Annotated in this window: 52 protein-coding genes and 2 pseudogenes (1 of these 54 running past the window's edge); 23 read left to right on the top strand and 31 right to left on the bottom strand. The window is 55.4% G+C overall.

Annotated features, from left to right (window positions below; all coding sequences use genetic code 11):
• Both selB and AC3Y5R_RS20310 read left to right on the top strand, forming a co-directional pair.
• On the top strand, positions 1-693 hold the 3' portion of the coding sequence (selB, locus tag AC3Y5R_RS20315) for a selenocysteine-specific translation elongation factor (RefSeq protein WP_489922835.1). The gene continues 1,146 nt to the left of window position 1, outside the view; only the last 693 of its 1,839 coding nucleotides appear in the window; its start codon lies beyond the left edge, outside the window; the stop codon is at positions 691-693.
• A gap of 43 nt (positions 694-736) precedes the next feature.
• Positions 737-1,399, top strand: a complete 663-nt coding sequence (locus tag AC3Y5R_RS20310; RefSeq protein ID WP_489922834.1) for a DUF1345 domain-containing protein — start codon at positions 737-739, stop codon at positions 1,397-1,399.
• 33 nt (positions 1,400-1,432) lie between these two features.
• Here AC3Y5R_RS20310 and torA read toward each other — a convergent pair whose 3' ends face one another.
• From torA to AC3Y5R_RS20285, 5 genes are all read right to left on the bottom strand, one after another.
• Positions 1,433-3,916 carry a trimethylamine-N-oxide reductase TorA gene (gene torA, locus AC3Y5R_RS20305; RefSeq protein WP_489922833.1) on the bottom strand — a complete coding sequence of 828 codons (2,484 nt, stop codon included), beginning with the start codon at positions 3,914-3,916 and terminating at the stop codon, positions 1,433-1,435.
• A complete protein-coding gene (locus AC3Y5R_RS20300) occupies positions 3,906-5,063 on the bottom strand; it encodes a NapC/NirT family cytochrome c (protein ID WP_489922832.1) in 1,158 nt (385 codons plus the stop codon). The genes torA and AC3Y5R_RS20300 overlap by 11 nt, the downstream gene beginning before the upstream one ends.
• Positions 5,064-5,249: 186 nt before the next feature.
• Positions 5,250-7,244: an autotransporter outer membrane beta-barrel domain-containing protein gene (locus AC3Y5R_RS20295; protein WP_489922831.1), complete on the bottom strand. Its 1,995-nt coding sequence runs from the start codon at positions 7,242-7,244 to the stop codon at positions 5,250-5,252.
• A gap of 178 nt (positions 7,245-7,422) precedes the next feature.
• Complete coding sequence (locus AC3Y5R_RS20290; RefSeq protein WP_489922830.1) at positions 7,423-8,565, bottom strand: ROK family transcriptional regulator; 1,143 nt, start codon at positions 8,563-8,565, stop codon at positions 7,423-7,425.
• A 57-nt stretch (positions 8,566-8,622) separates the two neighbouring features.
• Positions 8,623-9,792: a sodium:solute symporter family transporter gene (locus AC3Y5R_RS20285; RefSeq protein WP_489922829.1), complete on the bottom strand. Its 1,170-nt coding sequence runs from the start codon at positions 9,790-9,792 to the stop codon at positions 8,623-8,625.
• A gap of 282 nt (positions 9,793-10,074) precedes the next feature.
• Here AC3Y5R_RS20285 and AC3Y5R_RS20280 point away from each other — a divergent pair, with 282 nt between their 5' ends.
• The 7 genes from AC3Y5R_RS20280 (at position 10,075) to ghrB (ending at position 16,891) form a co-directional block, all read left to right on the top strand.
• Positions 10,075-10,638: a DNA-3-methyladenine glycosylase I gene (locus AC3Y5R_RS20280; RefSeq protein WP_158782417.1), complete on the top strand. Its 564-nt coding sequence runs from the start codon at positions 10,075-10,077 to the stop codon at positions 10,636-10,638.
• 108 nt (positions 10,639-10,746) lie between these two features.
• Complete coding sequence (locus tag AC3Y5R_RS20275) at positions 10,747-11,409, top strand: OmpA family lipoprotein (protein ID WP_489922828.1); 663 nt, start codon at positions 10,747-10,749, stop codon at positions 11,407-11,409.
• Positions 11,410-11,604: 195 nt separating this feature from the next.
• Entirely contained in the window at positions 11,605-12,636 is a 1,032-nt protein-coding gene (locus AC3Y5R_RS20270) for a LacI family DNA-binding transcriptional regulator (RefSeq protein ID WP_489922827.1), read from the top strand.
• Between the two features lie 152 nt (positions 12,637-12,788).
• Complete coding sequence (locus tag AC3Y5R_RS20265; protein ID WP_489922826.1) at positions 12,789-13,538, top strand: sugar phosphate isomerase/epimerase family protein; 750 nt, start codon at positions 12,789-12,791, stop codon at positions 13,536-13,538.
• A gap of 3 nt (positions 13,539-13,541) precedes the next feature.
• A complete protein-coding gene (locus AC3Y5R_RS20260; RefSeq protein WP_489922825.1) occupies positions 13,542-14,495 on the top strand; it encodes a sugar kinase in 954 nt (317 codons plus the stop codon).
• An 83-nt stretch (positions 14,496-14,578) separates the two neighbouring features.
• Complete coding sequence (locus AC3Y5R_RS20255; protein ID WP_489922824.1) at positions 14,579-15,862, top strand: MFS transporter; 1,284 nt, start codon at positions 14,579-14,581, stop codon at positions 15,860-15,862.
• Between the two features lie 54 nt (positions 15,863-15,916).
• Positions 15,917-16,891 (top strand): glyoxylate/hydroxypyruvate reductase GhrB, encoded by a 975-nt coding sequence (gene ghrB, locus AC3Y5R_RS20250; RefSeq protein WP_489922823.1) that lies wholly within the window; start codon positions 15,917-15,919, stop codon positions 16,889-16,891.
• 139 nt (positions 16,892-17,030) lie between these two features.
• On the opposite strand, the gene kduD is transcribed toward ghrB, so the two are convergent.
• Positions 17,031-17,792 (bottom strand): 2-dehydro-3-deoxy-D-gluconate 5-dehydrogenase KduD, encoded by a 762-nt coding sequence (gene kduD, locus AC3Y5R_RS20245; protein ID WP_489922822.1) that lies wholly within the window; start codon positions 17,790-17,792, stop codon positions 17,031-17,033.
• 343 nt (positions 17,793-18,135) lie between these two features.
• Here kduD and AC3Y5R_RS20240 point away from each other — a divergent pair, with 343 nt between their 5' ends.
• A complete protein-coding gene (locus AC3Y5R_RS20240; protein WP_489922821.1) occupies positions 18,136-19,386 on the top strand; it encodes a valine--pyruvate transaminase in 1,251 nt (416 codons plus the stop codon).
• A gap of 59 nt (positions 19,387-19,445) precedes the next feature.
• On the opposite strand, the gene ibpA is transcribed toward AC3Y5R_RS20240, so the two are convergent.
• The gene (gene ibpA, locus AC3Y5R_RS20235; RefSeq protein ID WP_489922820.1) at positions 19,446-19,862 is read right to left on the bottom strand and encodes a small heat shock chaperone IbpA; all 417 of its coding nucleotides are present in this window, start codon (positions 19,860-19,862) and stop codon (positions 19,446-19,448) included.
• Between the two features lie 300 nt (positions 19,863-20,162).
• Between ibpA and AC3Y5R_RS20230 the strand changes: the two genes are divergently transcribed.
• Positions 20,163-20,537 carry a YceK/YidQ family lipoprotein gene (locus AC3Y5R_RS20230; RefSeq protein ID WP_158782427.1) on the top strand — a complete coding sequence of 125 codons (375 nt, stop codon included), beginning with the start codon at positions 20,163-20,165 and terminating at the stop codon, positions 20,535-20,537.
• Here AC3Y5R_RS20230 and AC3Y5R_RS20225 read toward each other — a convergent pair.
• From AC3Y5R_RS20225 to AC3Y5R_RS20195, 7 genes are all read right to left on the bottom strand, one after another.
• Positions 20,534-21,805, bottom strand: a complete 1,272-nt coding sequence (locus AC3Y5R_RS20225; RefSeq protein ID WP_489922819.1) for a YidR family protein — start codon at positions 21,803-21,805, stop codon at positions 20,534-20,536. The two genes, AC3Y5R_RS20230 and AC3Y5R_RS20225, sit on opposite strands and share 4 nt — an antisense overlap.
• 232 nt (positions 21,806-22,037) lie before the next feature.
• On the bottom strand, positions 22,038-23,210 hold the full coding sequence (locus AC3Y5R_RS20220; protein WP_489922818.1) for an FAD-dependent oxidoreductase: 1,173 nt from the start codon (positions 23,208-23,210) through the stop codon (positions 22,038-22,040).
• A gap of 45 nt (positions 23,211-23,255) precedes the next feature.
• Entirely contained in the window at positions 23,256-24,212 is a 957-nt protein-coding gene (locus AC3Y5R_RS20215) for an agmatinase (protein WP_489922817.1), read from the bottom strand.
• The gene (locus AC3Y5R_RS20210) at positions 24,202-24,975 is read right to left on the bottom strand and encodes an amino acid ABC transporter ATP-binding protein (RefSeq protein WP_489922816.1); all 774 of its coding nucleotides are present in this window, start codon (positions 24,973-24,975) and stop codon (positions 24,202-24,204) included. Before AC3Y5R_RS20210 ends, AC3Y5R_RS20215 begins: the two co-directional genes overlap by 11 nt.
• Positions 24,972-25,643 (bottom strand): amino acid ABC transporter permease, encoded by a 672-nt coding sequence (locus AC3Y5R_RS20205; protein WP_489922815.1) that lies wholly within the window; start codon positions 25,641-25,643, stop codon positions 24,972-24,974. The genes AC3Y5R_RS20210 and AC3Y5R_RS20205 overlap by 4 nt, the downstream gene beginning before the upstream one ends.
• A gap of 12 nt (positions 25,644-25,655) precedes the next feature.
• Positions 25,656-26,396: a transporter substrate-binding domain-containing protein gene (locus AC3Y5R_RS20200; protein WP_489922814.1), complete on the bottom strand. Its 741-nt coding sequence runs from the start codon at positions 26,394-26,396 to the stop codon at positions 25,656-25,658.
• Positions 26,397-26,411: 15 nt separating this feature from the next.
• Positions 26,412-27,377, bottom strand: coding sequence for an agmatinase (locus AC3Y5R_RS20195; RefSeq protein ID WP_489922813.1), 966 nt, complete (start codon positions 27,375-27,377; stop codon positions 26,412-26,414).
• A 107-nt stretch (positions 27,378-27,484) separates the two neighbouring features.
• Between AC3Y5R_RS20195 and AC3Y5R_RS20190 the strand changes: the two genes are divergently transcribed.
• Complete coding sequence (locus tag AC3Y5R_RS20190) at positions 27,485-28,369, top strand: LysR family transcriptional regulator (RefSeq protein ID WP_489922812.1); 885 nt, start codon at positions 27,485-27,487, stop codon at positions 28,367-28,369.
• 158 nt (positions 28,370-28,527) lie between these two features.
• Here the strand turns inward: AC3Y5R_RS20190 and AC3Y5R_RS20185 are convergent, their stop codons facing one another.
• From AC3Y5R_RS20185 to yidA, 6 genes are all read right to left on the bottom strand, one after another.
• Positions 28,528-29,223 (bottom strand): IS6 family transposase, encoded by a 696-nt coding sequence (locus AC3Y5R_RS20185; protein ID WP_489922811.1) that lies wholly within the window; start codon positions 29,221-29,223, stop codon positions 28,528-28,530.
• A 105-nt stretch (positions 29,224-29,328) separates the two neighbouring features.
• Positions 29,329-30,477, bottom strand: a complete 1,149-nt coding sequence (gene dgoD / locus AC3Y5R_RS20180; protein WP_489922810.1) for a galactonate dehydratase — start codon at positions 30,475-30,477, stop codon at positions 29,329-29,331.
• A complete protein-coding gene (locus tag AC3Y5R_RS20175; RefSeq protein WP_489922809.1) occupies positions 30,474-31,091 on the bottom strand; it encodes a 2-dehydro-3-deoxy-6-phosphogalactonate aldolase in 618 nt (205 codons plus the stop codon). Before AC3Y5R_RS20175 ends, dgoD begins: the two co-directional genes overlap by 4 nt.
• Positions 31,075-31,956 carry a 2-dehydro-3-deoxygalactonokinase gene (locus AC3Y5R_RS20170; protein ID WP_489922808.1) on the bottom strand — a complete coding sequence of 294 codons (882 nt, stop codon included), beginning with the start codon at positions 31,954-31,956 and terminating at the stop codon, positions 31,075-31,077. The genes AC3Y5R_RS20175 and AC3Y5R_RS20170 overlap by 17 nt, the downstream gene beginning before the upstream one ends.
• A complete protein-coding gene (locus AC3Y5R_RS20165) occupies positions 31,953-32,648 on the bottom strand; it encodes a FadR/GntR family transcriptional regulator (RefSeq protein ID WP_489922807.1) in 696 nt (231 codons plus the stop codon). The genes AC3Y5R_RS20170 and AC3Y5R_RS20165 overlap by 4 nt, the downstream gene beginning before the upstream one ends.
• Before the next feature lie 247 nt (positions 32,649-32,895).
• Entirely contained in the window at positions 32,896-33,705 is an 810-nt protein-coding gene (yidA, locus tag AC3Y5R_RS20160; protein ID WP_489922806.1) for a sugar-phosphatase, read from the bottom strand.
• A 359-nt stretch (positions 33,706-34,064) separates the two neighbouring features.
• Here yidA and AC3Y5R_RS20155 point away from each other — a divergent pair, with 359 nt between their 5' ends.
• Positions 34,065-34,670, top strand: a complete 606-nt coding sequence (locus AC3Y5R_RS20155) for a helix-turn-helix transcriptional regulator (protein WP_489922805.1) — start codon at positions 34,065-34,067, stop codon at positions 34,668-34,670.
• A gap of 57 nt (positions 34,671-34,727) precedes the next feature.
• On the opposite strand, the gene gyrB is transcribed toward AC3Y5R_RS20155, so the two are convergent.
• From gyrB to dnaA, 4 genes are all read right to left on the bottom strand, one after another.
• On the bottom strand, positions 34,728-37,136 hold the full coding sequence (gene gyrB / locus AC3Y5R_RS20150; RefSeq protein WP_489922804.1) for a DNA topoisomerase (ATP-hydrolyzing) subunit B: 2,409 nt from the start codon (positions 37,134-37,136) through the stop codon (positions 34,728-34,730).
• 17 nt (positions 37,137-37,153) lie between these two features.
• The gene (recF, locus tag AC3Y5R_RS20145) at positions 37,154-38,239 is read right to left on the bottom strand and encodes a DNA replication/repair protein RecF (RefSeq protein ID WP_489922803.1); all 1,086 of its coding nucleotides are present in this window, start codon (positions 38,237-38,239) and stop codon (positions 37,154-37,156) included.
• A gap of 93 nt (positions 38,240-38,332) precedes the next feature.
• Entirely contained in the window at positions 38,333-39,433 is a 1,101-nt protein-coding gene (gene dnaN, locus AC3Y5R_RS20140; RefSeq protein WP_489922802.1) for a DNA polymerase III subunit beta, read from the bottom strand.
• 4 nt (positions 39,434-39,437) lie between these two features.
• Positions 39,438-40,829 carry a chromosomal replication initiator protein DnaA gene (dnaA, locus tag AC3Y5R_RS20135; RefSeq protein WP_489922801.1) on the bottom strand — a complete coding sequence of 464 codons (1,392 nt, stop codon included), beginning with the start codon at positions 40,827-40,829 and terminating at the stop codon, positions 39,438-39,440.
• Positions 40,830-41,429: 600 nt separating this feature from the next.
• Here dnaA and rpmH point away from each other — a divergent pair.
• From rpmH to AC3Y5R_RS20100, 7 genes are all read left to right on the top strand, one after another.
• Positions 41,430-41,570 (top strand): 50S ribosomal protein L34, encoded by a 141-nt coding sequence (gene rpmH / locus AC3Y5R_RS20130; RefSeq protein ID WP_003849659.1) that lies wholly within the window; start codon positions 41,430-41,432, stop codon positions 41,568-41,570.
• A 17-nt stretch (positions 41,571-41,587) separates the two neighbouring features.
• Positions 41,588-41,947, top strand: coding sequence for a ribonuclease P protein component (gene rnpA, locus AC3Y5R_RS20125; RefSeq protein WP_158782441.1), 360 nt, complete (start codon positions 41,588-41,590; stop codon positions 41,945-41,947).
• On the top strand, positions 41,911-42,168 hold the full coding sequence (gene yidD / locus AC3Y5R_RS20120; RefSeq protein WP_158782442.1) for a membrane protein insertion efficiency factor YidD: 258 nt from the start codon (positions 41,911-41,913) through the stop codon (positions 42,166-42,168). Before rnpA ends, yidD begins: the two co-directional genes overlap by 37 nt.
• A 2-nt stretch (positions 42,169-42,170) precedes the next feature.
• Entirely contained in the window at positions 42,171-43,814 is a 1,644-nt protein-coding gene (gene yidC, locus AC3Y5R_RS20115; protein WP_489922800.1) for a membrane protein insertase YidC, read from the top strand.
• A gap of 82 nt (positions 43,815-43,896) precedes the next feature.
• Positions 43,897-45,261: a tRNA uridine-5-carboxymethylaminomethyl(34) synthesis GTPase MnmE gene (gene mnmE, locus AC3Y5R_RS20110; RefSeq protein ID WP_489922799.1), complete on the top strand. Its 1,365-nt coding sequence runs from the start codon at positions 43,897-43,899 to the stop codon at positions 45,259-45,261.
• 294 nt (positions 45,262-45,555) lie between these two features.
• Entirely contained in the window at positions 45,556-45,993 is a 438-nt protein-coding gene (locus tag AC3Y5R_RS20105) for a DcrB-related protein (protein WP_489922798.1), read from the top strand.
• Positions 45,994-46,345: 352 nt separating this feature from the next.
• Positions 46,346-47,083 carry a 4'-phosphopantetheinyl transferase family protein gene (locus AC3Y5R_RS20100; RefSeq protein ID WP_489922797.1) on the top strand — a complete coding sequence of 246 codons (738 nt, stop codon included), beginning with the start codon at positions 46,346-46,348 and terminating at the stop codon, positions 47,081-47,083.
• Positions 47,084-47,133: 50 nt separating this feature from the next.
• Here AC3Y5R_RS20100 and AC3Y5R_RS20095 read toward each other — a convergent pair whose 3' ends face one another.
• Positions 47,134-48,447, bottom strand: coding sequence for an NCS2 family permease (locus AC3Y5R_RS20095; protein ID WP_489922796.1), 1,314 nt, complete (start codon positions 48,445-48,447; stop codon positions 47,134-47,136).
• Between the two features lie 206 nt (positions 48,448-48,653).
• Between AC3Y5R_RS20095 and yieH the strand changes: the two genes are divergently transcribed.
• The gene (gene yieH, locus AC3Y5R_RS20090; protein WP_489922795.1) at positions 48,654-49,316 is read left to right on the top strand and encodes a 6-phosphogluconate phosphatase; all 663 of its coding nucleotides are present in this window, start codon (positions 48,654-48,656) and stop codon (positions 49,314-49,316) included.
• 170 nt (positions 49,317-49,486) lie between these two features.
• On the opposite strand, the gene AC3Y5R_RS20085 is transcribed toward yieH, so the two are convergent.
• The 6 genes from AC3Y5R_RS20085 to pstS form a co-directional block, all read right to left on the bottom strand.
• Complete coding sequence (locus tag AC3Y5R_RS20085) at positions 49,487-50,722, bottom strand: MFS transporter (protein WP_489922794.1); 1,236 nt, start codon at positions 50,720-50,722, stop codon at positions 49,487-49,489.
• A gap of 132 nt (positions 50,723-50,854) precedes the next feature.
• Entirely contained in the window at positions 50,855-51,592 is a 738-nt protein-coding gene (phoU, locus tag AC3Y5R_RS20080; RefSeq protein WP_489922793.1) for a phosphate signaling complex protein PhoU, read from the bottom strand.
• 17 nt (positions 51,593-51,609) lie between these two features.
• Entirely contained in the window at positions 51,610-52,380 is a 771-nt protein-coding gene (gene pstB, locus AC3Y5R_RS20075) for a phosphate ABC transporter ATP-binding protein PstB (protein ID WP_489922792.1), read from the bottom strand.
• 43 nt (positions 52,381-52,423) lie between these two features.
• Positions 52,424-53,311, bottom strand: a complete 888-nt coding sequence (pstA, locus tag AC3Y5R_RS20070; protein WP_489922791.1) for a phosphate ABC transporter permease PstA — start codon at positions 53,309-53,311, stop codon at positions 52,424-52,426.
• Complete coding sequence (pstC, locus tag AC3Y5R_RS20065; RefSeq protein ID WP_489922790.1) at positions 53,308-54,270, bottom strand: phosphate ABC transporter permease PstC; 963 nt, start codon at positions 54,268-54,270, stop codon at positions 53,308-53,310. Before pstC ends, pstA begins: the two co-directional genes overlap by 4 nt.
• 82 nt (positions 54,271-54,352) lie before the next feature.
• On the bottom strand, positions 54,353-55,393 hold the full coding sequence (gene pstS / locus AC3Y5R_RS20060) for a phosphate ABC transporter substrate-binding protein PstS (RefSeq protein WP_489922789.1): 1,041 nt from the start codon (positions 55,391-55,393) through the stop codon (positions 54,353-54,355).
• 289 nt (positions 55,394-55,682) lie between these two features.
• On the opposite strand from pstS, the pseudogene AC3Y5R_RS20055 reads away from it, so the two are divergent.
• Both AC3Y5R_RS20055 and tnpC read left to right on the top strand, forming a co-directional pair.
• Positions 55,683-56,190 (top strand): annotated as a pseudogene (locus tag AC3Y5R_RS20055) (IS6 family transposase).
• Positions 56,191-56,276: 86 nt separating this feature from the next.
• Positions 56,277-56,882: pseudogene (gene tnpC / locus AC3Y5R_RS20050) on the top strand (IS66 family transposase); the annotation flags it as partial.
• Positions 56,883-56,960 lie beyond the last annotated feature (78 nt).

Raw genomic sequence — 56,960 nt, 5'->3', positions numbered from 1 at the left:
CTGGCCTGGGCACGGCAGCTGACTCCATCGGCACTGGCCAACGAGCTTGAGGCGCTTAAACCGGTCGAAGCCGGAGATTACCTGATGCTGACCGGTTCCATTGCAAAGTGGCAGGCGCTGCTGCACAACACCCTGAGCGACTATCATCAGCACCACGGTGACAGGCCGGGCCTGGGGCGCGACCGCCTACGGCGCATGGCGCTGCCAAACCAGCCGGAAGAGGTGGGCCTGGCGCTGATTGATCTGCTTACGGCCAGCGGCGAACTGGGCAACAACCACGGCTGGCTGCACCTGCCCGAATTCTCCATCGACTTCCTCCCTGAAGAAGCGCAGCTCTGGCAGCGTGCCGAACCGCTGCTGGCTGAAGGTGCCAGGTGGGTCCGTGATATGGCAGAAAAGCTGGGCGTGGAAGAGGAGCTGATGCGGCACACGTTACGCAAGGCGGCGCAGAGCGGCTTTATCACTGCTATTGTCAAAGATCGCTACTTCTCCAGCGAAAAGATGAAAAGCTTCGCTGAACTGATCCGCCAGCGTGACCAGGCAGGCCAGAGCACCAGCGCGGCAGATTTCCGCGACCAGCTGGCGGTCGGCCGCAAACTGGCAGTGCAGGTGCTGGAATTTTTTGACCGCAGTGGTTTCACCCGTCGTAAAGGCAACGAGCATCTGCTGCGGGACAGCGACATGTTCAGCTAAATGCGTCTACAGTAAAGAGATTACCAGCGGATGGGATCGGGAAATGAAGGCACTGCACTTTCTGCGTCACTATTACCACACACGTCCCAGGCTGCTGGCTGCTTTTATCGTGGCAGTAGCCAGCTTTTGTTTCCTGCCGGCAAGCCAGCCGCTGGTGCAAAAACTGCTGATTAGCTGGAACATACTGGCGTGGCTTTATCTGCTGCTGCTCTGGTGGCTGCTGCTCACCACCCCTACCAGGGAAATTGCCAGAATTGCCCGCGAACAGGATGAGAGCGCAGCCACCGTGCTGGGCCTGGTCTGCGTCACCTGCCTGGTCAGTATTCTGGCGATCCTGTTTGAACTCGGTGCAGTGAAGCACCTTTCGCAAGCCGGTCAGGCCCGGCATATCCTGCTGACTGCCCTCACGCTGATCGTCTCCTGGTCTCTGCTGCCCACGGCTTTTGCCATGCACTATGCCCATATGTACTATCAGGGCGATCCGGAGAAAAAGGTCCTGCTGTTTCCGGATAAGATCGCCGAACCCGGCTACTGGGATTTTATCTACTACTCCTTCACCATCGCGGTGGCCGCGCAAACAGCTGATGTGGCAACCGGGAATACCGCCGTCCGGCGCATCACCACGCTGCAGGCGGTATTATCCTTTCTGTTTAACCTGGCTATCCTGGGGCTTTCCATTAACGTCGGCGCAGGATTACTCAGTTAAGTTCGCAGAACCCTGAGCCGGAGCCGTAGCAGCTCAAGCCCGTGCAGCAGGCTGCTGAGCCAGGTGCGCGGTGTTAGCCGGAGCCTCACCGGTGAACTTCTCAATCTCCAGCAGCGCCATATGCCCGCAGTTGCCCTGCGCCAGCCTTGACGAACCAATATCGAAAGTCAGGCAATTAACGTTGCCATTCTTGCACAACGTGCCGGGTATGGACGGGTCCTGTGGATCATACCAGGCCCCTTCACTGATGCGCACCACGCCGGGACGAATATCTTCCGTTACGTCTGCTCCAACCAGGATCTGCCCCCGATCGTTAAAGGCCCTGACCAGATCGCCAGACTTGATCCCCCGGCTTGCAGCATCCTGTGGGTTGATCAGAATGGCTTCCCGGTCGGCCACGGCATATTTTCTCCGCAAAGGCGTGTTGTCCAGCTGGGAATGCAACCGGTGGCCCGAATGTGCCGTGTTCAGGGATAGCGGATACTTACGTGCCTGCGGACTGCCATGCCACTCTTTCGGCGGCTGCCAGCCCGGCAGGCCAGCACAGTCCGGATACTTCATGCTGGCGACGGTCTGCGAGAAAATTTCAATCTTGCCGCTTGGCGTTCCCAAAGGATTCAGCAGGGGATCGGCCCGATAATCTGCGAAGCGCACCCACTGCCTGTTCTCTTCCGGCACCGGGAAGCGAATGTAGTTTCCTGACTGCCAGAACATATCGAATGGCGGCAGAGGGATCCCGGCGTTGCGCGCCTGAACTTTCATGTTGTCGTACATCGCTTTCAGCCAAAGCATCTCATCCCGGCCTTCGGTAAAGGCCTGCTCCACGCCAAGGTGGGCAGCCAGGGCGCTGAAAATAGCAAAATCACTGCGTGACTGATGCTGGGGCGGCACGCACTGATGCATGGGGAAAACGTAGAGTTGCGAATAATCACCGCCCATATCCAGATCGTTACGCTCATAGCTGGTGGTGCAGGGCAGCACGATATCTGCATGCCTGGCGGTGGCAGTCCAGTAAGGTTCATGCACCACAATGGTTTCCGGCCGCCGCCACGCCTGAAGAAGATTGTTGGTATCCTGATGATGGTGGAAAGGGTTACCCCCGGCCACATAGACCATTTTCACATCCGGATAGGTCAGCTGCTTACCATTGTAATCAATGGTTTTTCCGGGGTTAGCCAGGCAATCGGCAATGCGCGCCACCGGAATGGGTGCGGGAGAATTTGCCGGAGCGGCCCCGGCGCTGATGCCGGAGAGAATACCGCCTCTGGCCGTGGGGCTGCCGCCGGAGGAGTAGTGGTAGCTGAAGCCAAAGCCGCCGCCGGGCAGCCCAATCTGACCAGTCATCGCTGCCAGCGTCACCAGCAGCCAGTGAGGTTGCTCGCCATGATGCTGGCGCTGAATTCCCCAACCCGCCATGATCATCGTGCGTTGCCTGACCAGCGTTCTTGCCAGTTCGCACAGCCGTTCTGCATCAATACCGCAGATCGCGCTGGCCCATTCGGCACTTTTCACCGTGCCATCACTTTCACCCAGCAGGTAAGCGCGGAATTTATCGAACCCCACGGTGTAGCGCTGCAGGAAGGCCTCATCATGCAACTTTTCCGTCAGCAGGGTATGGGCCAGGCCGAGGATCATCGCGGCATCGGTGTAAGCGGCAGGAGCCAGCCATTCCGCCTTCAACTTTCTGGCGCTCGGGCTGCGGATGGGATCAATGCAGATAACCCGCGTTCCCTTAGCCGCCAGCGCCTCAAATCCGGCCAGACCGACATGATCGGGCACGTTCCAGCTGTTTTTCAGCGTGGTCAGCGGGTTGCACCCCCAGAGGATCACCAGCTCGCTATGTTCAATCACGTTGGGCCAGGTGGTTTGCTGCTCGTAGACCTCCATTGAACCGACAACATGAGACATGATCACCTGCGCTGCGCCGGTAGAGTAGTCTCCGCTGTAGCTCAGAAAGCCACCCGCGAGGTTCATCAGACGGCTCAGCAACGCGCGGCTGTTGTGTAACATCCCGGTACTTTTCCAGCCATAAGAACCGGCATAGATTGATGAAGGGCCAGCGGTTTGCTGCAGGTGACGGATCTGGTCGCCCACCAGCCGGATAGCTTTGTCCCAGCTGACCTGCACCCACTCATCCCTGCCGCGCAGGTCGTTTCGGCTGCCCGGCCCCTGTTCAAGCCAACTTTTACGGATCATTGGGGAGGTAATCCGGTTGTGGGCATGAACCTGATACGGTGCCATTTCAATCAGCTCGTTGGGGGCAGGATCGTCCTGAACCGGCCTGACGCCTACCATCCGGTCGCTCTCCACCAGCGCTTCAAATGCTCCCCAGTGTGCCGCAGTGAGGATACCTTGCTGCGCAGGTCTCAGGGCTTTAAACAGCGGCATAGCCTGACTGATGGCCTGCGCGAGAACGGATTTGCTGAACAGCAGATCCAGCGAGCCGGCGGCCATCAGCAAACCACCTGCCTGCAAGAAACGGCGGCGTGACAGTCCGCTTAGCGTATTATTTTTCATGGTGGGTTCCTGCTGGCGACATATCGCTGGCGTGCTGCTGAACATACAGCGTCAGCAGGCGCAGCTGTTCCGGATTCAGTGAAGTGCGGGAAGCCATTCCCTTCATCACCCCAATCCACTGGTTAGCCGTGTAGTGATCGAGAGACGTCAGGCCGTGACAACCGGTACAGTTGGCAGTCATCAGCCCGGCAGCGTACTGCCAGATTTTTTTCCGATCTTCGACCAACGAGGCGGGTTGCAGCCACAGGTTAAGCGACACCTGATGCCAGACCATGCCTGTCTCACTGTCCTGCTCTGACCTGGTAGTTTTGATGTGGGATACCGCGCCTTCTCCGATAACGGCGCTGATGATGCGTTTACCGGCTGCGGCATAGATGACGCCGGGAACGCCTTCCTGCTGCCAGCCTGCCAGCTCAGCCTGCAGATAGCCCTTTTCCCGCTGCAGGATGTTCAGCTCCACAGCGGGAAACAGTGTTCCGGCAGAAGGCCCCTCTCCAGGTTGCAGCATAAAAGGTTGTGTGGCGATGCTGTAGAGCGGGCTGGCATCGGGCCTGGTGGTGGCCGCAATGGCTGCCAGCGCGGCGGCACCGGAAGAGTTACTTTGCCGCATATCCGGCAGGATGTGGGCCACACCACGATGGCAGTCTATGCAGGTTTCACCCTGTTTAATAGCCACCGGATGAGCCTTACGCGCTTCCGGCTGCTGGGCGAGAATATCCATCGCCTCAAAGCTGTGACAGCTGCGACAGGTGGCGGAATCGCTGGCTTTCATCGTCTTCCACACCGACTCTGCCATCGCTAACTTGTGGCTGTTGTACTGCTCCTCCGTGGCGATTTTCCCGGTAAGCTCGCCATAAACGTCTTTCACCGCGCCGAGTTTTGTCACCAGGTATGCGACAGGCTGAGAGGGAATATGGCAATCTGAACATTCGGCACGGATACCGGCATGGTTCTGAAAATGAATGCTGCCCTGATACTCTGCCAGCGGCCGCTCCATGCTGTGGCAGGAGACGCAAAAGGCCGTGTCGCTGGTTTTATGCAGCACCGTAACACTACCCGCAATCACCACCACGGCGAGCGCCATACCACAAAGAATGAGCAGGACAATACGCCAGCCCCGCCGCCCTGGTTTACTGAAAAACTCCATATCCTCTCCTGTCTTCCCTGCCCGCAGTACCGGGGAAATGAAAAGCCTGTTATCCCATATAATTTATGAGCTTAATTTGTGGCTAATCAAAAAGAAGCAAGGAGAGTACTCACTCAGGAGTAAAACCGTGGTGAAGGTAGCAATTCTGGCATTGAGTGGCTGAAAGGCCCGTGATGAGCCTTCAGCCTAAAATCTGGCGCTGACTCCGAGGTTATACATAAATTGTTCCCCAGAGCTGAGGCCGCCGGTTTGCGAGACGGAGGCAAAGGCAGCAACGGTCTCGCCCAGCGGCACATGAGCACCGACGGTCACGTCGACCCAGTTGGTATCCTGCTCTGCAGAATTGCGCACGAATGAGGTTTGCGTAGATTTCAGTCCGCCCCCGGCCCGCCAGACATTGTCACCAAACTGGTGGTTGTAGCTGACTTCCGCCCAGGGATTGATCCAGCCCAGCAGCGAGTCCACCCGCCAGCCCAGCGCACCAATTTGTGAATGGTAATTCTGGTCATCAAAGCGCATCGCCGTGCTGCTGTCGCCCTGCTCTTTGTAACCATCAACCGAGCTGTAATCCAGTGCGTACTGTGCCATCGGACCGGTGGTCAGAATTGATCCGATCGGGATATCCCAGCCGGTGGTGATCCGCGCACCAAACTGTGTGCCACTGGTATCGCCGTTTTCGGTGCGTGTGGTGGGGCCAAGCTGAATGGAGCGTTTGATGTCGTCATAATTTACTGAGGCATAGTGCGCATCGGCATTCACCCAGCCATTATCAAAGAATGACAGCTCGCTGTAAGCCGACAGCAGCCAGCCACGCATTTTATAATCGTAACGCGGCGTGGGATGCTGGCTGTCGTCCGAACCGGACACCAGTGCGCCTGCCAATAAATTATCGGTGAGTTTGTAATCCACGCCCAGCGTCAGATTGTGGGTGGTGGTGTCGCCGTCTCCGGCCGCCAGGTTCGACGAATAATCATAATGCTGCCCGGCATAACCGCCGTAAATGCCCAGAGAACCCTGCGGATTATCGCCGTGGCGCTGTTGCTGTAACCGGCTGTCGAGCGTGGCGCGGGCATCGCGGGACATCGCCAGAGTAGCCTGATTCAGCGCCACTACCTGAGCGGGTGCATCAAGCACTGACTGAATGTAATCGCCAATCAGCAGATGGGTGGCCGGACTGGGATGCAGATGGTCAGCAAACAGGTAAGCCTGTTCGCTGGAAAAACCAGGCGTGGCCGTGCCACAGTTCGCCGCAGAAACACCAGGCGGACAGGCCATTCCGGCGGTATTAGTCAGGCCGTAAAGAGCAGGATTACTCAGCACCTCGTTAAACAACCCATTGATGTCCACGCGCACGATATTACCGTTCAGCAGAGCAAGCTGGTTGTCCTCCTGCTGATTGTAGCTGGCGGTCAGCGCGCTGGCCTGGCTGCTGGCAGACTGCCACGCCTGATAAAGCTGGGTGGCTATCGCCTGCTGAACGCTGGCGATGTTGCTGACCTGCCCTGCTGCGGCCACCAGCGCCTGATAGATGGCCTGATTGCGATCGGCCTGGTTCAGCGTCGGCTGGCTATCCAGAGAAGCAAAAGCCGCCGCCAGGGCGGAACTGGCTACCGCAGACAATCCGGTCTGGATCACCGTTTCCAGCAGGACGGGCGTGGCACCAATGTCCGGCACCGTCGGGACAATCACCGTTCCTGCTCCGGCAGCCAGCAAAGCCTGCACCTGGCTGGCCGCGGCAAAGGCGCTGGTGCTGACAATGCCCTCGGCAGTTTGCGGGTTCAGCGCGGCGGCGGCCAGATCGTTGCCGCCCACCCAGTGAACGTACAATCCGTCAGCATCAGCCCGCCCGCCAGTCGCCGCAAAGTAAGCGCGAACCTGATTGGCTGTATTATCGATGGGATTGAGTTGCGGAACCGCCACGGCATCGCCAGCGGCGTAATTGGTGCCCCCGGCATCGGAAGGACGCAGCGACTGATTAATTTTTGCGGCCAGGACATCATCGTATAAAGGGTGCTGGCTTCCGTCCCAAGTGTAGCGACCATTGTTGCCACTGTCACTTAAGCTGTCACCAAAAACGCAAAGCTGATCGAAACTGTAAGCCACACTGCCAGAACAGAGATAACAAGCCGTCCACGCCGCCCCAAAGGCATAACGGCGCGTGCACAAGCGATTCTTTGACATGAAATGACTCCGGGAAAGAGCCCGAAAGCGGTAAGTTTAAGGCGTTCTTTTTACATTTTTTAAAGGTCTTTCTGTTGAATAACTATTGCCTGGTTAACACCCACGTCAAGTTGTTATCGACTCTTTTTAACCAGCTTTAATAAGCTTTATTCATTTTTCGCGCGGTCGATACATTAATTCAGGAAGAGGGGAAGTGGGCAGCCACTTCGCTCTGCTCAATAACCGCCAGCGCCAGCCCGAGCGGAGGTGCCAGAGGAGAAGGAAGAAAATGGAGGTGAGTATGCTGAAAAGTGAAGGCCAGCGTGTTCGTCCGGGCGCTTTCCAGCGCGCTGGCACAGAAAGCCGGGCTGACGTTCCACGGACTGTCGATCATCAGCGATGCCGGGTTCATCAGCAGCATAATCTGGCTGAGGGCTTTACCCAGATACCGCCCGGCCTCCACCATAACCTCATCAACAATTTGGGGTGCCTGAGAACGTCTCTGCCAGCTCAATCCCGCCTGCCATGCCTGCAGCTGCCGGTTTATAGCCGGAATGCTGATCAGCGCTTCCAGACAACCACGCTGACCGCAACAGCACTCCGGGCCGTCAGCGACCGTCAGATGCCCCGCTTCACCGGCTGTCCAGCTGCTGCCGGTGAACACTTCGCTGCCGCGTAACAGTGCTCCGCCCGTGCCCTCACCGATGCGCAGATAAAAACAGCTGCTTCCTGCAGCCACTTCTGTCGTTTGCAGGGAGAGCAGAGCCGCCGCTTTGACATAATTCATCACCTTTAGCGGCACGCTTTTCGAGTGGGCAACAGCCGCCCGGATATCCACGTTCTGCCAGCCCAGGTGCGAGGAGAGATGAAGATAGCCGTTATCCGAATCCACAATCCCAGGAAAACCCAACCCGATGCCCAGCAGTTCAGGGTGGCGCTGCGATAAAGCCCCGCACTCTCTGGCCAGCTCAGCCAGCAGGCGCTGCGGATCTTGCGTGTCCGTCTCCCAGCTTTTCTGCTCCAGAACTTCTGAGAAATAATCGCATACCGTCAGGTGGATCTGATTGCGTTCAACCATCACTCCGGCTGCCTTCCGTTTTTCCGGACGCAGACTGATTTCAATCCCTGGCCGCCCGGCAGAAGAGACTGCCCGCGGTCCCAGCTCAATCACCCGATCCTGCGACAGCATCTCATCAACAATCAGCGACACAGTGTTTTTACTCAGCGCCAGCGCTTGCGAGATGCTCTGGCGCGTGGTGACGCGCTGTCTGCGCAGATAACTCAACACCCGTTTCTCGTTATTGAGGCGAAGTACGGCTGGTCCCTTTCCTGCTTCTTTCATGCTGGCGTGATCCGGAATCACGTATTCCGGCCAGTCTGGCAGTTTTCGGGGCTGATTTCATCCCCACACTTTCTGGCCTGCTTTCCAGGTCGCACAAAGCTTCACCCCGTGCGTTGCCGTCGTTTCCAGCAATATCACATCGCCCGGAGCACCCACGCTCAGCCCGGACTGCTCCCGCAGCCCCATCTGTCTGGCAGGCCGGAGCGAGGCCATTTCCAGCGCTTCCGGTAACGAAGCCAGCCCGTTGCGCAGCAGCATCGGGATGGAGATCGGCCCGACCAGCCCGTTAGGTAACAACGACATTGCCATCAGTGAATAGGAGCGGGAGGGATCGGCTAAGTCCGGGAACAGCAGCGGCGCAGCCCACATCGGCCAGAACAAAACCAGCGGCCAGATCAGATACAGTACCGCTGACAGCAGTGCCGCCTTACGCGCCTCTTTCCCACCGGACGAAGCGATAAAACGCTGGGCCAGGTTCCAGGTGCCCCCGTTGTAACTCAGGGTGTAAATAATAAAATAAGCGAGGATAAAGCCCAGCGAATAAGGTTCCTGCACGATCACCGTGTGCTGCGGCGGCAGACGATCCCAGATATGGATCAGCTCGCTGAAGCCGCCCAGGTGAATCGCAACCGCAATCACCATCACTATCGCCGCGACAAACTGCACGATGAACTGACCGAAATCATTACAGGCATCGGCCCACAGCCCGCCCATCACCGAATAAAACAGGCTCAGCGCCCCGGCAATCAGGATCCCCATCAGCGGATTAAAGCCGGTGAAGACGTTGATAATAATCGCGATAGCGGCCCATTTCGCGCCGACATCGAACACCTTCAGCAGAACGCCACTCCACGCCAGCACCTGCTGCGTGGGCACGTTATAGCGGGTGGCGAGGTATTCCATCGGCGATTCGATATTCATATGAACACGTAATCTTGCCCAGCGTGGGGCAAAAATGGCCGCGCCCAGCAAAACGGCCACCGCAATGGGAAACGCCCACCAGAAGTAGATAGTGATGCCTGCCTGATAGGCAACCGCAGCATAGGCGACAAAGACCGCCGCGCTGTAGCCCGACATATGGTGTGAAACGCCGGAGAGCCACCAGGGCATTTTCCCACCTGCCGTGAAGAAATCTTTGGTACTGCCCACGCGACGCATTGCCCAAAAGGTAATCAATACAATCATTAATGCATACAGCGCCATGACGAGATAATCGAGTAAATTCATAGCTGACTCCGGGACGAAGGGAGATTTAGCAATCCGGCACAGCCTGGATCGGTTTTTTTCCTGGTATGAATGCCGTCCGGTCAGGGTTACCGCAATTAGTCCTTACTTGGGACTAATTGACGCTAGCATGTCAGCGCTGGTTAAATTGTGATCAGAGTTACAAATTGAAAACCCCTGTCATAAGGCCTTCTTATCTTGCGGTCTGGCTCCGGACAAATGCCAGACGCTATACTGCCCGGGTGGAAAGAACGCCGATATTCATCGCCATTAAGGAAATTATCTATGCAACGTTGCGGCTGGGTTTCTCAGGATCCGATCTATCTTGCCTATCATGACGAAGAGTGGGGTATTCCGTTGACGGACAGCCGTGAGCTGTTTGAGATGCTTTGCCTTGAGGGACAAATGGCCGGATTATCATGGCTGACGGTGCTGAAAAAGCGGGAGAATTACCGCCAGGCTTTCCACCATTTCGATCCGCAGGCAGTGGCTTTGATGGACGAGGCAGATGTGGATCGGCTGATGCTGGACAGTGGCATTATCCGCCACCGGGGAAAAATCTCCGCCATTATCGCCAATGCCCGTGCCCTGCTGGCGATGGAGGCAAGAGGAGAGGCGTTTAACACTTTTATCTGGCAATTTGTCGATCATAAACCTCAAATCCATCACTACGCCGATTACCGCACTGCGCCTACTTTCAGCCCAATATCTGATGCATTATCAAAGGCGCTGAAGAAGCACGGTTTTAAATTCGTTGGCACGACCACCTGTTACTCGTTTATGCAGGCCTGTGGTCTGATCAGCGACCATACCACCGACTGCTTCTGCCATCCTGATAACCTTAAATAAGATTCTTTACAATAATTAAGAAGATAACACCGTTTTTTTTCCACAATCCGGCGGCATAATCGGCGTTTTAAGGGCGATTTCGCCTGTCGCTGTGGAGAATGAAGATTAATGAAAAAGCGTTATATCACCCTCGCTCTTGTTTTGAGCGGAACCATTGCTCTGTCCGGCTGTACCACCTACCCCTATACGGGCGAACGTGAAGCGGGTAAATCCGGGATCGGTGCAGGAATTGGCGCGGCGCTGGGCGCTGGCGTGGGCATGCTCTCTTCTTCGAAAAAAGACCGGGGCAAAGGCGCACTGATCGGCGCGGCAGCCGGGGCCGCCCTGGGCGGTGGTGCGGGTTACTATATGGACGTTCAGGAAGCCAAGCTGCGCGATAAAATGCGCGGAACCGGCGTCAGCGTCACCCGTAACGGCAATAACATCGTGCTGAACATGCCGAATAACGTCACCTTTGACAGCAGCAGCAGTACGCTGAAACCTGCCGGAGCCAATACCCTGACCGGCGTGGCAATGGTACTGAAGGAGTACCCAAAAACGGCGGTTAACGTCGTCGGCTATACCGACAGCACCGGCACCCGCCAGCTGAATATGACCCTGTCCCAGCAACGTGCTGACGGCGTGGGTAGCGCACTGATCACTCAGGGCGTCGCCGCTGACCGCGTGCGCACCAGTGGTATGGGGCCGGATAATCCTGTCGCCTCCAACAGCACCGCAGAAGGTAAAGCGCAGAACCGTCGCGTGGAAATCACCCTCAGCCCGCTGCAGTAATCCTGCTATGGCCGGGCAGCCCCGCCCGGTCATCAAATCTCAGAGTTCAATAAGCGTGACGCCGCTCGCTGGGCGGGATCGGCCAGATGGATTATGATGACCCGATCCACACTCCGTCAATTCGGACTATCTTAGGGTGTTAAGGCCAGCCATTGCTGAAACCTCTCCGTTAAAGTCACTTGTCCAAGGATCGCCATGAACCGCAAGGGCCCACGCGCCACCATCAGCGACGTTGCCAAAGCTGCAAAAACCGGAAAAACCAGCGTGTCCCGCTATCTCAACGGCGAGCAGCATGTGCTTTCCGCCGATCTGAAACAGCGCATCGAAAAGGCGATTGCCGGGCTGAATTACCGCCCAAGCCAGATGGCGCGAGGGCTGAAGCGCGGGCGTACCCGGCTAATTGGGCTGATCATTGCAGATATCACCAACCCCTACTCCGTTGAAGTGATGTGCGGCATTGAGGCGGCGTGCCGTGCTCAGGGCTTTACCCTGCTGATGTGTAACACCAACAACGAAGTGGATCAGGAGCAGCATTACCTGAATCTGCTGAGCAGCTATCAGGTGGAGGGCATTGTGGTCAATGCGGTGGGTATGCGTGAAGAGGCGCTGAGCCACCTGCAGCAATCCCTGCTGCCAATGGTGCTGATTGACCGCAAAATTCCGGAATTTGACTGCGATGTGGTCGGACTGAACAACGGTGAAGCTGCCCGCGTGGCGACCGAGCATTTGATCGAACAGGACTATCGCGCAGTGCTGTTTGTTACCGAGCCACTGGGGCTGGTCAATACCCGTCATGAACGCTTACAGGCTTTCAAAACGACAATGGAACGCCATCCCGGACGCTACGCTGAACAGGCTGAAGTGGCGCTAAACGATCCGGCGAAACTCGATCACATTCTGCTGGATTTCTGGCAGCGCCATCAGGCTGAGCACTGCGCCGTACTGGTAGTTAACGGCGCACTGACCTTGCAGGCGACCCGCTCGATGAAGCGTCTGGGCCTGGACTGGGGCAAACAGATGGGGCTGCTGGGCTTTGACGAGCTGGTCTGGGCGGAGCTGGCAGGAGTGGGCATCACCACGCTGAAGCAGCCGACCTGGCAAATCGGCTATTCGGCGCTGGAACAGGTGATCCGCCGCATTGAAGGGGATACCACGCCTCCTGAAGAACAGGTCTACTCCGGAGAGCTGATTGTTCGGGGATCGACAAGGTTTTCTCCCACCCCCTGATTTTCTGCCGTCATCCGGCACCTTTTCAGACTTCCCCTTAAAAAAAGTGTTCACATCGTGAGCGCGATCATAAAACCACAAGCTGCCTCTTTGCATTGGAACCGGTTCCATTTAACGTTTTTATAACGTCAGGGTCAGACCCGGAGGAACCAGTGAAACGTGAAGTGATCGTAGTGACGGCCGCCTATGGCCGCGATCGAATTAAAGCTATGGGAGGCCAGCAGGCCGTTTTGCCAGTCATTGCCGCCGCTGGCGCAGACGGGGTGGAAATCCGACGCGAACTGTTCAGCCCGGCAGAATTCGACGGGCTGCCTGCTCTGGGTCAGGCCATCAGTGCTTCCCGCCTGATAGCGTTCTATTCGGTACCGGAAGCGCTGTTTACCGATGAAGGATCGTTGAATCCCAACATCGATCAGCACGTCGCTGAGGCGCAGCAATTAAATGCCCAGCTACTAAAATATTCACTGGGTCACTATCAGCATGGTGCTGACTACTCCCAACTGCGCGAGAAACTTTCGGGGTTACCGGTTCACCTGGTGGTGGAAAACGATCAGACCGACTGCGGCAGGCTGAGTGCGCTGGACAGCTATTTTCACGACTGCGGCGAGGCCCGGGCCGGTAATGGCATGACCTTCGATATGGGCAACTGGCTGTGGGTCGGCGATGATCCGCTGCAGGCGGCAGAACGTCTGAGCCGCTTCGTCAGCTACGTCCATGTGAAAGCCGCAGCCCCGGCTGAAAACGGCTGGCGTGCAGTGGCACTGGATGAGGCCAGTAACCTGTGGCGTGAAACACTGGCGCTGCTGCCCGCTGGCGTACCGCGCGGTATTGAGTTCCCGCTGGAAGGCGACGATCTGATTGCCGTTACCCGCCATTATGTTTATCTGCTGCGAGAGGAGTAAGCCATGACCATCCATGAAAACGGCACGCTGGACGCGGTCACCATTGGCGAAGCGATGGCGATGTTTATCGCCACTGAAAGCGGCGATCTGGCCTCAGCGGAATGCTTTATCAAGCGAATTGCCGGGGCGGAGCTGAATGTGGCGATCGGGCTGGCAAGGTTAGGGCTGAAGGTGGGTTGGGTCAGCCGCGTCGGCGATGACTCTTTTGGCCGCTTTACGCGCCAGCAGCTGGAAAAAGAGGGTGTCGACAGCCGCGAGGTTATCACCGACCAGCGCTATGCCACCGGTTTTCAACTGAAATCGAAAGTCGAAGACGGCTCCGATCCACTGGTGGAGTACTTCCGCAAAGGTTCCGCCGCCAGCCATCTTTCAGTGGCCGATTTTAACCGCGATTATTTTGGTTCAGCCCGCCATCTGCATCTGAGCGGCGTGGCGGCAGCGATTTCCGACAGTTCTCTGGCGCTGTCAAAACACGCCGCGCAGGAGATGAAGCGAATGGGCAAAACCATTTCCTTCGACCCCAACCTCCGCCCGGTGCTGTGGCCCAGCGAACAGGAAATGGCGAAGCAGCTGAACACGCTGGCAGGCTTCGCTGACTGGGTGTTACCTGGTGTCAGCGAGGGCAAAATCCTGACCGGTCACAGCCAGCCTGAAGCGATTGCCGACTTCTACCTCGATATGGGCGTAAAAGCGGTGATTATCAAAACCGGCGGTGACGGCGCCTGGTACAAAACTGCCGAAGGCGAGAAAGGTCAGGTGGCAGCAATCAGAACGGACAACGTGGTGGATACTGTTGGCGCTGGCGATGGCTTTGCCGTTGGCGTGATCAGCGCATTGCTTGAAGGGAAAACGTTGCCGCAGGCGATTAAACGCGGCAACAAAATCGGTTCTCTGGCAATCCAGGTAGCTGGCGACAGCGAAGGTTTACCGATGCGCGCTGCCTTGGGCGATTTTTAAAGTCTGAAACCGGCATCATTATGAAGCGGCATCGTTCCCCGGCGGAACAGAGTGCTGCCTCCTCATCAACAGAGGATAAGTCTATGAATAAGCATACAATCGCGCATAAACGCTGGTGGTATATCATGCCCATCGTGTTTATCACCTACAGCCTGGCGTATCTGGACAGGGCGAACTTCAGCTTCGCCTCCGCCGCAGGGATAAACGAAGATCTGGGCATCACCAAAGGCATGTCGTCACTACTTGGCGCCCTGTTCTTCCTGGGCTATTTCTTCTTCCAGATCCCCGGCGCGGTGTATGCCGAACGTCGCAGCGTAAAGAAGCTGGTGTTCATCTGTCTGCTGTTATGGGGCGTCTGTGCCTCACTGACCGGTGTGGTCAGCAACATCCCTGCGCTGGCGGCCATCCGCTTTGTACTTGGCGTGGTGGAAGCCGCAGTGATGCCAGCAATGCTGATTTACATCAGTAACTGGTTTACCAAATCCGAACGTTCGCGAGCCAATACCTTCCTGATCCTTGGTAACCCGGTCACCGTGCTGTGGATGTCGGTGGTTTCCGGCTACCTGATTGAAAGCTTCGGGTGGCGTGAAATGTTCATCTTCGAAGGCATTCCGGCGGTGATCTGGGCCGTCGCCTGGTGGTTTATGGTGCAGGATAAACCCGCGCAGGCGAAATGGCTGAGTCAGGATGAGAAAGCCGCGCTGCAGGCTCAGCTGCAACAAGAGCAGGAAAATATCAAAGCCGTGCGTAACTATGGCGAAGCATTCAAATCCCGCAATGTCATTATCCTCTGCATTCAGTACTTTACCTGGAGCATCGGCGTGTACGGCTTTGTGCTGTGGCTGCCTTCCATCCTGCGTAATGGCAGCCAGATGGGGATGGTCGAGGCAGGCTGGTTATCCGCAGTACCGTATCTGGCAGCCACAGTGGCGATGATTGTCGTTTCCTGGGCCTCCGATAAGTTACAGAACCGCAAATTGTTTGTCTGGCCGTTACTGCTGATTGGCGCGCTGGCGTTTTTAGGTTCATATCTTGTAGGGGCAAATAATTTCTGGCTGTCGTTCAGCCTGCTGGTGGTGGCCGGTGCAGCAATGTATGCGCCGTACGGTCCCTTCTTCGCCATCATCCCGGAAATGCTGCCGCGTAACGTAGCGGGCGGCGCGATGGCGCTGATTAACGCTATGGGTGCGCTGGGTTCTTTCCTCGGCTCCTGGGTGGTGGGTTATCTGAACGGTGCCACCGGCAACCCTGCAGCTTCGTATATCTTTATGGGGGCATCGCTGCTGATCTCGGTCTGGCTGACACTGATAGTAAAGCCCGCGGAGAACAAACAGCCTCCAATGCCGCATGGCGCTAAACATGCTTAATGTTGCAAAACGGGCCAGTTGGCCCGTTTCCTCACTTCAAACAGGGAGACAAGAATGAAACCTTCTGTGGTGTTGTATAAATCGTTGCCGGAAGATCTGCGTTCGCGACTGGATGAACATTTTGCCGTGACTGAAATTAACGGCCTGACGCCGGAAACCATCAGCCAGCACGCCGATGCCCTGCAACAGGCTGAAGGCCTTTTAGGATCCGGTGGCAAAATTGATGCGGCTTTCCTGGCGAAAACGCCCAAACTGCGCGCTGCCTCTTCCGTCTCGGTGGGTGTGGATAATTTTGATATCCCAGCCCTTAACGAACGCGGCGTGATCCTGATGCATACCCCCACCGTGCTGACCGAAACCGTCGCCGACACGATGATGGCTCTGGTGCTCTCCAGCGCTCGCCGGGTGGTTGAAGTGGCTGAACGGGTTAAAGACGGCAAATGGCAGAGCAACATCGGTGCCGACTGGTTTGGTATTGATGTACACCACAAAAAGATGGGTATTCTGGGCATGGGTCGTATCGGCCTGGCGCTGGCTCAGCGTGCTCATCTGGGCTTTAGCATGCCGATTCTCTATAACGCCCGGAAACATCATGAAGAGGCTGAACAGCGCTTCGACGCAAAGTATTGCGATCTGGATACGTTGCTGAAAGAGTCTGACTTCCTGTGCATCAGCCTGCCACTGACCGACGAGACCCATCATCTGATCGGCCGTGAACAGCTGGCGAAAATGAAGCCGTCTGCGGTACTGATCAATGCCGGGCGTGGTCCGGTCGTGGACGAAGAAGCGCTGATCGCCGCGCTGAAGGAGGGCACTATCCATGCCGCCGGGCTGGATGTGTTCGAGAAAGAGCCGCTGCCAGAGAATTCACCGCTGCTGAAGCTGCCAAACGTTGTGGCGCTGCCGCATATCGGTTCTGCCACTCATGAAACACGTTACGGTATGGCACGGGATGCCGTGGACAATCTGATTGCCGCGCTGACCGGGAAGGTCGAAAAAAACTGCGTTAACCCACAGCTGCTGAAATAAACTCAGCTCTCCGGATGGCGATAAACTCAAAGGCCGGATTTCGCACCATGGACGGTGTAAACCTTCCGACCCGGGACAACGCTTACGTTCTTATCACCGGCCCGGACTATGCCAGGCCTTTTATTGACAGCGATCTCACTTAACGTGCCAGCCAGCCGCCATCAACAGCAATGGTGTAACCATTGATATAGTCCGAAGCATCCGAAGCCAGGAATACCGCCGGCCCCTTCAGGTCGTCAGGCAATCCCCAACGCGCGGCAGGAATGCGCTCGAGAATTTCCGCATTACGTTTTTCATCCGCCCGCAGCATTTGCGTATTGTTGGTCGCCATATATCCCGGCGCGATAGCATTCACATTGATGCCGTGCTTTGCCCATTCGTTAGCCATCAGGCGAGTCAGGCCCATTACCGCACTTTTGGAAGCCGTATAGGAAGGCACGCGAATACCGCCCTGGAAAGAGAGCATTGAAGCAATATTGATAATCTTCCCACCCTGCCCTTGTTTAATAAACTGACGGGCGACGGCCTGCGACATAAAGAAAACGGATTTACTGTTCAGATCCATCACGTCATCCCAGTCTTTTTCGCTAAATTCGATGGCATCCTGCCGGCGTATAATCCCGGCGTTATTCACCAGAATATCAATTCGGCCAAATTCCGCCACGACTTTTTCCAGTAGTCCCTCAATACAGTTAATTTTTCCAAGATCGCCTTTCAGGCTCAGGAAACGCCGTCCAAGCGCGGTAACCCTGTCGAGGGTTTCCTGCGGATCGACAATATTAATCCCGACAACGTCACAGCCTGCTTCCGCCAGTCCCAGAGCCATCCCCTGGCCCAGGCCGGTATCACATCCCGTAACCAGCGCCACTTTTCCTTTCAAATCAAAAGCATTTAAAATCATATTCACAACTCCTGTTATTCCTGTGATGAGCGACTGCGCTTTTCCGGGATTACTATAACGAAGTGAAAACGACTCTTACCGTGATCTCTATCGAACAAATTTATATTTGATACATTGTTTTTATAAAAACAAAACAATGTTTCATTTATATATATTGAAATTGTTGCTTATTATTTAATTAAATGTGAAAAACGACGCTTTGCATATTAATAGCCGTAGCAAGTCAGACCAGAACATTCCCGCTAACAATTCCGTTCTGCTCAAAAGAGGCAGAGGATTGCATCGCGTCAAGGCTGGCGTTAAGGTTAACGTCCACTTGCAGATAACAAGCAGTTAACACGCTATGAGCTTTTCCGCCTTCGGTGACAAATTTACGCGCCATTCAGGCATTACCCGCCTGATGGAAGATATGGGTGAAGGATTACGCACGCCAGGTGCGGTCATGCTGGGTGGCGGAAATCCCGCGCAGATCCCGGCCATGAACGACTATTTCCAGCAGCTTTTGCAGGAGATGCACGACGAGGGCAAACTGGCGGAAGCACTGTGCAATTATGACGGACCGCGCGGGAAAACCACCCTGCTGGAATCGCTCTCCGCACTGCTGCGTGACGAGCTGGGCTGGGATATCAGCCCGAAAAATATTGCGCTGACCAACGGCAGCCAGAGCGCCTTCTTCTACCTGTTTAACCTCTACGCTGGTCGCCGGGCTGATGGCAGCAAAAAGCGCGTGCTGTTCCCGCTGGCACCGGAATATCTCGGCTATGCCGATGCCGGGCTGGATGAAGAGCTGTTTGTCTCCACCCGCCCGAATATTGAAATGTTGCCGGAAGGCCAGTTTAAGTACCACGTTGATTTTGAACATCTGCAGATCACCGATGATACCGGGCTGATTTGCGTTTCGAGGCCGACCAACCCGACCGGAAACGTGATCACCGACGAAGAGCTGCTGAAGCTGGACGTGCTGGCCCAACAGCATGAGATCCCACTGCTGATTGATAACGCCTACGGCGTACCTTTCCCCGGCATTATCTTCAGCGAAGCGCGACCGCTGTGGAACCCGAACATCATCCTGTGCATGAGTCTCTCCAAGCTGGGCCTGCCGGGTTCACGCTGCGGGATTATCATCGCTGATGAGAAAGTGATCTCCGCCATCAGCAATATGAATGGCATTATCAGCCTCGCACCCGGCAGTATCGGCCCGGCCATCGCTAATGAGATGATCCAGCGTGGCGACCTGCTGCGGCTGTCGGAAGAGGTGATCAAACCTTTCTATCAGGAACGGGTTAATCAGACGATTGCCGTTATTCGCCGCTATTTATCCGAAGATCGCTGCCTGATCCATAAACCAGAAGGGGCAATTTTCCTCTGGCTGTGGTTTAAGGATCTGCCGGTTTCAACGGAAACGTTGTATCAGCGTCTGAAAAAACGCGGCGTGCTGATGGTGCCGGGGCACTTCTTCTTCCCGGGCCTGGAGCACGAATGGCCGCACACGCATCAATGCATGCGCATGAATTACGTGCCGGACAGTGAGAAAATTGAGCGCGGCATTGCGATTCTGGCTGAAGAGATAGAGTGCGCACATCAGGAAGGCTAAAACCTTCCCGGCAGAAACGCAAAAGGCCGCACAATGTGCGGCCCTTTATTATCACCAGATTACTTAACTATTTCGATACGACGCGGTTTATTCGCTTCCGGAACAACCCGTTCCAGGTCGATATACAGCAGGCCGTTTTCCAGTTTGGCGTCACGAACGTTTACGTGCTCAGCCAGCTGGAATTTACGCTCGAAGTTACGCTCGGCAATTCCCTGGTACAGGTAGGTTTTTTCCTGTTGCTCTTCAGGGTGTGCGCCGCGTACAGTCAGCATATTGTCGTGGGAAGTGATGTCCAGCTCGTCCTGGGCGAACCCGGCCACGGCAATGGTTATGCGGTACTGGTTTTCTGCTACCAGTTCTACGTTATACGGAGGGTAGCCGCCGTTGCTCTGACCCTGGTTTGATTCCAGCAGGTTAATCAGACGGTCGAAACCAATAGATGAACGATACAGTGGGGCAAGGTCGAAATTACGCATTTTACTACTCCTGATAATCAGCGAGATTGAACGTTAAGGCCTTCCACTCTGGACAGGCCGCCGGTCAAAAAGCAGTACCCTGTCGGCGTACATTTTTGTGACCGTAACAATAAAATGGTGATGGCCCGCTGGTTTTCAAGGGCAGCAAATGCAATTTTTTTAACCCACAGGCCGTGAATGGCATACACTCAGGGAAGAATTCGTCGGAGAGTGCAAGAGTTACCACAGAGTGACCGGGGACTTCCCTGCAAACGGCGATAACAATCAGGCCGGCGCTGCCGTGACTGAAGGGATGATGAAATGATGGTAATGAAAAAGTGTCGCTTTGCTGGTCTGCTGACCTGTCTGTCACTTGCAGGCACCAGTGGCTGCTCCAGCTTTATGTCTCATTCCGGGCCCGATCAGGGGTACTACTCCGGCACAAGAGCCAGTGCCAAAATCGTGGCTGACAGCAACAGCGGCTGGGTAATGCGCCCGCTGGCGGCCCTCGATTTGCCCTTCTCCGCCGTGCTGGATACGCTGCTGCTGCCGTATGACTATTACCGCTCTGGCAGCGATAAGGCCGCAGATTCACCGCGCGAGCGCGTCCTGCGCAGCGAGCAGCAGAATCACACCGATGAAAGCCTGTCCCAGGCCGCGCCGCTGGTCGTGAACACGCCACAACCGCAGCGCTAGACAGCCATCACTTCCGTAACAAAGATTTGCCGGAAGCCCTCTGTGTGGCGCAGATAAGCCACGTGCTGTCCGTCCGGTGAGCAGACTACCGCGTCTGCTACCGGGGCTTCATCAGTGCGCGCCGTCAACCGCCGCATCTTCCCGCTGCCTGTATCGCACAGCATCACGCTGTTGTCGTTGATCAGCGCCACCGAGCGGCCATCAGGATGCCAGCTGAAGGCGGACTGAATATCGCTGGCGGCATCAGTGATCTTCCGCGGCTGGCCGCCCGTCGGCGCAATCGTCCACAGCTGAACCACCCCAGCTTCATCTTTCATCAGGAAAGCGATGGAACGCCCATCAGGTGAGCTGCGCAGCCAGTGACGGGGCGTGGTTGCCAGACCGGGATAAGCACGATCGTGGGTAAAGGTCAGCCGCCGCTGCGTAATGCCCTTTGGCGGGGCTGGAAGCGAGGTAGCAGTACCTTCAATCGGCTCATCACCTTCCAGAGCATAGTCGGCGATCTTCTCCGGCAGATCGACAATAAAGACTTCAGGCACTTTCTCGCCGCTGGTACTGAGTGTGTCGCCAATAAAGGCCAGCGCCCAGCGCTGCCGGTGACCGTCGTGCTTCAGATAGCCCTCTTCGCCAACCCAGCCTTCTTCATAAGCACGATTGATCTCGTCGCTGCCGGGCTGGGGAGCCGAAGTGGTACGGCTGACCAGCACGCAGAAGTGGCTGCCATCATATTCACGCGGATGGCTTTTGGGCGGGCAAACCGGATGCAGTGGAACGGCCACGCCAACGTTGCGCAGATCTTCCTTCACCGCAAATTCATGCATCACATGATCGTTGTAGGTGAAGCTCAGCCGCGTGCCGTCCGGGCTGAAAACGTGAACATGTGTACCGCCGCGCAGCGCACCTGGAGTGAAAGGAGCAGTGATGTCGCAGGCATCCATATTCTCCGCCAGGCCATTTTGTACAATCACACCGCGCCGGTGGTGAAAATCGTACTTCCACTGGCTGTCAGGATGCTCCGGACCATGAATGCAGACGTAACGGGGCGGCAGATCGGGGCTGACGGTGATCACACCAACATGGGCACCGTCTCTGGCCTGATAAAGTACTTCGGTCTGGCCACTGATGTTGACGCGCTCCACGGTCAGGCCGCTGAAGGTGGCTCCGTCGGGACGCACGTCATACACCAGCCAGTGGCTGTCTGCCGTCCAGATATTAATATTGGTGAGCTGATGGTTACGGCGGTCAAAAGTCAGCTGTTTTTCGGTCATCTTGCTTACCTTTAGCAGTGTCTGCTGCTAAGGGTAATGCATTCACCGGCTTTCGGGTACTGGCGTGATCAGCGGCGAACCGGCAAAAAAACGCCGCCTATCCTGAGCGCAGAGCGTTCGCAACCCCAGCATTCCGCATTGATGAAAATTTCACCATCCGGCTCAGGGGTACGGATGGTTTGAATTTCCTGTACGTCAAGCTGCGGCTGGCAGCTCCCCTTCAATCATTGTGCTAACCAGACTCGCGCTTCCACAGGCGAGGGTAAACCCCAGCGCGCCATGCCCGACATTCAGCCATAAATTTCGGTAGGGCACTGATAACAGGCAAGCCGTTGGGCGTAGCCGGACGCATCCCCGCCCATGCAGTGGCATTCTCATAATTGCCGCCATGAGGGAAAAGTTCTTTCGCGGCAGTACGAATGGATGCGATACGTTTTTCATTAATACTATTATCAAAACCATTAATATCTACTTTGGCGGCAATGCGTAACTGTCGACCCAGCCGGGCATAAACAATTTTTTTCTCATAATCAGTCAGGCTGATGGACGGAGTGATGCTGGCAGCCTCCGACGGAACGCTAAGGCTGTAACCTTTAAGCGGATAAACGGGTAGCCGGATACCAGGCAGTGCCAGGGCAGTAGACTGATAGCCCGCACAAATAATCAGCTTATCCACCGGCAGCTCATTCCCTGCAACCCGTAGTGCCGTGACCTGTTTCTCACGGTGGATTATCTGGCTAACCGGATGGCCGGTGATAAAATGGCACAGTCCCGACGCCCGCAACCTGGCCTCCAGCGCCAGGCAAAAATGATAGCAGTCCCCCACCTCTTCATCGGCAGTGTAGATGCCGCCGACAAACGGCGTATCCACCAACGCCGGATCGAGCATCGCCAGTTGATCTGCCGCCAGAACCTGCTGCGCCTGAGGATCTGCAAGGTGATGGATCGCATGATCAAAGATCGACTGGCTACGAAACGCCACCAGCTTGCCGTTTTGCCGCCAGCAGAAGTCCGCCAGACTATCCTGCTCACGCCATCCTGTCAGCACTTCCCGGCTATGCATCGCCAGCCCCAGCAACCGTTGTGTATTTTGCTGATTAACCGAAGCGCGGCAGGCACGCAGAAAGGCATACAGCCAACGCCACTGACGCGGTTCCATCCGCAGCCTCAGCTGCAGAGGCGCATCGTTCTGCATAAGCCAGACGAGCGCCTGCATCGGGATGCCGGCATCGGCCAGCGGTGACACATAACGGTAGGAGAGCTGGCCGCCGTTGGCGAAGCTGGTTCCCGAGCCAAGTTTGTCGCTGGCCTCGATCAGCCGCACGTCATACCCTTTTTTCACCAGGGCCCAGGCCGTGGTTAAGCCAATCACGCCGCCACCGATGATGCTTATTGGTGATGCCATTTTTCTGTTTCCGTCACTTTATAGTTAGAGGGGGCTTAAGCGTTCTCAGCCCGGCTGACGCAGTGCGAAAAGCATTCCCAGTGTTTCAACCAGCAGATGCGCCGCCAGATAGGATGTGGCGCCGGTCGGCACATCCAGCTGCGGATTAACCTCCACCAGATCGAGACCGATGATGTCCATGCGCTGTAGCAATACTTGCAGGGCGTCGCGCAGTTCATCGTAGCGCATGCCGTTGGGTTCAGCTGAGGCGCATCCCGGAACCAGCGAAAAATCCAGCACGTCAATATCAATGCTGATGTAGCACTTTTCACCGACGGGTAAATGTTTCAGTTGTTCGATAAACGGCTGCTGCCGGAATACCTCCACGGGAATGATGTGACTCCCCTGCAGCCTGGCGTCACTGACCTCCGAGGGTCGCACGCGCAGGCTGCGAATACCTACCTGGGTCAGACTCTGGACGTACTCCAGCGCCGCGACATGGCGAAAGGGCTGACCATTACTGAAATGCACGCCGTGGGTGGAGGGCGCAAAATCGAGATGGGCATCGAACTGCACCACATGTACCGGCTCCTGAACCCCACGGATTAGCGGATAGGAGACGGAGTGATCGCCACCCAGCGCCAGAGGAATCGCCCCGCGCTGTCGAATCATCTGCACCAGGGTGCTGATATTTTCATGGGTGCCGATCACATTGGTGGGCAACACATCAACATCGCCGACATCCACCAGGCGGCCTTGCGAGATCACATCCGTCAGAAAATGTTGGTCGCGCTGGATATCGTAAAAACCGGTACTGGCAAAACGCATTGAGTGCTCGCGCAGCGAGCGCGGCGCAAAGCGCGTACCTGGCTGCCAGGGCGATCCTTCATCAAAGGGCACGCCAAAAACCGCCACGTCGGCCCGCAGTTCATTGAGGACATCGCAATAATCTGCGCGTAAAAAGGTGGGAATACCGCTAAAAGCGCGGTTAAGGCGCTCACTACCGCGCATATCACTGCTCATAAAAAGCCTCATTATTCAGAACGGGCTGCAACAGCGCCCGGGTACGCGGATGGCTGGGATGGCGGAAAATATCGGCGGTCGCCCCTTGTTCAACAATCCTTCCCTCCTCCATCACGATCAGCCGATCGGCAACCTCACGAGCGAAGCTCATTTCATGCGTGACGATAATCATCGTCATGCCTTCCTGCGCCAGCTGTTTCATCACCTGCAGCACTTCGCCGGTCAGCTCAGGGTCGAGCGCGGAAGTCGGCTCATCAAACAGCATCACTTCCGGCTGTAAGGCCAACGCGCGCGCAATGGCGATACGCTGTTTCTGTCCGCCAGACAGACTGTTCGGCATTGAATCCGCCTTGTGCAGCAGGCCGACTTTCTCTAACAGTTCGCGCGCGCGCGTTTCGGCGTAGTGACGACTCTGCTTAAGAATTTTGTGCGGCCCAATCGCGACGTTGTCGAGAATGCGCAGGTGGGGAAACAGGTTAAACGACTGAAAGACCATGCCAACCTGACGGCGTAAGATATTCAGGGCATTTTCCTCCAGCAGTTCGCCCTGCTGCATCAGCATCTGTCCGCACAGGCGGAGGCTACCTTTTTCCGCCACCTCCAGGCCATTACAGCAGCGCAGGAAGGTACTTTTCCCCGATCCGCTTGGACCGATGATCACCACCACTTCGCCGCGCCGTATCGAAAGTGAAACACCGTGCAACACCTGATGGTCACCGAAGCGTTTCTCCAGTGCCACGGCCTCAACAATTGCTGTACTCATTGCACCATGCCTCCCGCCCGAAGTTTTTTCTCCACTGCGCGCAGCAACAACATGGTGCTGCTGGTCATCAGCAGGTAAATAAAGGCAATCACGAGATAGACCTCCAGCGAGCGGTAAGAAACGCTGATCACTTTCTGCCCTTCGTGCATCAAATCGTGAATGGTCACCAGGGAAACCAGCGCCGAGTTTTTTGTCAGGGCGATAAACTCATTCGCCAGCGGCGGCACCATGCGCACCAGCGCCTGCGGTAAAATAATCAGCCGCATCGCCTGGCCGGATGACATCCCCATCGAACGCGCCGCCTCGCTTTGCCCACGGTCGATCGAGAGGATCGACCCGCGCACCAGTTCCGAGACATAAGCCGCGGAATAACAGCCGAGGCCGATAATGCCGCAGACAAAAGCCGGAATGACGATATTGAAATAGGGCAGTCCGAAATAGAGGATAAACAGCTGAACCAGCAGCGGCGTTCCGCGTACCAGAACCACATAGGCGTTGCAGAACCCCCACACCGCTTTATGGCGGGAAGAGATCCTTCCCAGACCAATTAACGTGCCGAGGCAGCAGCTGATCACCAGGGCGCAGAGGGTCACTTCAATGGTGACCCAGGCGCCGGAGAGCAGTTCAGGCAGGCTGGCCAACGCCGGGGTGAAATCAAGCGAAAGCATCGTCACCTCTGATCATTTAACGCCAGCGCCGAACCACTTTTTCATCAACGCATCATAAGTGCCGTCTGCGCGAATCGCCTTCAGGGCCGCATTCAGCTGCTGTCGCAACTCTGGCTCATTTTTACTGACCGCAATACCGTAATCTTCGTGGGTCAGCGGTTCGGAGAGCACTTCAGTCGTGCCGCGCGTTTTGCTGTAGAGCAGTGCAGCCGGCTTGCCGGAGACCACGGCATCGGCGCGCCCCGCTTCGAGTGAGTTAAACATCTCTTCATTCTTCTCAACCTCAACCCGCTGCACGGTAGGGAACTGCTCAGTGAGCAGATTCACCGATTTCGTGCCAACCTGTACCGCTACCCGCTTGCCGGCTATATCTTTTGGCGATGTAATCCGCTTATCCCCTTTTTTCACCATCACCACCAGTCCGGCAGTGAAGTAAGGATCGGTGAAGTCCACCACTTTCTTGCGGTCATCGGTGATATAGATGGCGGACAACACGATGTCCTGACGCCCCGACAGCACCGATGGGATCATCGCTTTGAAATCCATATCGGTATAAACCAGCGGGCGTCCGATTTTCTTCGCCAGCGCCTCGGCCAGGTCGATATCAAACCCGGTGCGCTGGTTGTTGTTCATATACTCCATAGGAGGAAATGTGGGATCGATCGCCACGCGAATGGGATCGGCAGCCTGAGTAACGCCGGAAAACAGCGCCAGGGTAAGAGACGTACCTAACAGTAGCGAACGAAATGTCATACATCCTCCGAAAAGTCAGTCATTGCTGTCACAGTAACCGGCGCGAATGGCCGCACCGATGAAATTCAGTACCAGCCGGCCCGCAGTCATACAGGAGATCTGGTGAACATCTTTCGCTGGCTGGATCTCAACAATATCCATGCCGACAACCCGTCCTTTTTTCACTAACCCATGGATCAGCTTCCGGGCCTGAACAAAAGTCACGCCGCCCGGTGCTGGCCCAGCCACGGCGGGCATCACTGACGGATCGAAACCATCAGCATCGATAGTCAGGTAGTAGCGGCCACCCTCAGGAATTTGCTCCAGCACGGCATCCATTCCGCGATCGTGCAGTTCATAGGCGGTAATAATGCGTGCGCCCCAGGCGCGCGCGTAATCGGCCTCTTCCTGACGGGCACTGCCTGAAGCACGCATACCAATCTGGATAATGTCTTTCACAAAGGTAAGCTCTGAAGCACGACGCATCGGGCTGGACAGGCCATCTTTCACGCCGTTAACGTCATCACGCCAGTCCAGGTGCGCATCAAGATGGACGATAGTGATCGGCCCCTGCTCGTCAAACGCCCGCAGAATCGGATTGGTAATGCCGTGATCGCCACCGAGCACGATGGGAATCGCGCCTGCCGCCAGGATCTTACGCACCGCCTGTTCCGCCCTGACAAAATGGCCGCGCGGCTCGGTCAGATCGGCTGGCACATCGCCGCAGTCGACGAAGCGAATGTCATCGCGCCCCTGGAGCAGAGGGCCATCAATATCAAAATCAAAACGTTCAGGACTGCGGATCACCCGATCGGAAGCCTGGCGGATCGCCGTCGGTGCCCGTACCTGGTCATTGTTGTAATCCTGCGGGGTATAGGCTGCGCCGTAAGGCATGCCAAGTACGGCAAAATGGGCGCTGAGGTTATCAAGATCGAGCTCAAGTTCTGAGAACAACAAAGATTTATGATTAGTTTGTGGGGCAACGGTCAGTGGCAAAGACATGGTAGTTTCCCGGTGTTGGTAATGTGTGGTACTGATAGCAGTCTATTGGCCTTCTGCAGCGGAAAAAACCGATCATCTTTGCAATCACGGTTACGGAAATAACAACAATGAAAACACGAACCTTAAATGAAAAGGATTTACGCGCCCTGAGAATATTCTGCGTAGTAGCCCAGTCAGGAGGGTTTTCTGCTGCCGAAAAGATGCTCAATATGACCAAGTCCACCATTAGTCGACAGATCAAAGCGATTGAGGAGACGCTGGGTACCCCCCTGTGTACGCGTGGGCCGAAAGGGTTTGAACTCACCGAGGCCGGGCAGTCAGCGCTGCTCTACGCCAGAGAGGCGCTCAATGCACTGGATCGCATTTTCCCTGCGCTGGACGCCAGTCGCGGAGTAATCTCTGGCTCGCTGGTGATGGGGATTACCGATAATGTGATTAGCCATCCGCAGTCACACCTGCCGCAGGCGCTACGCGCCATGCAGCAGTTGGCGCCTGATGTCCGCCTTACCTTGAGCGTTATGGCGGGGACGCAGCTTATTCAGGCGCTGCTGGATCGCAGACTGGATATGGCAGTGAAAGGTGTTATGGGGTATCAGAAAAGCCCGTCGTTGCGCTATGTGGAACTTTACGAAGAGAGCCACAGTATTTACACCCTGGCAGGCAACGAAGTGCGTTTCCGCCAACTTCCGTTGGTATGGCGGGCACAGCAGCCTTTTGTGGAACAGGCACTCGCCCAGTTTCACTTCGGCAGAGGCCCGGAAGCTGTAGGCATTGAAGCCGTGGCGATGCTGGTTGCTTCAGGTGATGTGGTGGGCATTTTACCCAATCATTATGCCGAGCTGATGCAGGCGCGTTTCCCGCTGGTGCGTATTCCGTATTCACCGGTCTGGGCGGTGCAACATTATGTCGTTACCCATGCCGCTTACCCGGTCTCGCCAGCGGCGGAATTTATGATCGAAGAATTGCGGCGAGTACAGCAGTTTATTCTGTGAATAATTTTTAGTGTGATAAAATAATCAATAAAAAAATCTTATTTTAAGATGCTCTCGAGGCCTCTATGTCATCTTAATTAAATATCATGCTGATAGATGCGGATGCGGCTCCTTCGCATTAACGACGACAGGTCAGCAGAAATCGCAATGCCGTTTTTTTAGGCAGCCAACAGATAAAATTGTTCTGCGGGGGACAATCCATCACCGGGCGGATTTTGATACTGGACTTTGCGTATCATGTGCTCTAACTCAATCCCCGTCAGTATTGTCTGCGCTCGTCGAAATGATTTAAATCCCAGCATTAGCCGTGTTCGTCGTTTGATGTTTCGGCAATCCTGTTCAATAAGATTATTCAGATAATTACTCTGCCTGACCGTGATGCACTCCTCTTTTTCCTTACCGGAATTGAGCGTGGCCAGCGCCGCTGTACTGGCACCGCTCTTATCAATGGTCACCACCTCCGGTTCGTCATTATGGCGAATGGCTTTGCGGAGGAAACGCAGGGCTGCTGCGGCATCCCGTTTAGCTGTCAGCAAAAAGTCGATGGTCTGACCGTCGGTATCAACCGCCCGGTACAGATATTTCCACTGGCCCCTGACCCGGATATACGTCTCGTCCATTCGCCACCGGCGGCCCACGGCACGTTTATGCCGGCGGAACGCCTTATCCAGCACCGGTACAAGACGAATGACCCACCGGTGAAGTGTGGAATGATCGACGGTGATACCGTGCTCTGCCATCATCTCCTCCAGATTACGCAGGCTCAGGGAATAAGCCAGATACCAACGGACACACTGGGCAATAATATCGGTGGGATAATGCAGGCGTTTGAAGGCTTTTCGGAGCAGAGGCATGGGCAGGTAACATCGCAAAAAACAGTATGTTACCTGACGCCGCCTTAATGCGACAGAACCGGTTCTTGCAACTAACGCTGCTACAGCGTCAGGGACAACGGAGATTTACCATTCTGCTACTGTGCCGTCTTCAGATCGCCACAATGGATTTCTCCAGTCCTTTACCTGCTGACTGCGTTCAATCACCAGCTGCTCGTTGATTTCCACGCCCAGACCTGGTTTATTCAGCGGTGCAAAGTGGCCGCCTTTCATATTGAAATCTTCCTTGTTCGCGACGTAATCCAGCAGTTCGGCACCTTTGTTGTAGTGGATGCCCATGCTCTGCTCCTGGAAAACGGCATTGCGCGAAACGAAATCCACATGCAGGCAGGAAGCCAACGCAATCGGCCCCAGCGGACAGTGCGGAGCCAGTGCCACATCATAGGCTTCTGCCATTGCGGCAATTTTGTAGCACTCGGTGATGCCGCCCGCATGGGAGAGATCCGGCTGCAGAATTGCCAGGCCACCCGCTTCGAGTACCCGTTTGAACTCAAAGCGGGAATACATGCGTTCACCGGCGGCAATCGGCAGGTGGGTCTGTGACGCCAGGCGGGGATAATACTCGGCCTGCTCGGCCAGTACCGGTTCTTCAATGAACAGCGGACGATACGGTTCAAGCTCTTTGATCAGGATTTTCGCCATAGGTGCACTGACGCGACCGTGGAAATCCAGGCCAAACTCAATCTCATTGCCGAAGGCTTCACGGATTTGCGCCACGGTGTTCACGGCAGCATCCACCTTGCGCGAGCTGTCGATAATGCCCATCTCTTCACAACCGTTCAGCTTGAAGGTGTCAAAGCCAATTTCCCGCAGCTTTTTAATCCCGTCGATCACTTCCGCCGGACGATCGCCACCCACCCAGCTATAAGCTTTAATGCTGTCACGCACCAGGCCGCCCAGCATCTGCCACACCGGCACGCCCAGCACTTTGCCTTTGATATCCCACAGCGCCTGATCGATACCGGCAATGGCGCTCATCAGCACCGGGCCGCCACGATAGAATCCGCCGCGATACATCACCTGCCACAGGTCATTAATCCGTGCGGGATCCTGACCCACCAGGTACTCCGACAATTCGTGCACGGCAGCTTCCACGCTGCGCGCGCGGCCTTCGATCACCGGTTCGCCCCAGCCCACCACGCCTTCATCCGTTTCAATTTTCAGGAACACCCAGCGCGGCGGCAGGCGATAAGTGGTGAGTTTGGTAATTTTCATTTTACTGCTTCCTTCCAGGCAGTAACGAAAGCGCGTGCCTGCTCTGCCGTGCGTGAGACGGGCTGTCCGGCGCGATAGAGATCGCTCCCCAGACCCGCTCCCATACAGCCAGCAGCCAGAAACGCATGGAGATTTTCAGGAGTCACACCGCCAACGGCGAACACCGGGACTTCCGGCGGCAGCACCGCTTTCAGCGCTTTGATATAGTCCGGGCCGAAGGCTGATGAAGGGAAAATTTTCAGCGCCTGCGCCCCCGCCTTCAGGGCGGCAAAAGCTTCTGAGGCGGTGGCACAACCGGCCGCTACCGTCATTCCATGTTCAACAGCCCGGCGAATCACCGCCACATCTGTGTTCGGCGTCACCACCAGCCTGCTGTTCATTTCAGCCAGGCGGTCCACCTGCTCCGGTTCCAGTACGGTTCCGGCACCGATCAGCGCTTTATCACCGAACGTTTTCACCATGCTGGCGATACTCAGCTGCCAGTCCGGCGAATTCAGCGGGATTTCCACCGCATCGAATCCGGCCTCAACCAGCGCGCCAACATGCGCCTCAGCCTCTTCAGGGCGGATGCCACGTAAAATGGCGATCAGCGGTAGCTTAGTGCTCCAGTTCATCTGCGATGTTCCTTATTCCGTGCTGAAAAGCGCGGTCGCCCTCCAGCAGTTGTGCCGGTAGCCCGGCCAGTTTCAGCGCGCTGAGATAACGTTCTGACAGCCCGCTGCCTGCAATCACCGTCAGCGGTTCACCGCTGCCCTGCATAAATTCACGCTTCATCAGCGCCACCTCATGACCGATTAGCAGTCCGGAAAGGTAGTCGCTAACCGATTCTCTCGGCCGCAAGCCGAGCACATGAGCAGCTCTGACCTCAAACAGGCGCGCCAGAATGCTGCTGTCGCTGATGCCGGTTTCCAGCCCCTGCCAGAAGGCCTCCGGATCGGGTTGCTGCTCCGGCAATCCGCCACCCACCAGTGAATGATTAAGCAGGACATGGTGCAGTTCTCCGGTCATTACGGTGCGAAAATCTTCAATTCTGTCGCCATCTGCACGAACCCATTTGCAATGCGTGCCAGGCATTACGTAATACGCCGCGGGGGCCAGTGAAACCGCGCCCAGCAGCTGAGTTTCTTCTCCGCGCATCACGTTATGGTTATCGCTGGCGGTGACGCTCAGGCCGGGAATAATCCAGGCCTTGTCTTCCACCCGCGTCAGGCGTGAAGCAATATCCCCGAGCACCACAGGACAAGCCAGGTACGGCACGCTCAGCCAGCCAGCATTGCTGCCGACCATCCCCGCCATCACGACCGCAACCTCATCCACCGGCCAGCCTTCAGTCACGCCGGCAAAAACTTCAGCGGGCGTCCGTCCGTTCAGGCGGGTGACGCCTGATTCCGAGCGGCGCTCCTGCTGGCATTCCCCCTGGCGGTAATACCAGGCGCGCAGGTTTGTAGAGCCCCAGTCGATGGCGATATAGCTTGTCACGTGATGTCCTTCATTCGTCGGGTTGAGCTGGCAATCATCTTCTGCGCCGCCTGCTCTGCCTCATCCGGCTTCTGGTGCCGGATGGCGTCAAACAGCGCTTTATGTTCCTGCAGCGTGCCAGGCATATTGCCGCTGTCAGCCATATAAGTGCGTTCAAACACCGCACGCTGCAGTGAGCTGATGGCCACGCTGAGCTGCTGCAGCACCGGGTTATGCACCGATTCCAGTACCGCTTCGTGATAGCGAATATCCGCCTGGTTGAAAGCATCGCGATCGCGATGATTGGCGACCATGTCATTCAGCGCGGCCTCGATGCTGGCAAGGTCGCTGGAGGTGGCCCGCTCTGCCGACCAGCGGGCGATCTGCGGCTCCACCAGGTTACGGACTTCACTCATTGCCGCTATCAGCCGCGGGTCCTGATCGTGCTTCAGCGACCACTGCAGGACATCACTGTCGAGAAAGTTCCACTGGCTGCTCTGGGTGACAAATGCGCCACGATAGCGCTTCATCTCCACCAGTCGTTTGGAGCCTAGCGAGCGGAAAACCTCCCGGATGATATTGCGCGAAGTGGCAAAGCGTTCGCACAGCTCGGCTTCAGCCGGTAAGGAAGCGCCTGGCGTGTACTGGCCAGAAACGATCTCCTCGCCCATGGTCAGAATGATGCGGTCCGTTTTACTGAGTTCGTCTTTCATGATGTTCCATGCAGTTAAGTGAAAGTTTTCCTCACTTTACCGCCGTCTGCGGTTTTTTTGCACTACATTCATCAGCAAATACGTTCTGGCGACGAGGTGATTGTAGTACCTTAAATACAGGTTGTACTACAATATAGATCACAAAACGGACAATTGAGGCAGAAAGGTTTTTGCGGAGATAAAGGACCAGTGCAGGGAGCAGGGACAGCGTGATGAGGTCCCGGGCTGGCCGGGACACAGAGAGTATTTACAGCGCGAACTTCTCAATGGCGTGCGCCACGCCGTCTTCCATATTTGTTTTGGTGACATACTGCGCGACGGCTTTGACCGAATCAATACCGTTGCCCATCGCCACGCCTGTTCCGGCATATTCCAGCATCGCAATGTCATTTTCCTGGTCGCCAATCGCCATCACTTCCTCACGAGTCAGGCCAAGACGATCGGCCAGCGCTTTCACGCCCGCGCCTTTATTTACCTGCTTGCTGAGAATTTCCAAATAGTAAGGGGAACTTTTCATAATTGTGTAGCGATCGCGGGCTTCCTGCGGGATGCGCTTGATGGCTTCATCAAGAATCGACGGCGGATCGATCATCATAACTTTCGGGAAGGTGGCGGACTTATCCATCTCTTCCACCGCACGATAGCGCAGCGGGATGCCAGTCAGATACGATTCATGCACGCTGTATTCGCTGATGTCCTTGTTAGGGGTAAACAGCAGCGATTTGGTCAGTGCCTGGAAATGGACGCCCAGTTCGCGCGCCAGCTGTTCAAAATACAGATAGTCGTCGTAGTTCAGGGTCACTTCTGCCATGCAGTCGCTCGTCTCCGCCTTTTGCACCAGCGCACCGTTGTTAGTGATGCAGTACTGGCCTTCCTGCTGGAGATCCAGCTCCATCAGGTAACGTTGCACGCCAACAAAAGGACGGCCGGTTGCCAGTACGACCGCCACGCCTTTGTCACGGGCAGCCTGAATCGCCTGTTTTACCCGCGGTGTCACTTCATGCTGCGGGTTTAAGAGTGTGCCGTCCATATCGATCGCAATCAGTTTTATCGCCATAACATCCTCGTCAGTACACGGTTTCTCTCATGCTAGCGCGATTCAGCTCACATTGACCAGTCCGATTGCGTCAGCGGTGCCGCTGGTCATCACGATTGAATCCCCCGCAGATAAAGGTTCGGAACCCATTAAGACCATTTATTATTAGTGACTCCGACAGGCGAATAGAGCGGAAATCTCCAAAATGCTCCATAAATGGTGGTATCGGGGACGTATTTGAGCGTAAAGTAACGGGAGTGATTATAAAATTTTGGAATCATCCAGCACCATCGGGAACGTACATTCAAATTATCCACAGGGGAAGTCAGGATAATGATCCGATTGGAGCCAGAAGTGATACACATTCATGGAGGAATAAAATGAACATTCTGATCGACAGCAAGGACAGTTTTTTTATCACCGGCACCATCGGCCTGATCAACCAGGCCTGGTTGCACAGCTTTAATAACCACCCGGTTTTCCTGATCGGTGACGAAAGCAGATCGCTGCTGGAGCCTGATATCATCATCGCCGATGTCTGCTCCAGCGGATGGACGCGCTGCAATAACTCTGCCCGCAACGTAAAAAAACAGTCTCCGGCTGGCCGCCATGTTTCGCTTACCCTGACTTCTCCAGCCAGAACAGGTGCGGTGAAAGAGTGCCAGCGGCACCAGGTCCGTCTGGAAAAACAGCAGGCGGCCACCGAGCTGCAGAAGTTTTTTAAACGCGGAAACCCGGCGATTTCCCAGCCCTGGTGTAACAGAAAATCCCCTGGCGGCCAGCCGCAGGACATTATTCTGAGCAAACAGCAGGCAATGGTGGTGCAGTATACCCGCGAGGGCATGTCGCTGACCGATATTTCCCGCGTCACCAGCCTGAGCGTGAAAACCATCAGTACCCACAAGCGGGCCATCATGCGCAAGCTGGGCATGAAAAATAACAGTGAGTTCTACCAGTACACGCTGGCAGGGATCCTCCAGCGTTGAGCATAAAAAAGGCAGATCTTTCGATCTGCCTTTTTGCTGTCTGCTGCTTAAACGGCGTTAAATATCGATGTTGGCGGCTTTCAGGGCGTTCTCTTCGATAAATGCACGACGTGGCTCAACCGCATCACCCATCAGCGTGGTAAACAGCTGATCGGCCGCGATAGCGTCCTTCACCGTTACGCGCAGCATGCGGCGGCTGTCCGGATCCATGGTGGTTTCCCATAGCTGCTCCGGATTCATCTCGCCCAGACCTTTATAACGCTGAACGGACAGACCACGACGGGACTCTTTCACCAGCCAGTCCATTGCCTGCTCAAAAGAGTCAACCGGCTGACGACGCTCGCCACGTTCAATAAATGCGTCTTCTTCGATCAGGCCACGCAGCTTCTCACCCAGCGCACAGATTTTACGGTATTCGCCGCCCAGCACGAATTCGCTGTCCAGCGGATAATCGGTATCCACGCCGTGAGTACGGATGCGCACAATCGGTTCGAAGATGTGCAGCTCGCGGTTTTCTCGCACCAGACCGGAATATGAGCTGCCATGCTGCTCTTTTTCGTTCAGCCGTGCGACCAAGCCATCAATCCAGCTCCGCACTGGTGCTTCAACGGAAATATCGCTCAGCGTCGGGTGATAGATCAGTGAGTTCAGTAGCGCAACCGGATAACGGCGCTCCATACGTTTGATCATCTTGCGGGCGCTGTTGAATTCCGCCACCAGCGTTTCCAGCGGCTCACCGCCCAGCGCAGGCGCATCGGCATTGGTGTGCAGCGTCGCGCCGTCCAGCGCAATGGCGATCTGGTACTGATCCATTGCATCGTCGTCTTTGATGTACTGCTCCTGCTTGCCTTTCTTCACCTTGTACAGCGGCGGCTGGGCAATATAAACGTGTCCACGCTCGATGATTTCCGGCATCTGGCGGTAGAAGAAGGTCAGCAGCAGCGTGCGGATGTGGGAACCATCGACGTCCGCATCGGTCATGATGATGATGCTGTGGTAGCGCAGCTTGTCCGGGTTGTATTCGTCACGACCAATGCCGCAGCCCAGCGCGGTGATCAGCGTCGCCACTTCCTGCGAAGCGAGCATCTTATCGAAGCGCGCCTTCTCCACGTTGAGGATTTTCCCCTTCAGCGGCAGGATGGCCTGGTTTTTACGGTTACGACCCTGCTTGGCGGAACCGCCTGCAGAATCACCCTCCACAAGGTAGATCTCAGACAGCGCCGGGTCGCGCTCCTGACAGTCCGCCAGCTTGCCCGGCAGTCCTGCCAGATCCAGCGCGCCTTTACGGCGGGTCATTTCACGTGCGCGACGGGCTGCTTCACGGGCACGGGCAGCATCGATAATTTTACCGACCACGATTTTCGCATCGCCCGGATTTTCCAGCAGGTATTCCGCCAGCAGCTCATTCATCTGCTGCTCAACCGCGGATTTCACTTCGGAAGAAACCAGTTTGTCTTTGGTCTGTGAGGAGAACTTAGGATCCGGAACCTTCACTGACACTACCGCAATCAGGCCTTCGCGCGCATCGTCACCGGTGGCGCTGACCTTGGCTTTCTTGCTGTAACCTTCTTTATCCATATAGGCGTTCAGGGTACGGGTCATCGCGGCACGGAAGCCGGCCAGGTGAGTACCGCCATCGCGTTGGGGGATGTTGTTGGTGAAGCAGTAAATGTTTTCCTGGAAACCGTCGTTCCACTGCAGCGCCACTTCCACGCCGATGCCGTCTTTCTCGGTGGAGAAGTAGAAGACATTAGGGTGGATTGGGGTCTTGTTGCGGTTCAGGTATTCAACAAACGCCTTGATACCACCTTCGTAGTGGTAGTGATCTTTTTTGTCGTCACGCTTGTCTTCCAGCTTGATGGACACGCCGGAGTTAAGGAACGACAGCTCACGCAGACGCTTGGCCAGAATTTCATATTCGAAATCAGTGACGTTGGTGAAGGTTTCATGGCTTGGCCAGAAGCGCACGCGCGTCCCGGTCAGATCCGTTTCACCTGTTACGCCCAGCGGAGCCTGTGGCACGCCGTGAACGTAAACCTGCTGGTGAACTTTACCTTCACGACGGATGGTCAGTTCCAGTTTTTCCGACAGAGCGTTAACCACTGAAACACCCACGCCATGCAGGCCACCCGACACTTTATAAGAGTTGTCATCGAACTTACCGCCTGCGTGCAGAACGGTCATGATCACTTCCGCAGCAGAGACACCCTCTTCTTCATGGATGCCGGTCGGAATACCACGGCCATCATCCTGCACGGATACGGAGTTATCCGCATGAATAGTAACCACAATATCTTTACAGTGACCGGCGAGTGCTTCGTCGATGGCGTTATCCACGACCTCGAATACCATGTGATGCAGACCGGTGCCGTCATCCGTATCGCCGATATACATACCCGGGCGCTTGCGTACTGCATCCAGCCCTTTTAGAACTTTGATACTTGAGGAGTCATAAGAATTCGACATCAACGTTTCTCGCTCGTTTAATCTTCAGGTTGAACCGCTATTTTACCCTGTTCTACGTGGAACATCTTGCCCTTTTCGTCAGCCATGTCGAACACATGCTCGGCACCGATGGCGCTGACAAAAACCTGGGCATGAGTGGCTTTCAGTCGCGAGGCCAGTAACTGACGGCGCGTTTCATCCAGCTCAGAGGCAAAATCATCTATCAGATACAGGCAGCGTCGCCCGTTCTGTCGGGTGAGAAACTCACCCTGCGCCAGTCTCAGGGCGCACATCAGCAGCTTTAACTGGCCGCGTGACAGTAAATCTTCCACCGGCGTGCCGTCGGCCCGAATACGAAAATCGGCCTTGTGCGGCCCACTGGCGGTGTAGGTCAGGGCTCTGTCGCGTTCAAACTGGCGCTCCAGCAACTCACTGTAATCCGATTCTTTATCCCAGCCGCGCTGGAAGGAGAAGTTCAGCTCAAATTCCGGCAGAAACTGCGCGCAGGTGGCGTTGATATCGGCAGCGATGGCTTCGCTGTAGGCGGCGCGCCATTGGCTGATTTGTTCAGCCAGCGGAGCCAGCTCCTGATCCCACGCGCGAATTTGCTGATAGCGTGAGACCTGCCGCAGCGCGGCATTTCGCTGCTTCAGCAGACGCCTGAGGTTACTCCAGGCAGTGAAAAAGCCCGGCTCGTTGTGGAAACAGCCCCAGTCGATATAAGCGCGACGGTATTTGGGGCCGCCGTTCAGCAGGGTAAAACCTTCCGGAGTGATCAGCTGCATTGGCAGCATCTGGGCCAGTTCAGCCGCCTTGTGACCATCGCTGCCGTTAATGCGCACCTTGCTGTCTCCGGCACGGTTTTTAGTCAGGCCAACCGACATTTCCCGCTCCGCACCTTCAATGCGACCGTGCAGGACAAAAGCTTCCTGGTCGTGGCGGATGACCCTGCCAGCCTGCAGGCTGCGAAAGGCCCGACCGTGTCCCAGAGTGTAAATCGCCTCCAGCACGCTGGTTTTGCCGCTGCCGTTAGCACCCACCAGAAAGTTAAATCCGGGAGCCAGCGCAAGATCCGCGTTTTCGATATTGCGAAAGTCTTTGATAAGAAGGCGGGTTAAAGCCATTTGAACCACATCCGGGCATTGCGGGTACGATAAAAGGGCGAATTCATTCGCCCCAGTCTGGCACAGGAATGATATGGGGCCTGACAGCCCCGATTACAACCGCATTGGCATCACGACGTAGGCCGCAGACTGGCTGGCCGCGTCTTCAATCTGCACGCTGGACACCGAATCGGTCAGCAGCAGGCGGACATTTTCACACTTCAGCGCATTGAGCACGTCCAGCACGTAGCTGACGTTAAACCCAATCTCCAGATCGGTGCCGCCGTAGGTGACATCCAGCATCTCTTCCGCTTCTTCCTGTTCCGGGTTATTCGCGGTTATTTTCAGCTGATTTTCGCTGATATAGAGGCGAACACCGCGGAATTTCTCGTTAGAGAGAATGGCCGCACGGGCAAAGGCCTGCTTCAGCAGATCGCAACCCGCATCCAGCGTTTTGTCCGGATTTTTCGGCAATACGCGGCGATAATCAGGGAAACGGCCATCAACCAGCTTGGAAGTAAAGATAAAGTCGCCAACGTGCGCACGGATATTGTTGCTGCCAATCTGCACCTGCAGCGGCGTATCGCCACCATCAAGCAGACGCACCAGCTCAATCACCCCTTTACGCGGCACGATCACTGAATGGTTCGGCAGTGACTGCCCCACCGGCATTGAGCAAACCGCCAGGCGGTGACCATCGGTCGCCACGGTACGCAGCTCTTCACCTTCAGTTTCAAACAGCATGCCGTTAAGGTAGTAGCGCACATCCTGATGAGCCATGGAGAACTGCGTCGCCTCAATCAGGCGCTTCATGGTCGCCTGCGGCAGGGTAAATTCCACTTCGCTCTGCCAGTCGTCCAGGTTCGGGAAATCACTGGCTGGCAGAGTGGACAGCGAGAAACGGCTGCGCCCGGAGCGCACCAGCATTCTTTCGCCTTCCAGCATCACCGTGATCTCTGCGCCTTCGGGCAGACCACGACAGATATCAAAGAATTTGCGGGCCGGAACCGTGGTCGCGCCCGGCTCGTGATCCTGTGTCAGCGCGACGCGGGCCACCATCTCCATTTCCAGATCGGTCCCGGTCAGCAGCAGGCTGCCTTCGTTGACCTGTAAAAGCAGGTTGCCGAGGATCGGTAACGTTGGACGACCGCCTAAAGGGCTGCTGACCTGCTGTAAAGGCTTAAGTAAATGCTCGCGTTCTACAATAAATTTCATAGCGTCAGGAAGATAATGTTCTGATTAGATTTGAGAAATCTTCTTTAATATCGTGACTTTCTTCACGCAGCTGTTCGATTTTACGACAGGCATGAAGCACCGTGGTGTGGTCACGACCCCCGAAAGCATCACCGATTTCCGGCAAACTGTGGTTGGTCAGCTCTTTGGCCATCGCCATCGCCATCTGCCGCGGACGGGCAACAGAACGCGAGCGGCGCTTGGAGAGCAGATCGGCCACTTTGATTTTATAATACTCGGCGACAGTTTTTTGAATGTTGTCGATGGTCACCAGCTTTTCCTGTAGCGCCAGCAGATCGCGCAGCGCTTCACGGACGAAATCAATGGTGATCGCCCGACCGGTAAAGTTGGCGTTAGCAATGACGCGGTTCAGCGCCCCTTCCAGCTCACGCACGTTGGAACGCAGACGCTTGGCAATAAAGAACGCCACTTCACCCGGCAGGCGGATGTCGTTTTCATCGGCTTTCTTCATCAGGATCGCCACGCGGGTTTCCAGCTCCGGCGGCTCGATCGCCACCGTCAGACCCCAGCCAAAGCGGGATTTAAGACGATCCTCGACCCCATTGATCTCTTTTGGATAACGATCCGAAGTCAGAATGATCTGCTGATTACCTTCCAGCAGCGCATTAAAGGTGTGGAAAAACTCTTCCTGGGATCGTTCCTTATTAGCAAAGAACTGAATGTCATCGATCAGCAGCGCATCCACCGAGCGGTAGTAACGCTTAAATTCTTCGATAGCATTGTTCTGCAGCGCTTTGACCATGTCCTGCACAAAACGCTCGGAGTGCATATACACCACCCTGGCATTGGGCTTACGCGCCATGATGCCGTTCCCTACAGCATGCAACAGGTGGGTTTTGCCCAGGCCGGTGCCACCATAAAGGAACAGGGGGTTATAAGCTCCGCCAGGGTTGTCCGCAACCTGACGGGCAGCGGCACGAGCCAGCTGGTTCGACTTACCTTCAACGAAGTTGTCAAAGTTGTGTTTGGTGTTGACGTTCGAGCGGTACGAAAGCTCTGCCGGTGCCGGCATGCTGTCCCAGCTTGGACGTATAGGGGCAGGACGAGCGCCGTGCGCAGGCGCACTGGCGTGAGCGCTGGCCATCACCGGCTGGCTGATTTGACGGGTGACCGGTTTGCTGCCCACTTCGAAACGCAGTAAAGGCGCATCCGCCCCGCAGAAGTCATTCAGCAATCCGTTGATATTATTTAGGTATTTATCACGGACCCAATCGAGCACAAAGCGATTTGGTGCATACAAGGCCAGCGTGTTGTCGTTCAATTCGGCCTGTAATGGACGTATCCACATGCTGAATTCGGTGGCAGGTAGTTCATCCTGCAAACGGGCAAGACACTGTTGCCAAAGCGTAAGTGACACGGCGGACTCCACTCGAAAAAATTCGACAAGAAAAAAGGCGCTGAAGCGATAAATTCATCATTGTTGACGCATGCAGATGACGCACATACGAACCGCTATCCGCGGTTTATCCGCCGCTGACTGACCAGGAGGATCGCTAACGGAAGGGCGGATCATAGCGCAAAGCGCAGCAGAGATCTTCACTTTCTACACAGTTTTGATCCAATTTACCCACAGGCCAAAGATCGCGGGATAAGTTTACGCCATCACGCTCAAAAGGCATTCAGGATCGTCTGCATTCGTTAAGATTTTAAGGTGCCGTCACGTTATTACCGCAAAGTCCCTGCAACAAGATCGCAGGAAGATCCTGAAGGATCCTTGCGCTTTAATACAGACTCCGTATAATTCCTGCCCCGGCGTGTTGCGCTCTGGCCCGAACCGGCTGGTTTTGCGGTCGAACGGGGCATCCAGACGCGACTTTAACGCGAAGTAAATTGACTCCGGACTGTACAATTATTACAATCCCGCCTCTTTATTAAAGATACACTGAGGCGTCGGTCGGTTTTCTGACCATCAAGCGCGTCACCAAGTGAAATTTTCCAAGTTTAGGTAGAAATCGCCATGAAACGCACTTTTCAACCGTCCGTACTGAAGCGTAACCGTTCACACGGTTTCCGTGCTCGTATGGCAACAAAAAATGGTCGTCAGGTTCTGGCACGTCGTCGTGCTAAAGGCCGTTCACGTCTGACCGTTTCTAAGTAATAAAAGCTAACCGCTGAGTGGTTAAGCTCGCATTTCCCAGGGAGTTACGTTTGTTAACTCCCACTCATTTCACTTTCGTCTTCCAGCAGCCACAAAGAGCCGGTACGCCGCAAATCACCATACTCGGCCGCCTGAACTCGCTGGGGCATCCCCGCATCGGTCTCACCGTAGCCAAAAAAAATGTTAAACGTGCGCACGAACGCAACCGGATCAAGCGATTGACCCGCGAGAGTTTTCGCCTGCGTCAGCATGAGCTTCCTGCCATGGATTTTGTGGTGGTAGCGAAGAAAGGGGTGGCCGATCTGGATAACCGTGCGCTGGCGGAAGCGTTGGAGAAGATATGGCGTCGTCACTGTCGCCTGGCTCGCGGCTCCTGATTGGGCTGATCCGCGTCTATCAACGCGCTATCAGCCCACTGCTGGGACCCCACTGTCGCTTTCATCCAACCTGCTCGCAATATGCTATTGAGGCATATAGCAGGTTTGGCATGATAAAAGGCAGTTGGTTGACGATGAAACGCGTATTAAAATGCCACCCTTTGAACCCGGGTGGCGACGATCCGGTGCCGCCAAAAACCGACGATAACAGAGAACATTAACGATGGATTCGCAACGCAATCTTTTTCTCATCGCTTTTCTGTTCGTGTCTTTTATGATCTGGCAAGCCTGGCAGACGGACCACGCTCCGCAGCCACAGCAAACCCAGACCACGCAAAACACGACAGTAAACGGTGATGCCGCCAATCAGGGCGTACCTGCCAGCGGCCAGGGCAAAACGATCACCGTTAAGACTGACGTGCTGTCTTTACAGATCAATACCCGCGGTGGCGATATTGAGCAGGCACATCTGCTGACTTACCCGGACAAAATGGGTTCTTCACAGCCATTCCAGCTGCTCGAAACCACCCCAGATTTTCTGTATCAAGCTCAGAGCGGTCTGACCGGTCGCAACGGCCCGGATAACCCGGCTAACGGCGCTCGCCCGCTGTTCACCACCACTCAGGATAGTTATGAGCTGGCGGAAGGACAGAGCGAACTGCGTATCCCGATGACTTACACTGCTGAAAACGGCGTAGCCTATACCAAAACCTTCGTGCTGAAGCGCGGTGATTTTGCGATCGGCGTCGATTATCAAGTTAACAACACCACCCAGCAGCCGCTGGAAGTGGCGATGTTTGGTCAGCTGAAGCAGACCATCGACCTGCCTAAGCATCGTGATACCGGCAGCAATAACTTTGCGTTGCACACCTTCCGTGGTGCGGCTTACTCCAGCAGTGAGAGCAACTACGAGAAGTACAAGTTCGACAAAATCAGTGATAACGAAAACCTGAACGTCAGCACCAACAATGGTTGGGTGGCGATGCTTCAGCAGTACTTCGCCACTGCGTGGGTTCCTCGCACCGAAGGCACCAACACCCTTTATACCAGCAACCTGGGTAATGGCGTGGCGGCAGTAGGCTACAAATCTGCACCGGTGACCATCGCTGCGGGTTCACAGCAGAACCTGGCTGCCACCCTGTGGGTTGGACCGGAAATTCAGGACAAGATGGCGGCCATCGCGCCTCACCTCGACCTGACCGTAGACTACGGCTGGCTGTGGTTTATCTCTCAGCCGCTGTTCAAACTGCTGAAGTTTATCCACAGCTTTATCGGTAACTGGGGCTTCTCCATTATCGTCATCACCTTTATCGTTCGTGGCATCATGTACCCGCTGACCAAAGCGCAGTACACCTCCATGGCGAAAATGCGCATGCTGCAGCCCAAGATTCAGGCTATGCGTGAGCGGTTAGGTGAAGATAAGCAGCGCATGAGTCAGGAGATGATGGCGCTGTACAAGGCAGAAAAAGTGAACCCGCTGGGTGGCTGTCTGCCGCTGGTTATCCAGATGCCAATCTTCCTGGCCCTGTACTACATGCTGATGGGCTCCATTGAACTGCGTCATGCGCCGTTCATCCTGTGGATCCATGACCTGTCTGCGCAGGACCCGTACTACATCCTGCCGGTCCTGATGGGTATCACGATGTTCTTCATTCAGAAGATGTCGCCAACCACCGTGACCGACCCGATGCAGCAGAAGATCATGACCTTTATGCCGGTGATCTTTACCGTATTCTTCCTGTGGTTCCCGTCAGGCCTGGTGCTGTACTACATCGTCAGTAACCTGGTGACCATTATCCAGCAGCAGCTGATTTATCGCGGCCTGGAAAAACGTGGCCTGCACAGCCGCGACAAGAAGAAAGCGTAATTTGCGCGATTAACCGCAAACAACCCTTTAGAATAAGGCGGTCAGATGACCGCCTTATTTTTTGCCTGAGTGAGAGTTAAACATGAATCATAGCGAGACCATCGTCGCCCAGGCGACCCCGCCAGGCCGTGGCGGTGTAGGCATTCTGCGCGTTTCCGGTTCGAAAGCCGCCGAAGTGGCCCAGATCCTGCTGGGCAAGTTACCAAAACCCCGCTACGCCGACTATCTGCCGTTCCGTGATGCCGACAACACCACGCTGGATCAGGGGATAGCGCTATGGTTCCCTGGCCCGAACTCCTTTACCGGCGAAGACGTGCTGGAGTTGCAGGGACACGGCGGCCCGGTAATTCTCGACCTGCTGCTCAAACGCATTGTGGCCATAGCTGGCGTGCGCATTGCCCGTCCGGGCGAATTCTCTGAGCGTGCCTTCCTGAATGACAAGTTGGATCTGGCTCAGGCTGAGGCCATTGCAGACCTGATCGATGCCAGCTCAGAACAGGCGGCTCGCTCAGCCCTGAACTCCCTGCAGGGCGCATTTTCTCTGCGGGTGAACACCCTGGTGGAAGCACTCACTCACCTGCGAATCTATGTGGAAGCTGCCATCGACTTCCCGGATGAGGAAATAGACTTCCTGTCAGACGGCAAAATCGAGGCCCAGCTGAATCAGGTGATTGCCGACCTCGACGGCGTACGTGCCGAAGCACGCCAGGGCAGCCTGCTGCGTGAAGGCATGAAGGTGGTGATAGCCGGTCGCCCCAATGCCGGTAAATCCAGCCTGCTGAACGCGCTGTCCGGGCGTGAAGCGGCCATCGTGACGGATATCGCCGGAACCACCCGTGACGTCCTGCGTGAGCATATTCATCTCGACGGTATGCCACTGCACATCATCGATACTGCCGGACTGCGGGAAGCGAGTGACGAAGTCGAACGGATTGGTATTGAGCGTGCATGGAATGAAATTGAACAGGCTGACCGGGTACTGTTTATGGTCGATGGCACAACCACTGAGGCAACCGAACCTGCTGCCATCTGGCCAGATTTTATTGCCCGCCTTCCCGCCACGCTGCCGATTACGGTGGTGCGGAATAAGGCTGATGTCACAGGTGAGACGCTGGGCATGACAGAAGTGAATGGTCACTCACTTATTCGCCTCTCTGCCCGGACTGGCGAAGGAATGGACCTGCTGCGCAACCACCTGAAAGCCAGCATGGGATTTGCCGGGAATATGGAGGGTGGCTTCCTGGCTCGTCGTCGCCATCTGCAGGCTCTGGAGTTAGCATCCACTCACTTACTGCAGGGTAAAGAGCAGTTACTGGGCGCACGGGCGGGCGAACTGCTGGCCGAAGAGCTGCGGGCGGCACAGCAATGCCTGAGCGAGATCACCGGTGAGTTCACCTCTGATGATCTTCTGGGCCGCATCTTCTCCAGTTTTTGCATCGGAAAATAATCTTCAGGTCGGGTGACGGTTACAAAAATACAAACCGTCGCCCCTGATGACCCCGGATATTTTTTTTAAGAATCTTAAGAATAAAAAAATAATCGATAACCTCTTTCGCGCCATGTCACTCTCTGGACGGAACGAATATAATCTGACAGACTCAGAGCACAAGCAATGGCCGTCTGGCGGCTCATTGCAATCCTGCCATGGATATTAACTCAGCGCCTCAAGAGCCGGGCAACTGAAAGGAATACGGTTCTCCTGAATGACCTTTCTGGAGCCTGTTAAACATATAAGGACATTATGAACAACAATAGCCATTACACCTTCAATGAAGGAAAGATAATTCTTCCGGAAAATTATATCGATCGCACGGTGCATGCGCTTATCGATGACATTTCAAACAAGCCTGGTATTAACATTTCCCGCGATAAACTCTCTGATAATCAAACATTAGATGACTACCTCGATGAACAGTACCAGCAACTGATCGCTAAAATGGTCGGCTGGGAACAAGAACCCCGCAAGCAGATCTTTCTGGGGGAAGGCCGCATTCCCGGGCAAGAGATTACTTTCAGTTTTTTGCGGCAGCCAGAACACCGCCTGTGGCAGAAACAGGCCGTATTTGTGATTGGTGATAAAGATGTGCTGGTTTTCAGCCTGTCAAAAGTTTCGGCCTTCGACGAAAATGATCAAAGCTTGCTGGACGGTATGCTGCAAAGTTTTATCCCAAACACATAATTTATCGTCATCAGAGATATCTATTTTGCCGGTCATGATGACCGGCACTATTGATGGAAATATTGGCCTGACTGTTGCTGGTAATAGCGTATTTGGCCTTGTCAGTTTCGTCGCCTTCCGAATATTAACCAGGCTGTCCTGCGATAAAGTAAAAAAAATGTTATTTCCATGTTATTAATTTAAAGGGTGAGCGCCACTTCAGCCACCGCTCTCCGCAGGGGTCATCCAGCCCTTGTGCTCAGGATGATATTAGTCCGAATTTGTCAGCAAAAACGGTAAACCTGCGTGATATTTCTTAAGAAAATTCTTACAATACCGGGGTGATTTTTCGACCATTTTCACGGAGCGACAGATGGCAAGTCATTTTGCTCGCTGGACCCTGACTGATTCCAGCGTCCCGGTACACCGACTCTCTCTGCAGACAGTGGATTATGCCCGTGCACTCCCGGAACGACGCCAGATCCGCTATCTTGCCTCACGTACGCTGCTGGCTGAGCTGATGTGGCGTGTTTACGGCATAGTGCAGCTTCCCGAAGTGATCGCTGACAGCACCGGCCGACCGCAATTTGCCGATGGCACCCTGCCGGATTTCAGCATCGGCTATGCCGGTAATATCGTGGGCGTCCTGCTGGCGGAAGAAGGCAGTCGTGCCGGGTTGGGAATGGAGATAGTCCGTGCGCACAGCCGCCAGACCCTGGAGCTGCACTCCAGAGACATCTCTTCCGGTGAAAAAGCATGGATCCGGGCACAGGCTGACCCCGATGAAGCCGCAACTCAGCTTTGGGCGCTACGTCAGAGCGTGCTGAAATTAACCGGTGAAGCATCAGACAGTGCTTCTCTGCAGCTGCACCCGGCCTCAGGACGGCTCCGCTCGGCTCTCTGTCCGGACCTTCAGGCGATTTCTGACGTGGAAACGCTAATCATCTGGTCCTGTGCGCTGGCACCGGCCAGTGAACGGCTGCATTTATGGGAGTTTGACGGCAGTCAAAACTGGCGGCGGTTGCAGGACATTCAGACTCACACACATAGCATGGGGCCACGCACGCTGCGTTTAACCAGTCTGCCACCTGAAAAATCCCTGCACGCCTGAGAAAGACTTTGAACGGAATCAGGCCGGAGTGCTCCGGCCTGAATCATCACTTAGTGTGCGTCGATAAAGACAATCTTCAGCACAAACAGCAGCGCCACAACCACCACGCAAGGGCTGATTTCACGCCAGCGGCCGGTGCCCAGCTTCATTACACAGTAAGAGATAAAGCCCAGAGCGATCCCTTCGGTGATTGAGAAACTGAATGGCATCATTGCAGTGGTCACAAAGGCAGGAACGGCTTCGGTCAGATCATCCCACTTCACACGCGCCAGGCTTGAAGTCATCAACACACCAACATAAATCAGCGCGCCTGCTGCAGCATAAGCCGGAACCATGCCCGCCAGCGGTGACAGAAACATCACCAGCAGGAACAGAATGCCGGTCACCACCGCCATCAGGCCGGTACGCCCGCCGATAGAAACACCTGAAGAACTCTCAATATAAGCGGTCACCGAAGAGGTGCCGATATAAGCCCCGGCGACCGAGCTGATGCTGTCCACAAACAGCGCCTGCTTCATGCGTGGGAAAGTCCCTTTCTCGTCGGTCAGGCCTGCTTTGTCGGTCACGCCAATCAGCGTACCGGAAGAGTCGAACAGGTTAACCAGCATAAAGGAGAAGATAATCCCCGCCATACCGATGTTCAGCGAACCCGCCAAGTCCACCTGGCCCAGCACCGATGTAATCCCGGTCGGGGCTGAGAACACGCCGCCAAACTTCACGTCACCAATCGCCAGACCAATCAGCGTGGTGACCACGATAGAGACCAGCACCGCGATGTGAATATTACGGGAAGCCAGAATGGCGATAATGAAGAAGCCCAGTGCACCCAGCAGCACGCTGTGTGAGGTCAGGTCACCCACAGCCACCAGCGTGTCTTTATTTGGCACAACAATCCCGGCATTTTTCAGGCCGATCATCGCAATAAACAGACCAATACCGGCAGTGATCCCCACGCGCAGGCTGACCGGAATATTGGCAATCATCCAGTAACGTACGCGGAACAGCGTCAGCAGCAACAGACCCATGGCACCCCAGAAAATTGCGCCCATGCCTACCTGCCAGGAGATGCCCATAGCACCCACCACCACAAAGGCAAAGAACGCATTCAGCCCCATCGCCGGAGCCAGTGCGACAGGCAGGTTAGCCACCAGCCCCATCAGAATACTGCCGAATGCGGCAATCAGACAGGTTGTGACAAACACCGCCTGGGTGTTCATTCCGGCAGCGCCGAGGATCTGCGGGTTCACGAAAACGATATAGACCATCGTCAGGAAAGTCGTGAAACCAGCAATCACTTCGGTACGTGCCGTTGTGCCGTGTTCCTGTAATTTGAAGATCCGCTGCAGTAGACCTGAATTGTTCATTATGAATTCCAAAACGGAGAAAAGTTATCGTCGGCTATCCTAACCTATAAATATTAATTTGCCAGACTACCCGGCGGTTTTTTCGCAACCGATTGCGCTGTTTTTACCGGGAGATCGCTACCGCTAACTGGAATTGACATTTCCGGGTCGCATTTCAGTGTCAGTGAAGTAAAGTGGGAGGACGTGTAAACATTAAGGATGAGCCCATGTCAGTAAGCTGTGTATTTTTTGATTGTGACGGGACGCTGGTCGACAGCGAACTGCTCTGTACCCAGGCCTACGTCAATACGTTTGCGCTGTTTGGCGCAGAGCTGTCACTGCAGGAGATGTTCGAAAAGTACAAAGGCGTCAAGCTGTATGACATCATTGCGGAGGTTTGTGCTGAGCACGGCCTGAGCGCCACGAAGGAAGAGCTGGAACCTGCTTATCGTAAGGAGGTAGCCCGCCTGTTTGACGAGCAGCTACAACCGATTACCGGTGCGAAGGCGCTGCTGGAGAAAATCACCGTGCCAATGTGCGTGGTGTCGAACGGCACCGTCGGCAAAATGCAGCATTCTCTGGGGCTGACAGGGATGCTTCCCTGGTTTGAGGAGCGGTTGTACAGCGGCTATGACATTAACAGCTGGAAGCCCGACCCGCAGCTGATGTTTCACGCCGCTGAGGCAATGGGTGTGCCGGTTGAGCAGTGCATTCTGATTGATGATTCTGAAGCGGGTGCCAGAGCCGGGATTGCTGCCGGTATTCCGGTGTTTTACTTCTGCGCAGATGCGCACAACAAGCCGTTGGAACATCCTCTGGTGACCACCTTTACCGAGCTGGCGCAGCTGCCCGCTCTGTGGCAGGCGCGGGGCTGGAATATTACAGGCTGAAACCCGCAGGGCGGCTAAACTCGCCCTTTACAGGATGATACTTGCTTACTACGACAGAGCTAAGCAAAGTATCATCCGGATCGATCAGAAGAAGTGTTACCTGTATGGCCGGTCAGATCTGTAATCCAGGTGGCGGTTGTATCTTTATCCGGCCCATCCCATCACCAGCTTCAGCCAATCGCGCCCAGCGAATCCTCGTTCCCCTGCTTCTTCGGCAGCAGGAACAGCGTGGCAACAATATCCAGCAGGTAGATCAGCGCCAGCAGGGTGATAGCCGCCACAAACGAGTAATTCGCGGCCAGCAGGCCAATCACCAGCGGGCCAAAACCTCCCACTCCCCGTCCAAGATTAAACAAGACGTTCTGCGCGGTTGCCCTTGCCTGTCCCGGATAGGTATCCGAAATCAGCGCGCCGTAGCCGCCAATCATGCCGTTAACAAACATCCCCATCACTGCGCCGGTAAATAGCATCACTGTTGGATCGCGCAGCTGCGCATAAACCACCACCATAATCACCGCGCCAAATTGATACAGTAGGAAGATTTTCCAGCGGGCAAAACGGTCGGCCAGCACGCCAAACAACCAGATGCCGAAGGTCATGCCGATCACCGTCACCGCCGTCCACAGGCCGGATTTGGTCAGCGAGAAGCCAAAGTTAGAGGAGAGATAACTTGGCATCCAGATCATCAGGCCGTAATAACCAAAGTTCTGCACCGAGCAGAGAATAAAAATCCCCAGGCTGGCTTTGGCCGTCGCCGCGTCCTTAAACAGCAACCTGATCCGCGCAGTAAATGAAAGCCCCTGGTTCACATCCACATGGCGGGTGAACTCTTCCGGCTCGCCCATGCCACGGCGAATAGCAAAAGAGACCAGTGCCGGCAGCAGCCCGACCAGGAACATGCCACGCCAGCCAATATGCTGCAGCAGTAACGGGGTGATAAATGCTGCCAGCAGCACACCCAGTTGCCAGCCGATGCCGACCCAGGCTGAAGCGCGGTTACGCTTGTTGGCAGGCCAGGCTTCTGCAATCAGCGCCATGCCAATACCAAACTCGCCGCCCAACCCGACACCCGCCAGCGTACGGTACGCCAGCAGATCCCAGTAGCCCTGTGCCACTGCGCACAGGCCGGTAAAGACTGAGAACATCAGAATGGTGAAGGTCAGCACACGAATGCGGCCCAGACGATCGCTGAGATGACCAAAGACCACTCCGCCGATCACGGCACCAATCAGCGTCCAGGTCACCAGCGATCCGGCCTGAGAAGGATTCAGCGCCAGCGAAACGCTGATTGCCGGCAGCATAAAGCCGAGAATAAGAAGATCGAAGCCGTCCATTGCATAACCGCTGACGGCCGCCAGCATCGCTTTGCCGGGCGTGGCGCCTTTTTTCGGCGTCTGAGTGGTCATAAGAAATCCCTGCCTGAAATAAAAGTGCGGCAAGTATATGTTTCAGAACTTTAACAGGCCATAAAATAGTGATGTCGGATCGGCGAAAGCGCGAGAGGAGCAGCAGACCAGGCGAACCTGGCCTGCCGGGGATCAGGCTGGAGGGTTGTCGATACCGTCGTCGCCGGTCAGCAGCTTGTCCAGCTGATCGCCGCCAACGTGACGGAAGTCCTGCCCCTTCACGAAGTAGAAGATGATTTCGCAGATATTCTGGCAGCGGTCACCGATACGCTCGATGGCACGGGCACAGAACAGCGCGGTCAGTACGCTCGGGATGGTCCGCGGGTCTTCCATCATATAAGTCATCAGCTGACGCACGATACCCTCATATTCCTGGTCAACTTTCTTGTCTTCCCGGTAAATCTCAACTGCAGCGCTCAGGTCCATACGCGCAAACGCATCCAGCACGTCATGCAGCATCTGGATAGTGTGGTATCCCAGAGACTCCAAGTTCACCAGCAGTTGCTGATGCTGCTGACCAAATTTCTCCAGCGCGGTGCGGCTGATTTTCTCTGCCACGTCACCAATGCGTTCCAGTTCTGAGATGGTCTTGATGATTGCCATCACCAGGCGCAGGTCGCTGGCGGTTGGCTGGCGTTTGGCGATGATGCGCACGCAGGCTTCATCAATCGACACTTCCATCATATTGACCTTCTGGTCGCCGTCGATCACCCGCTGTGCCAGCTCGCCATCCTGATTGTGCATCGCAATGATGGCGTCAGTCAGCTGCTGCTCCACCAGCCCGCCCATGGTCAAAACCTGGGTTCGGATATGCTCCAGCTCGGCGTTGAACTGCCCGGAGATATGTTTATTCAGATTCAGGTTATCCATCGTATTCTCCAGTCAAATCAACCGTAGCGGCCGGTAATGTAGTCTTCGGTTTGCTTCTGGTGCGGTTTGGTGAACAGCGTGTCGGTATCGCTGAACTCGATCAGTTCGCCCAGATACATAAAGGCCGTGTGATCGGAACAGCGTGCAGCCTGCTGCATGTTGTGCGTCACGATAACCACGGTGTAATCCTGCTTCAGTTCGGTGATCAGCTCTTCGATACGCCCGGTAGAGATCGGGTCCAGCGCCGAGCACGGCTCATCCAGCAGCAGCACTTCAGGGCGGATGGCAATCCCGCGGGCAATACAGAGGCGCTGCTGCTGACCACCAGAGAGACTGTATCCGCTCTGATGCAGTTTATCTTTAGTTTCGGTCCAGAGTGCGGCTTTGGTCAACGCCCACTGTACACGCTCGTCCATATCGGCACGGGAAAGCTTTTCAAACAGGCGCACCCCGAAGGCGATGTTGTCGTAGATCGACATCGGGAACGGCGTGGGCTTCTGGAAGACCATGCCAACACGGGCACGCAGCAGGGCAATGTCCTTGTTTGCGGTCAGAATGTTTTCGCCATCCAGCAGGATTTCGCCTTCTGCGCGCTGCTCAGGATAGAGAGAATACATTTTGTTAAAGGTACGCAGCAGGGTGGATTTTCCACAGCCTGACGGGCCGATAAAAGCCGTCACCTGATTTTTGGCAATATCCAGATTGATGTTCTTCAGCGCATGGAATTTCCCGTAATAGAAGTTCAAATCACGAACCTGAATCATCTTACTGGAAGTGTTGTCAGCCATTCTCTTTCTCGCTTATTTGCGCCGCCGCAGCCGCGCTTCTGAATTAATGTTTGCTCCGAGCAAAAATCACGCGCGCCAGAATATTCAGCAGCAGCACGCAGACGGTAATCAGCAGCACGCCCGCCCAGGCCAGGCTTTGCCATTCGGCAAACGGGCTCATGGCGAATTTGAAGATGGTCACTGGCAGGTTAGCCAGTGGCTGCATCATATCGGTGCTCCAGAACTGGTTCGACAACGAGGTGAACAGCAGCGGAGCCGTTTCCCCGGCAATACGCGCCACCGCCAGCAGCACACCGGTCAGGATACCGGAGACCGAGGCTTTCAGGGTGATCGCTGAAATCATCTTCCACTTCGGCGTTCCCAGCGCATAAGCCGCTTCACGCAGGCTGTCCGGCACCAGTTTGAGCATGTTCTCAGTGGTGCGGATCACGACAGGAATTTGCAGCAACGCCAGCGCAACCACTCCGGCCAGACCAGAGAAGTGCTGCATCTGTGCCACCACCAGCGTGTAAACAAACAGTCCCACCACGATAGAGGGCGCAGAGAGCAGGATATCGTTGATAAAACGAATCACCTCATCCAGCCAGGATTTACGGCCGTACTCCGCCAGATAGATCCCCGCCATAATGCCCAGCGGCGTACCGACTACCGTTGACCAGAGGATCAACAGACCACTACCGGCAATGGCGTTTGCCAGACCACCGCCTGCGGTATTAGGTGGTGGAGTATTTTCGGTGAACAGTGACAGGCTCATGCCGTCAAAACCACGGGTGACGGTTGCCCAGAGGATCCAAACCAGCCAGAAAAGACCAAAAGCCATGGTCAGCAGCGAAAGGGTCAGGGCAATCCGGTTTTTAAACCGACGCCACGCCTGCATTTTGCGGCGTGAGGCTTCCAGTTCGGCGCGAGCCTGCATTTCCATGGTGGTCATGAGCGCGCTCCTTCACTTTTCGCCAGTCGCAGGATCATCAGCTTGGAACAGGCCAGCACGATAAAGGTGATCACGAACAGGATCAGGCCCAACTCCATCAACGCGGCAGTATGAACACCGGATTCCGCTTCGGCGAATTCGTTGGCCAGCGCGGAGGTAATACTGTTGCCCGGCATAAACAGCGAAGCGCTGTCGAGCTGGTAGGTGTTACCGATGATAAAGGTCACCGCCATGGTTTCCCCGAGAGCGCGACCGAGGCCCAGCATCACGCCACCAATCACCCCGTTTTTGGTGAACGGCAACACGATGCGCCAGATCACTTCCCAGGTGGTACAACCGATGCCGTAAGCGGACTCTTTCATCATCACCGGCGTCTGTTCGAAAACGTCACGCATCACTGAGGCGATGTAAGGAATGATCATAATCGCCAGGATAATCCCGGCAGCGAGGATCCCGATACCAAACGCCGGGCCAGAGAACAGCGCGCCAACGATTGGAATGTTCGACATCAGGTCGCCCAGCGGGGTCTGGAAATAAGTCGCGAACAGTGGAGCGAAGATAAACAGGCCCCACATGCCGTAGACGATGCTGGGAATAGCCGCCAGCAACTCAATCGCCACGCCAAGAGGGCGGCGCAGCCAGTTTGGCGCCAGTTCCGTCAGGAACAGAGCGATGCCGAAACTGACCGGTACGGCGATAATCAGCGCAATGATGGAAGTGACGATCGTTCCGTAAATCGGAACCAGCGCACCAAATTGTTCATTGGGAGCATCCCAGGTCTTGGTCCACAGGAAGGAGAAGCCAAACTTCTGAATGCTGGGCCAGGAGGAGAAAATGAGCGAAACAATAATGCCACCAAGCAGCAACAGCACAATCAGCGCAGCCAGTTTGACCAGCGCACCGAAAATGATGTCACCCTGCTTACCGGGGGCTTTAAATGTCGGCTTGGTTGCAGCCATAGAATTCTCGATATTGAAAGTGTAAGGGCGGCATCTCTGCCGCCCGAAAGCAAGGACCGGATAATCCGGCCCCTACATCAGCTTAGTACAGGGCTTTACCTGAGCTGTCTTTCACGTTGGTTTTCCAGGCGGCACGGATCTGCTCAACCACGGAATCTGGCAGGGAAGCGTAGTCCAGGCTGTTAGTGGTTTTGCCACCATTTTTGTACGCCCAGTCAAAGAACTTCAGAACTGCTGCGCCCTTCTCGGCATTAGCCTGCTCTTTCTGCACCAGAATGAAGGTGGCGGAAGAGATTGGCCATGCATCAGCACCTTTCTGGAAAGTCAGGTCCTGAGCAAAAGATTCACTCCAGTTTGCGCCTTTCGCCGCGTTGCTGAAGCTCTTCTCGCTTGGCTCTACGGCTTTACCATCAGCATCTACCAGCTTGGTGTAAGCCAGGCTGTTCTGCTTGGCGTAAGCGTATTCTACGTAACCAATTGAACCAGGCAGACGTTGAACGAAAGCGGCCACGCCGTCGTTACCCTTCCCGCCCAGACCGGTTGGCCAGTTGACGGTGTTGCCCACACCAATTTTGCTCTTCCAGTCGCTGTTCACTTTTGCCAGGTAGCTGGTGAACACGAAAGAGGTGCCAGAACCGTCAGCACGGCGAACCACGTTGATGTTGCTGTCAGGCAGCTTCACGCCCGGGTTCAGCTTGGTGATTGCCGGGTCGTTCCATTTTTTGATGTTGCCCAGGTAGATGTCACCAACGGTTTTACCGTCCAGAATCAGCTGGCCAGATTTGATGCCTGGGATGTTAACAGCCAGTACCACGCCACCGATCACGGTAGGGAACTGGAACAGGCCGTTTTTCTGCAAATCTTCATCTTTCAGCGGCGCATCTGACGCACCAAAGTCGACGGTTTTAGCGATAATCTGCTTAACGCCGCCGGAAGAACCGATACCCTGATAGTTAACCTGTGCTCCGGTAGCTGTGTTGTACACTGCCGCCCACTTGTTATAAACAGGAGCCGGGAAGGTACCGCCTGCGCCAGTCAGGTTAGTGGCCGCGAACGCGGAAACAGCGGTCAGAGAAAGGGCTACAGCTACACATTGAGCCACGGTTTTTTGCATCAGTGTCATGTTCCCTCCAGGGGATTAAAAGTCAGGCTTTATGCCGTTTTTGTATGAATAATGATTGCTGCTGGAGGCAAAATAGGACAGTTTAGTGACAGTAAAATGTACGAAATATTACAGATTTATGACATAAACGGCAGTTTAAAACTGTTCTGCTACCGCGCTTTCAACCATGCCATAAAGTCATCAATAAATACGCGCGTTTTCAGCGGCAGCAGGCTGCTGGGCAACGTAGAGATAATGGCAGAGCGTGGCGTCATCGTTGACCACTCCCCCTGCACCGGGGGTTATCCGCATGGTACCGCTTCTGGATAAGATTTTTCATCGTTATAAACGGCGTCCCTCCGGACGATGGCTAATGGACGAAACGTATATCAGAGTGAAGGGCCAGTGGAAGTATCTCTACCGGGCAGACCATTAATTTCCTGCTGACCGCGAAGCGGGATGCGGCTGCCGCCTTACGTTTATTCCGCAAGGCCATCCGCCAGCACGGCGAACCTGAAGTGGTGACCACTGATAAAAGCGGAGCAAACACCGCTGTCCTCGCAGAGCTGAATGCCGGCAGGGAGAAGGATAACTGTATTAAGGTCAGGCAGAGTAAGTATCTGAACAACCTGGAGGAGCAGAACCACCGCAACATTAAACGCCGGATAAAACTGATGACGGGGTTCAAATTTTTCCGGCGGGCACAGACTATCCTGACGGGTATCGAAAACATCCACATGCCACGCAAAGGGCAGCTTGAGCATCAGCACGGGGACGGTTTGTCCCCGGCAGAACAGTTTTATCTTCTGGCTGCATAAAAAACAGCCAATTACGGATTTTTTGACACCCTGCTGCCCTTAATGCGAAAGAACCCTGCCTGATATTTGCAACAGGGCCTTCTAATGAACTTACCCGGGCCACCCTCAGCCGCTGGTCAGGTGCGGTCAGCGAACTGCTGACGCCGCTGTACGACCTGCTGCGCCAGTATGTGCTGATGCCGGGCAAGGTGCATACCGACGATATCCCGGTGCCGGTGCAGGAGCCGGGCAGCGGCAAAACCCGCACGGCCCGGCTGTGGGTCTACGTGCGGGATGACCGCAACGCCGGGTCGCAGCTGCCGCCGGCAGTCTGGTTCGCTTACTCGCCGGACCGAAGGGGCACACATCCGCAGCAGCATCTTGCCGGGTACAGCGGTATCCTGCAGGCGAATGCGTACGGTGGCTACAATGCGCTTTACGAAGATGGCCGTATTACGGAAGCGGCCTGCATGGCGCATGCCCGGCGAAAAATCCACGACATTCATGTCCGGATACCGACGTCCATCACCACCGAAGCGCTGAGGCGCATCGGTGAACTGTATGCCATCGAAGCGGAGATCCGTGGAAGTCCGGCAGAGACTCGGCTGGAAGTAAGAAGAGCCAGAACCGCACCGCTGATGCAGTCACTGTACGACTGGGCACAGCAGCAGATGACGTTGCTTTCACGCCATTCGGATACAGCAAAGGCATTTACTGGATTTGACCCTATATATCCAGACGTCTTTTCTCTCTTACGGTTGCGATAACTTCCTGCGTATATATTCCCGTGG

This window comes from Erwinia sp. 009765445 (genome assembly GCF_058137865.1).
This window is presented reverse-complemented; position numbering and strand designations above follow the sequence as displayed.

What these genes read in the sequence shown, in the direction of transcription:
- AC3Y5R_RS20300 (WP_489922832.1), bottom strand. Translation starts at nt 5,063, where the DNA reads ATGGAGTTTTTCAGTAAACCAGGGCGGCGGGGCTGGCGTATTGTCCTG.
- AC3Y5R_RS20165 (WP_489922807.1), bottom strand. Translation starts at nt 32,648, where the DNA reads ATGAAAGACGAACTCAGTAAAACGGACCGCATCATTCTGACCATGGGC.
- pstB (WP_489922792.1), bottom strand. Translation starts at nt 52,380, where the DNA reads ATGGCTGACAACACTTCCAGTAAGATGATTCAGGTTCGTGATTTGAAC.
- AC3Y5R_RS20100 (WP_489922797.1), top strand. Translation starts at nt 46,346, where the DNA reads ATGGCAAGTCATTTTGCTCGCTGGACCCTGACTGATTCCAGCGTCCCG.
- AC3Y5R_RS20095 (WP_489922796.1), bottom strand. Translation starts at nt 48,447, where the DNA reads ATGAACAATTCAGGTCTACTGCAGCGGATCTTCAAATTACAGGAACAC.
- AC3Y5R_RS20260 (WP_489922825.1), top strand. Translation starts at nt 13,542, where the DNA reads ATGACCATCCATGAAAACGGCACGCTGGACGCGGTCACCATTGGCGAA.
- AC3Y5R_RS20215 (WP_489922817.1), bottom strand. Translation starts at nt 24,212, where the DNA reads ATGAGCAGTGATATGCGCGGTAGTGAGCGCCTTAACCGCGCTTTTAGC.
- yidA (WP_489922806.1), bottom strand. Translation starts at nt 33,705, where the DNA reads ATGGCGATAAAACTGATTGCGATCGATATGGACGGCACACTCTTAAAC.
- AC3Y5R_RS20105 (WP_489922798.1), top strand. Translation starts at nt 45,556, where the DNA reads ATGAACAACAATAGCCATTACACCTTCAATGAAGGAAAGATAATTCTT.
- ghrB (WP_489922823.1), top strand. Translation starts at nt 15,917, where the DNA reads ATGAAACCTTCTGTGGTGTTGTATAAATCGTTGCCGGAAGATCTGCGT.
- AC3Y5R_RS20280 (WP_158782417.1), top strand. Translation starts at nt 10,075, where the DNA reads ATGCAACGTTGCGGCTGGGTTTCTCAGGATCCGATCTATCTTGCCTAT.
- gyrB (WP_489922804.1), bottom strand. Translation starts at nt 37,136, where the DNA reads ATGTCGAATTCTTATGACTCCTCAAGTATCAAAGTTCTAAAAGGGCTG.
- dnaN (WP_489922802.1), bottom strand. Translation starts at nt 39,433, where the DNA reads ATGAAATTTATTGTAGAACGCGAGCATTTACTTAAGCCTTTACAGCAG.
- AC3Y5R_RS20275 (WP_489922828.1), top strand. Translation starts at nt 10,747, where the DNA reads ATGAAAAAGCGTTATATCACCCTCGCTCTTGTTTTGAGCGGAACCATT.
- recF (WP_489922803.1), bottom strand. Translation starts at nt 38,239, where the DNA reads ATGGCTTTAACCCGCCTTCTTATCAAAGACTTTCGCAATATCGAAAAC.
- AC3Y5R_RS20185 (WP_489922811.1), bottom strand. Translation starts at nt 29,223, where the DNA reads ATGCCTCTGCTCCGAAAAGCCTTCAAACGCCTGCATTATCCCACCGAT.
- AC3Y5R_RS20290 (WP_489922830.1), bottom strand. Translation starts at nt 8,565, where the DNA reads ATGAAAGAAGCAGGAAAGGGACCAGCCGTACTTCGCCTCAATAACGAG.
- yieH (WP_489922795.1), top strand. Translation starts at nt 48,654, where the DNA reads ATGTCAGTAAGCTGTGTATTTTTTGATTGTGACGGGACGCTGGTCGAC.
- AC3Y5R_RS20230 (WP_158782427.1), top strand. Translation starts at nt 20,163, where the DNA reads ATGATGGTAATGAAAAAGTGTCGCTTTGCTGGTCTGCTGACCTGTCTG.
- yidC (WP_489922800.1), top strand. Translation starts at nt 42,171, where the DNA reads ATGGATTCGCAACGCAATCTTTTTCTCATCGCTTTTCTGTTCGTGTCT.
- dgoD (WP_489922810.1), bottom strand. Translation starts at nt 30,477, where the DNA reads ATGAAAATTACCAAACTCACCACTTATCGCCTGCCGCCGCGCTGGGTG.
- pstS (WP_489922789.1), bottom strand. Translation starts at nt 55,393, where the DNA reads ATGACACTGATGCAAAAAACCGTGGCTCAATGTGTAGCTGTAGCCCTT.
- ibpA (WP_489922820.1), bottom strand. Translation starts at nt 19,862, where the DNA reads ATGCGTAATTTCGACCTTGCCCCACTGTATCGTTCATCTATTGGTTTC.
- AC3Y5R_RS20240 (WP_489922821.1), top strand. Translation starts at nt 18,136, where the DNA reads ATGAGCTTTTCCGCCTTCGGTGACAAATTTACGCGCCATTCAGGCATT.
- AC3Y5R_RS20310 (WP_489922834.1), top strand. Translation starts at nt 737, where the DNA reads ATGAAGGCACTGCACTTTCTGCGTCACTATTACCACACACGTCCCAGG.
- AC3Y5R_RS20210 (WP_489922816.1), bottom strand. Translation starts at nt 24,975, where the DNA reads ATGAGTACAGCAATTGTTGAGGCCGTGGCACTGGAGAAACGCTTCGGT.
- pstC (WP_489922790.1), bottom strand. Translation starts at nt 54,270, where the DNA reads ATGGCTGCAACCAAGCCGACATTTAAAGCCCCCGGTAAGCAGGGTGAC.
- AC3Y5R_RS20255 (WP_489922824.1), top strand. Translation starts at nt 14,579, where the DNA reads ATGAATAAGCATACAATCGCGCATAAACGCTGGTGGTATATCATGCCC.
- AC3Y5R_RS20085 (WP_489922794.1), bottom strand. Translation starts at nt 50,722, where the DNA reads ATGACCACTCAGACGCCGAAAAAAGGCGCCACGCCCGGCAAAGCGATG.
- AC3Y5R_RS20195 (WP_489922813.1), bottom strand. Translation starts at nt 27,377, where the DNA reads ATGTCTTTGCCACTGACCGTTGCCCCACAAACTAATCATAAATCTTTG.
- AC3Y5R_RS20270 (WP_489922827.1), top strand. Translation starts at nt 11,605, where the DNA reads ATGAACCGCAAGGGCCCACGCGCCACCATCAGCGACGTTGCCAAAGCT.
- phoU (WP_489922793.1), bottom strand. Translation starts at nt 51,592, where the DNA reads ATGGATAACCTGAATCTGAATAAACATATCTCCGGGCAGTTCAACGCC.
- kduD (WP_489922822.1), bottom strand. Translation starts at nt 17,792, where the DNA reads ATGATTTTAAATGCTTTTGATTTGAAAGGAAAAGTGGCGCTGGTTACG.
- AC3Y5R_RS20295 (WP_489922831.1), bottom strand. Translation starts at nt 7,244, where the DNA reads ATGTCAAAGAATCGCTTGTGCACGCGCCGTTATGCCTTTGGGGCGGCG.
- AC3Y5R_RS20200 (WP_489922814.1), bottom strand. Translation starts at nt 26,396, where the DNA reads ATGACATTTCGTTCGCTACTGTTAGGTACGTCTCTTACCCTGGCGCTG.
- AC3Y5R_RS20190 (WP_489922812.1), top strand. Translation starts at nt 27,485, where the DNA reads ATGAAAACACGAACCTTAAATGAAAAGGATTTACGCGCCCTGAGAATA.
- AC3Y5R_RS20285 (WP_489922829.1), bottom strand. Translation starts at nt 9,792, where the DNA reads ATGAATTTACTCGATTATCTCGTCATGGCGCTGTATGCATTAATGATT.
- pstA (WP_489922791.1), bottom strand. Translation starts at nt 53,311, where the DNA reads ATGACCACCATGGAAATGCAGGCTCGCGCCGAACTGGAAGCCTCACGC.
- AC3Y5R_RS20155 (WP_489922805.1), top strand. Translation starts at nt 34,065, where the DNA reads ATGAACATTCTGATCGACAGCAAGGACAGTTTTTTTATCACCGGCACC.
- rpmH (WP_003849659.1), top strand. Translation starts at nt 41,430, where the DNA reads ATGAAACGCACTTTTCAACCGTCCGTACTGAAGCGTAACCGTTCACAC.
- AC3Y5R_RS20220 (WP_489922818.1), bottom strand. Translation starts at nt 23,210, where the DNA reads ATGGCATCACCAATAAGCATCATCGGTGGCGGCGTGATTGGCTTAACC.
- mnmE (WP_489922799.1), top strand. Translation starts at nt 43,897, where the DNA reads ATGAATCATAGCGAGACCATCGTCGCCCAGGCGACCCCGCCAGGCCGT.
- AC3Y5R_RS20225 (WP_489922819.1), bottom strand. Translation starts at nt 21,805, where the DNA reads ATGACCGAAAAACAGCTGACTTTTGACCGCCGTAACCATCAGCTCACC.
- AC3Y5R_RS20205 (WP_489922815.1), bottom strand. Translation starts at nt 25,643, where the DNA reads ATGCTTTCGCTTGATTTCACCCCGGCGTTGGCCAGCCTGCCTGAACTG.
- AC3Y5R_RS20175 (WP_489922809.1), bottom strand. Translation starts at nt 31,091, where the DNA reads ATGAACTGGAGCACTAAGCTACCGCTGATCGCCATTTTACGTGGCATC.
- yidD (WP_158782442.1), top strand. Translation starts at nt 41,911, where the DNA reads ATGGCGTCGTCACTGTCGCCTGGCTCGCGGCTCCTGATTGGGCTGATC.
- torA (WP_489922833.1), bottom strand. Translation starts at nt 3,916, where the DNA reads ATGAAAAATAATACGCTAAGCGGACTGTCACGCCGCCGTTTCTTGCAG.